47 protein-coding genes and 3 tRNA genes (1 of these 50 running past the window's edge) are annotated in these 48285 nt (G+C 34.4%); 18 read left to right on the top strand and 32 right to left on the bottom strand.

The features are described from left to right. Window positions 1–27: 27 nt before the first annotated feature. Window positions 28–1233 (bottom strand): NAD(P)/FAD-dependent oxidoreductase, encoded by a 1206-nt coding sequence (locus tag ABD745_RS04025; protein WP_344825546.1) that lies wholly within the window; start codon window positions 1231–1233, stop codon window positions 28–30. A gap of 112 nt (window positions 1234–1345) precedes the next feature. On the opposite strand from ABD745_RS04025, the gene ABD745_RS04020 reads away from it, so the two are divergent. Both ABD745_RS04020 and ABD745_RS04015 read left to right on the top strand, forming a co-directional pair. Continuing rightward, window positions 1346–1726 (top strand): SpoIIAA family protein, encoded by a 381-nt coding sequence (locus ABD745_RS04020; protein WP_344825543.1) that lies wholly within the window; start codon window positions 1346–1348, stop codon window positions 1724–1726. 174 nt (window positions 1727–1900) lie between these two features. Beyond that, window positions 1901–2245 (top strand): mannan-binding protein, encoded by a 345-nt coding sequence (locus tag ABD745_RS04015; RefSeq protein WP_344825540.1) that lies wholly within the window; start codon window positions 1901–1903, stop codon window positions 2243–2245. A gap of 55 nt (window positions 2246–2300) precedes the next feature. Here the strand turns inward: ABD745_RS04015 and ABD745_RS04010 are convergent, their stop codons facing one another. Next, entirely contained in the window at window positions 2301–3503 is a 1203-nt protein-coding gene (locus tag ABD745_RS04010) for an MFS transporter (RefSeq protein WP_344825537.1), read from the bottom strand. 169 nt (window positions 3504–3672) lie between these two features. Here ABD745_RS04010 and ABD745_RS04005 point away from each other — a divergent pair, with 169 nt between their 5' ends. Continuing rightward, a complete protein-coding gene (locus ABD745_RS04005) occupies window positions 3673–4527 on the top strand; it encodes an AraC family transcriptional regulator (RefSeq protein ID WP_344825534.1) in 855 nt (284 codons plus the stop codon). Window positions 4528–4836: 309 nt separating this feature from the next. Here the strand turns inward: ABD745_RS04005 and lipA are convergent, their stop codons facing one another. Continuing rightward, window positions 4837–5703 carry a lipoyl synthase gene (lipA, locus tag ABD745_RS04000; protein ID WP_344825531.1) on the bottom strand — a complete coding sequence of 289 codons (867 nt, stop codon included), beginning with the start codon at window positions 5701–5703 and terminating at the stop codon, window positions 4837–4839. Window positions 5704–5811: 108 nt separating this feature from the next. Here lipA and ABD745_RS03995 point away from each other — a divergent pair, with 108 nt between their 5' ends. Continuing rightward, window positions 5812–6444 (top strand): hypothetical protein, encoded by a 633-nt coding sequence (locus ABD745_RS03995; protein WP_344825528.1) that lies wholly within the window; start codon window positions 5812–5814, stop codon window positions 6442–6444. A gap of 15 nt (window positions 6445–6459) precedes the next feature. On the opposite strand, the gene ABD745_RS03990 is transcribed toward ABD745_RS03995, so the two are convergent. Further along, window positions 6460–7020 (bottom strand): RNA polymerase sigma factor, encoded by a 561-nt coding sequence (locus ABD745_RS03990; RefSeq protein WP_344825525.1) that lies wholly within the window; start codon window positions 7018–7020, stop codon window positions 6460–6462. A 264-nt stretch (window positions 7021–7284) separates the two neighbouring features. On the opposite strand from ABD745_RS03990, the gene tyrS reads away from it, so the two are divergent. Then, entirely contained in the window at window positions 7285–8580 is a 1296-nt protein-coding gene (gene tyrS, locus ABD745_RS03985) for a tyrosine--tRNA ligase (RefSeq protein ID WP_344825522.1), read from the top strand. Window positions 8581–8702: 122 nt separating this feature from the next. On the opposite strand, the gene ABD745_RS03980 is transcribed toward tyrS, so the two are convergent. Beyond that, window positions 8703–9143, bottom strand: a complete 441-nt coding sequence (locus ABD745_RS03980) for a hypothetical protein (protein WP_344825519.1) — start codon at window positions 9141–9143, stop codon at window positions 8703–8705. A gap of 245 nt (window positions 9144–9388) precedes the next feature. Between ABD745_RS03980 and ABD745_RS03975 the strand changes: the two genes are divergently transcribed. From ABD745_RS03975 to ABD745_RS03965, 3 genes are all read left to right on the top strand, one after another. After that, window positions 9389–10027 carry an alpha/beta hydrolase gene (locus ABD745_RS03975; RefSeq protein ID WP_344825516.1) on the top strand — a complete coding sequence of 213 codons (639 nt, stop codon included), beginning with the start codon at window positions 9389–9391 and terminating at the stop codon, window positions 10025–10027. A gap of 109 nt (window positions 10028–10136) precedes the next feature. After that, window positions 10137–11462 carry a PDZ domain-containing protein gene (locus ABD745_RS03970; RefSeq protein WP_344825513.1) on the top strand — a complete coding sequence of 442 codons (1326 nt, stop codon included), beginning with the start codon at window positions 10137–10139 and terminating at the stop codon, window positions 11460–11462. A 4-nt stretch (window positions 11463–11466) separates the two neighbouring features. Continuing rightward, the gene (locus tag ABD745_RS03965; protein ID WP_344825510.1) at window positions 11467–11991 is read left to right on the top strand and encodes a hypothetical protein; all 525 of its coding nucleotides are present in this window, start codon (window positions 11467–11469) and stop codon (window positions 11989–11991) included. Here ABD745_RS03965 and ABD745_RS03960 read toward each other — a convergent pair whose 3' ends face one another. The 3 genes from ABD745_RS03960 to ABD745_RS03950 all read right to left on the bottom strand — a co-directional run bounded on the left by ABD745_RS03960 (window position 11992) and on the right by ABD745_RS03950 (window position 15878). Then, complete coding sequence (locus tag ABD745_RS03960) at window positions 11992–13026, bottom strand: L,D-transpeptidase (RefSeq protein WP_344825507.1); 1035 nt, start codon at window positions 13024–13026, stop codon at window positions 11992–11994. 245 nt (window positions 13027–13271) lie between these two features. Then, window positions 13272–14807, bottom strand: coding sequence for a tail fiber domain-containing protein (locus tag ABD745_RS03955; protein ID WP_344825504.1), 1536 nt, complete (start codon window positions 14805–14807; stop codon window positions 13272–13274). Window positions 14808–15002: 195 nt separating this feature from the next. After that, entirely contained in the window at window positions 15003–15878 is an 876-nt protein-coding gene (locus tag ABD745_RS03950) for a complement C1q domain-containing protein (RefSeq protein ID WP_344825501.1), read from the bottom strand. Between the two features lie 211 nt (window positions 15879–16089). Between ABD745_RS03950 and ABD745_RS03945 the strand changes: the two genes are divergently transcribed. Both ABD745_RS03945 and ABD745_RS03940 read left to right on the top strand, forming a co-directional pair. Further along, window positions 16090–19083, top strand: coding sequence for a sensor histidine kinase (locus ABD745_RS03945; protein ID WP_344825498.1), 2994 nt, complete (start codon window positions 16090–16092; stop codon window positions 19081–19083). Further along, complete coding sequence (locus tag ABD745_RS03940; RefSeq protein ID WP_344825495.1) at window positions 19076–19690, top strand: response regulator transcription factor; 615 nt, start codon at window positions 19076–19078, stop codon at window positions 19688–19690. Before ABD745_RS03945 ends, ABD745_RS03940 begins: the two co-directional genes overlap by 8 nt. A gap of 80 nt (window positions 19691–19770) precedes the next feature. Here ABD745_RS03940 and ABD745_RS03935 read toward each other — a convergent pair whose 3' ends face one another. The 20 genes from ABD745_RS03935 to ABD745_RS03840 all read right to left on the bottom strand — a co-directional run bounded on the left by ABD745_RS03935 (window position 19771) and on the right by ABD745_RS03840 (window position 35491). Beyond that, the gene (locus ABD745_RS03935; RefSeq protein ID WP_344825492.1) at window positions 19771–20010 is read right to left on the bottom strand and encodes a GIY-YIG nuclease family protein; all 240 of its coding nucleotides are present in this window, start codon (window positions 20008–20010) and stop codon (window positions 19771–19773) included. A gap of 46 nt (window positions 20011–20056) precedes the next feature. Continuing rightward, window positions 20057–20130: transfer RNA gene (locus ABD745_RS03930), tRNA-Asp, on the bottom strand. A gap of 37 nt (window positions 20131–20167) precedes the next feature. Further along, window positions 20168–20241, bottom strand: a tRNA-Asp gene (locus tag ABD745_RS03925). Window positions 20242–20277: 36 nt separating this feature from the next. Beyond that, a tRNA-Asp gene (locus ABD745_RS03920) sits at window positions 20278–20351 on the bottom strand. Between the two features lie 145 nt (window positions 20352–20496). Continuing rightward, window positions 20497–20811, bottom strand: a complete 315-nt coding sequence (trxA, locus tag ABD745_RS03915; RefSeq protein ID WP_047402403.1) for a thioredoxin — start codon at window positions 20809–20811, stop codon at window positions 20497–20499. Between the two features lie 86 nt (window positions 20812–20897). Next, entirely contained in the window at window positions 20898–22073 is a 1176-nt protein-coding gene (locus ABD745_RS03910) for a cysteine desulfurase family protein (protein ID WP_344825487.1), read from the bottom strand. Between the two features lie 118 nt (window positions 22074–22191). Beyond that, entirely contained in the window at window positions 22192–22779 is a 588-nt protein-coding gene (locus tag ABD745_RS03905; RefSeq protein WP_344825484.1) for an HAD family hydrolase, read from the bottom strand. 6 nt (window positions 22780–22785) lie between these two features. Then, entirely contained in the window at window positions 22786–23511 is a 726-nt protein-coding gene (locus ABD745_RS03900; protein WP_344825481.1) for an SDR family NAD(P)-dependent oxidoreductase, read from the bottom strand. A 5-nt stretch (window positions 23512–23516) separates the two neighbouring features. Then, window positions 23517–24833 (bottom strand): FAD-binding oxidoreductase, encoded by a 1317-nt coding sequence (locus tag ABD745_RS03895; protein WP_344825478.1) that lies wholly within the window; start codon window positions 24831–24833, stop codon window positions 23517–23519. Next, entirely contained in the window at window positions 24830–25717 is an 888-nt protein-coding gene (locus ABD745_RS03890) for a decaprenyl-phosphate phosphoribosyltransferase (RefSeq protein WP_047402398.1), read from the bottom strand. Before ABD745_RS03890 ends, ABD745_RS03895 begins: the two co-directional genes overlap by 4 nt. 107 nt (window positions 25718–25824) lie before the next feature. Continuing rightward, complete coding sequence (locus tag ABD745_RS03885; protein WP_344825473.1) at window positions 25825–26514, bottom strand: YiaD family glycine zipper/OmpA-like lipoprotein; 690 nt, start codon at window positions 26512–26514, stop codon at window positions 25825–25827. A 21-nt stretch (window positions 26515–26535) separates the two neighbouring features. Beyond that, entirely contained in the window at window positions 26536–27030 is a 495-nt protein-coding gene (locus tag ABD745_RS03880) for a hypothetical protein (RefSeq protein WP_344825470.1), read from the bottom strand. 125 nt (window positions 27031–27155) lie between these two features. After that, entirely contained in the window at window positions 27156–28835 is a 1680-nt protein-coding gene (locus ABD745_RS03875; RefSeq protein ID WP_344825467.1) for a S8 family serine peptidase, read from the bottom strand. 1 nt (window position 28836) lies between these two features. Continuing rightward, a complete protein-coding gene (locus tag ABD745_RS03870) occupies window positions 28837–29460 on the bottom strand; it encodes a WbqC family protein (protein ID WP_425549780.1) in 624 nt (207 codons plus the stop codon). Window positions 29461–29516: 56 nt separating this feature from the next. Then, the gene (gene lepB / locus ABD745_RS03865; protein WP_344825461.1) at window positions 29517–31283 is read right to left on the bottom strand and encodes a signal peptidase I; all 1767 of its coding nucleotides are present in this window, start codon (window positions 31281–31283) and stop codon (window positions 29517–29519) included. A gap of 110 nt (window positions 31284–31393) precedes the next feature. Beyond that, on the bottom strand, window positions 31394–32095 hold the full coding sequence (gene dapB, locus ABD745_RS03860) for a 4-hydroxy-tetrahydrodipicolinate reductase (protein ID WP_344825458.1): 702 nt from the start codon (window positions 32093–32095) through the stop codon (window positions 31394–31396). Between the two features lie 55 nt (window positions 32096–32150). Beyond that, window positions 32151–32792 (bottom strand): DUF5683 domain-containing protein, encoded by a 642-nt coding sequence (locus ABD745_RS03855; protein ID WP_344825455.1) that lies wholly within the window; start codon window positions 32790–32792, stop codon window positions 32151–32153. Further along, entirely contained in the window at window positions 32793–33683 is an 891-nt protein-coding gene (locus ABD745_RS03850; RefSeq protein ID WP_047402388.1) for a ParB/RepB/Spo0J family partition protein, read from the bottom strand. A 38-nt stretch (window positions 33684–33721) separates the two neighbouring features. After that, window positions 33722–34495: a ParA family protein gene (locus ABD745_RS03845; protein ID WP_344825450.1), complete on the bottom strand. Its 774-nt coding sequence runs from the start codon at window positions 34493–34495 to the stop codon at window positions 33722–33724. A gap of 168 nt (window positions 34496–34663) precedes the next feature. Beyond that, window positions 34664–35491: an energy transducer TonB gene (locus ABD745_RS03840; RefSeq protein ID WP_344825447.1), complete on the bottom strand. Its 828-nt coding sequence runs from the start codon at window positions 35489–35491 to the stop codon at window positions 34664–34666. A gap of 375 nt (window positions 35492–35866) precedes the next feature. Here ABD745_RS03840 and ABD745_RS03835 point away from each other — a divergent pair, with 375 nt between their 5' ends. Further along, window positions 35867–36700 carry an N-acetylmuramidase domain-containing protein gene (locus ABD745_RS03835; protein ID WP_344825444.1) on the top strand — a complete coding sequence of 278 codons (834 nt, stop codon included), beginning with the start codon at window positions 35867–35869 and terminating at the stop codon, window positions 36698–36700. A 254-nt stretch (window positions 36701–36954) separates the two neighbouring features. On the opposite strand, the gene ABD745_RS03830 is transcribed toward ABD745_RS03835, so the two are convergent. Then, complete coding sequence (locus ABD745_RS03830) at window positions 36955–38241, bottom strand: adenylosuccinate synthase (RefSeq protein WP_344825440.1); 1287 nt, start codon at window positions 38239–38241, stop codon at window positions 36955–36957. Between the two features lie 242 nt (window positions 38242–38483). Here ABD745_RS03830 and ABD745_RS03825 point away from each other — a divergent pair, with 242 nt between their 5' ends. Together ABD745_RS03825 and ABD745_RS03820 are read left to right on the top strand one after the other, a co-directional pair. Further along, the gene (locus ABD745_RS03825; RefSeq protein ID WP_344825437.1) at window positions 38484–38735 is read left to right on the top strand and encodes a type II toxin-antitoxin system ParD family antitoxin; all 252 of its coding nucleotides are present in this window, start codon (window positions 38484–38486) and stop codon (window positions 38733–38735) included. Continuing rightward, the gene (locus ABD745_RS03820) at window positions 38732–39031 is read left to right on the top strand and encodes a type II toxin-antitoxin system RelE/ParE family toxin (RefSeq protein WP_344825434.1); all 300 of its coding nucleotides are present in this window, start codon (window positions 38732–38734) and stop codon (window positions 39029–39031) included. Before ABD745_RS03825 ends, ABD745_RS03820 begins: the two co-directional genes overlap by 4 nt. 50 nt (window positions 39032–39081) lie before the next feature. Here ABD745_RS03820 and ABD745_RS03815 read toward each other — a convergent pair whose 3' ends face one another. Next, a complete protein-coding gene (locus ABD745_RS03815) occupies window positions 39082–40671 on the bottom strand; it encodes an ABC-F family ATP-binding cassette domain-containing protein (RefSeq protein ID WP_344825431.1) in 1590 nt (529 codons plus the stop codon). A 627-nt stretch (window positions 40672–41298) separates the two neighbouring features. On the opposite strand from ABD745_RS03815, the gene hpt reads away from it, so the two are divergent. The 3 genes from hpt (at window position 41299) to obgE (ending at window position 43624) form a co-directional block, all read left to right on the top strand. Beyond that, window positions 41299–41853, top strand: a complete 555-nt coding sequence (gene hpt, locus ABD745_RS03810) for a hypoxanthine phosphoribosyltransferase (RefSeq protein WP_344825428.1) — start codon at window positions 41299–41301, stop codon at window positions 41851–41853. 127 nt (window positions 41854–41980) lie between these two features. Further along, window positions 41981–42559, top strand: coding sequence for an adenylate kinase (locus ABD745_RS03805; protein WP_344825425.1), 579 nt, complete (start codon window positions 41981–41983; stop codon window positions 42557–42559). 81 nt (window positions 42560–42640) lie between these two features. Continuing rightward, window positions 42641–43624: a GTPase ObgE gene (gene obgE / locus ABD745_RS03800; protein ID WP_344825422.1), complete on the top strand. Its 984-nt coding sequence runs from the start codon at window positions 42641–42643 to the stop codon at window positions 43622–43624. Between the two features lie 80 nt (window positions 43625–43704). Here obgE and ABD745_RS03795 read toward each other — a convergent pair whose 3' ends face one another. Together ABD745_RS03795 and ABD745_RS03790 are read right to left on the bottom strand one after the other, a co-directional pair. Continuing rightward, on the bottom strand, window positions 43705–45378 hold the full coding sequence (locus tag ABD745_RS03795; RefSeq protein WP_344825419.1) for a T9SS type A sorting domain-containing protein: 1674 nt from the start codon (window positions 45376–45378) through the stop codon (window positions 43705–43707). 22 nt (window positions 45379–45400) lie between these two features. Next, on the bottom strand, window positions 45401–46540 hold the full coding sequence (locus tag ABD745_RS03790; protein WP_344825416.1) for an autotransporter outer membrane beta-barrel domain-containing protein: 1140 nt from the start codon (window positions 46538–46540) through the stop codon (window positions 45401–45403). A 253-nt stretch (window positions 46541–46793) separates the two neighbouring features. On the opposite strand from ABD745_RS03790, the gene ABD745_RS03785 reads away from it, so the two are divergent. Further along, window positions 46794–47282, top strand: coding sequence for a DUF6438 domain-containing protein (locus tag ABD745_RS03785; RefSeq protein WP_344825413.1), 489 nt, complete (start codon window positions 46794–46796; stop codon window positions 47280–47282). An 87-nt stretch (window positions 47283–47369) separates the two neighbouring features. Next, window positions 47370–48285, top strand: partial view of a DEAD/DEAH box helicase gene (locus tag ABD745_RS03780; RefSeq protein WP_344825410.1) — the 5' portion only. The gene runs 380 nt beyond the window's last position; the window shows 916 of its 1296 coding nt (coding positions 1–916); the start codon lies at window positions 47370–47372; its stop codon lies off the right edge, out of view.

Raw genomic sequence — 48285 nt, 5'->3', positions numbered from 1 at the left:
AAACCCTGAAACCCCATTTAAATCAATCTATCTTCCAAACTTAAAATATTTCGAAAGCAGATGTTTTTTACCTTTCAAAAACTCTGAAACCATTTCCATTCCTGTCACGGAGAAAGTAATTCCGTTTCCTCCAAACCCAAGAACGAAATAAGAATTCTTAAACTTTTTATGTTCGCCTATGTAAGGAAGCCCGTCTTTTGTTTCCCCGAAAGTTCCTGCCCAGACAAAATCTGTGTAGAAATGATAGTCAGGTTTTATTTTCTTTAGCGTTTTCAGAATTTCTTTTTCCTTTTTATCTAAAAGTTCATCACGTTTTTTCGAATCATAGAAATCTTCGTCGCCACCGCCGATTAACAACCTCGCATCATCCGTTGTACGCATATACATGTAAGGTTCATCGGTATTCCAGACCAACGTATTTGTAATATTTTTGAATTTATCATGATCAATTTCAGAGACGATTGCGTAGGTACTTTTTAAATTGACAAAATTTTCTTTGATCAGATTTTTACTTTCATATCCGATACAGTAAACAATTTTTTTAGCTTTAATCTGAAATCCGGAATCAACCGTAACCAAGTTATATCCTTTAAAATATTCAACCTTCGTCATTTCGGTTTTATCGAAAATTTTCAGGCCTTCTTTTTCATTTAATTTAAATAATTCATGAGAAAATTTAAACGCATCAATACTTGCTCCCTGTTTTGATAAAATTCCGCCAAAAGTATTTTCAAAACCGAATTGTTTTAAGATTTCATCTGATTCGAGCCATTTTACATCAAATCCTGCATCTTTTCTTGCTTTATATTCTTTCTTCAACCAATCAACATCTTTCTTTTTGGCTGCGTAATACAGTGATTTTTTTCTTTTAAAACCCGAATTTGATTTAATTTCTTTTGAGAGTTTTTCAATCTTATCAATAGAGTCGGAACATGCCTTATAGCTTGCAATAGCTCCTTTTTCACCAATTTGTTCAATCAATTCAAAAAGAGGAACGTCGATTTCGTATTGAAGCATCGAAGTCGTTGCAGAAGTACTTCCATTACAGATTTCACGTTTATCGATAAGAATTGTTTTGTAACCTTCGGCTACCATCTGATGGGCAATTAAACTTCCCGTAATTCCGCCCCCGATAATTAAAACATCACATTCTTCATTTGATTTTAAAGATGGATACGAGACAATCAATCCGTTTTTTAAAAGCCAGAAAGGTTCATTAGATTTAAGATTCATAGTAATATTTTCTCTAAACAAACAAGAATTGAGCCTTTCCACTCATAAAAAATTAAATAATGGTTTAATTTTTGTTATCAACCTAAAACCAAACCACATTAAAAATAACGATATGATAACGATTATTCCAGATGCTCCGGAGAATGTTGCGGCTTTCAATGCAACGGGCGAAGTGACGAAAGAAGATTTTGAAAATCTTGTTGTCCCACATGTAAAAGAGAAAGTAAGTGAGTATAATGAACTGAATTATTTATTGTATCTTGATACTGATCTTGATAATTTTACAATGGGTGCATGGTTGCAGGACGCTCTTTTGGGATTGAAAAATTTAACAAAGTGGAATAGAACAGCCATTGTCACAGACAAAGAAGGAGTTCAGAATTTCACGGATATTTTTAGCGTTTTAATGCCTGGAGAATTTAAGTCTTTTCCAAAGGAAAACCTTTACAATGCTCTTTATTGGTGCAAAAACGGCAATGAAGTAGAAGCTTAACATGCTTATTATAAAAACAAACGGAGGACTGTCTTTTAGGCAGTCTTTTTTATTTATCTAAACATCAACACATTAAGTATAAACACCTAATTATCAATTTAGTACAATATACTACAATTATTTCCCTTTACTGTGATTACATTTGTAATGTTAAACAAACAAAAACTAAAAATCATGTCAACATTCAAAATCAACATCATTGCAGGACCACTTTGGAGCAATGACGAGGCACAAAAATTAGGCGGACGTATTGCAGCCGCACATTTAGGAAAATTCACAGGGCAATGGTCTACCATTGTTGAAGGAGAAATGAGCGTTATCGAAGTTGAGCTGAATACTCAGCCGACAGGTGACTCAGAGTATACTTTAAATGTTTTGGCGGGTCCGATCTGGAGCGACGAAGATGCTAAAGCAATTTGCCCGGCAATCTGCGCTTCTTACGGAGGTACGTGGAACGGACAATGGACAACAGTTGTAGAAGGCAAAATGAGCGTTTGCGGCTGTGTATTTAAATTCTAAAATTTAAAGAAATCAAAAAAGAAGCTGTTTCGTTTGAAACAGCTTCTTTTCTTTTTTATTGATCACAGGAAATACATTCTGTAATGATTTCTTTTTCTTTCATCTTTTGTGAACTGTATAATTGCTTATATCTGAAGGCAATAACCAGTCCAATAAGTGTCATTCCAACTCCTACCAAAGAAGGATAATTAAAAGAATATCCCTTTTCCAAAGGAATTCCTCCCAAAAATGCTCCCATTGCATTGGCACAATTAAAAGCTGCCTGCATAAATGCTGCAGCCATCATTTCACTTTTCGGTGCTGCTTTCATCATCATAATATTAATCGGCGCTGCCACAGACATTGATAATGCTCCACAAATAAATGTTAAAGCTAATGATACGTTTTGATATTCTGATAGGAAAAATACTCCAGCCAAAGAAAACATCATTAAAAACAATAATAAAACACAAGTTTTTTCAGGACTTAACCTGTCTGATAAATATCCTCCGACAAGATTTCCTACCACCATTCCGGCTCCCGCAAGAATCATCACATACGCCATCTGGCTTTCTTTTATCCCGGAAACAACTGTCATCAAAGGAGTTATATAACTAAACCAAGTAAAAAGCCCGCCAAAACCAATTGCCGTAATCATCAAAACCAGCCAAGCCTGTTTTTTCTTAAGAAATTTCAGTTCTTCCATGAAATGAGTATCCTGATTTGCTTCTAATGCGGGAAGCCAAAATTTTATAAAAGCTAAAGCAACCAGCCCAATCACTGCAACAATCGCAAAATACCATCTCCAGTGGAAAGCATGTCCGATATAAGTTACTAAAGGAACCATCGCAAGATTGGCAACAGTAAGCCCCGTAAACATCAATGAAATATAAAACGCCTCCTTCCCTTTTGCCGCCATTCTGGTTGCAACCACAGTTCCGACTCCAAAAAATGCTCCATGAGGAAGTCCGGATAAAAATCGGATAACCAACATTGTATTATAACCTGGTGCAATAGCAGACAAAGCATTGAACAAAGTGAAAATAACCATTAACGCCATCAAAACTTTTTTAGGAGGAAATTTCACTGAATATCCTATCAAAAGCGGCGCTCCGACTACAACTCCAAAAGCATAGGCAGAAATCAAATGTCCAGCTTCAGGAATACTGATCTGTAGACTTCTTGCCATATCAGGAAGCAATCCCATAATGGTAAATTCTGTAGTTCCAATTCCCAAACCACCGATTGCCAATGGTATAATTCTTTTATCTATCTTCATTTTAGTTCCTTTTGATTGATTATTTTGAACGGAATAATTAATTCCATCTTTTGAAAGTGCAAAATTCGATAGAAATAATCATTTATACTTTAACAAAAATGATATAAATTTGCTCTGTATTAACCTTTTTAATTAAATTTAAATTAATTATTAATCAAATGAGAACCTAATGAAAATTCAGAAAGAAATAATTCAATTTGAAGAAGGTAAATCTTTTAAGCTTTTTTCTCCGTCATTAAAAAACTGTTTTTTCTGGCATTATCACCCTGAAATAGAACTTGTTTACGTTGAAGCGTCAAATGGAATCCGTCATGTCGGGAAAAACATTTCTGATTTTAAAGAAAGTGATCTGTTGTTAATTGGCTCCAATGTTCCTCATCTTAATTTTGATTATCGGATTCAGACAGAATGTAAGCAGCTGGTACTACAAATGAGAGAAAATTTTCTTCAGGAACTTATTTTTCCGATTCCTGAATTTGATACTATTAAAAAATTGCTGGAACGTTCTTATCTTGGTTTATCATTTTCAGGAGAAACAAAAAAAACAGTGGTTGAAAAACTTCATCAGATTAAAGATGAAAATTCTTTTGAATCTTTTATCGGTTTGATTGAAATTTTACAGATTCTAGCCAATTCAAATGAAGTAAAAGAACTGAACGATGAAGATACCAGAATTAAATGGTTTTTGAATGATAAAATCCGGATGGGAACCATCTACGATTACATTCATGAAAATTATGATAAAAATCCGAATGTAAATATAATTGCTGAAAACGTGAGTTTGAGTACCCCTGCTTTTTGCCGTTATTTCAAAAAACAAACGAATATGACTTTCACCGATTTTGTGAATAATTACAGAATCAATCAGGCGAAATTATTGCTTCTGCAGAATTCCTGCGTTACTGAAGTTTGTTTCCAGGTGGGTTTTGAGAGCCTTTCTTATTTTAATAAATTGTTTAAAAAATACATCGGAGAAACACCTTCTGCTTTTAAGAAAAAGCATTTGAGTAAGGTTGAAGGATAATTTTTTAAAACATTTATTGTGTGATTCTGATAAAGGAGGAATCTACTTTTAACACTATGAGCACAAAGATTTTTTAATAGTGTGATGAATATCTTTCCGTTCGCAAGGGCGTTTCGAGCAACAATGAAATTTAGCATTTAGTTTGTCATTCCGTAGGAATCTAGACAAATTTATCAGATATATAATTCTAAAATCTTTGCTTGGATTCCTATGGAGCCTGTCTTGAATATCTTAAAGTGATTGCTTCGTCGCTTCGCTCCTCGCAATGACATAAAAAAATCGCTCCAAAAATTGAAGCGATTTATATTTTTAATGAATATGCTTTTCTGCGTGATAAGAACTTCTAACCAAAGGCGAACTTTCAACGTGTCTGAAACCTAAGCTTCTCGCAAAATCCCCGAATTCTTCAAATTCTTCAGGCGTTATGAATTTTTTTACCGGCAAATGTTTTTTAGTCGGCTGTAAATACTGCCCCATCGTGATAACATCTACATTCGCATTTCTGATGTCTTCAATCGTCTGAAAAACTTCATGTTTTTCTTCACCCAAACCAAGCATTAATCCGGTTTTCGTTCTATTTTGTCCGGCTTCTTTCAGGTATCTTAAAACTTCAAGGCTTCTTTCATATTTCGCCTGAATTCTAACTTCTCTTGTTAAACGTTTTACGGTTTCCATGTTGTGAGAGATTACTTCAGGAGCAACATCTACCATTCTGTCAAGATGTTTTGTCAGTCCCTGAAAATCCGGAATTAGAGTCTCCATCGTTGTTCCGGGAGATATTCTTCTTACTGCGTTTACAGTTTCCCCCCAAAGAATTGACCCCATATCTTTCAAATCATCACGATCAACCGAAGTTAAAACCGCGTGTTTGATTTTCATTAATTTGATTGAACGTGCCACTTTTTCAGGCTCATCCCAGTTTACATCAAGCGGTTTTCCGGTTTTTACACCACAAAATCCACAGCTTCTTGTACAGATATTTCCTAAAATCATGAAAGTTGCTGTACCTTCTCCCCAACATTCTCCCATGTTTGGACAGCTTCCGCTTTGGCAAATTGTATTTAATTTATATTTATCAACCAAAGTCCTTAGCTCTCTGTAATTCTTTCCGGTAGGAAGTTTTACGCGAATCCATTTTGGTTTTTGAACGGTTGTATCTTGAACTAAATTCTCCATTTATTTCTCAAATTGAGGTTCAAAGTTAGTGATTTTTTTATCGAAACAATCAAAGACAGACATTGATGAAACAGATAATTTCGTAATTTTAAGCATCAATATTTTTTCATGAAGATTACACTTTGCTTTCTAACTCTTATTTTCAGTACATTTTGTTTTGCTCAAAAAGAATTTCAACCGAAAGGTTCAACTATAATTGAATCGGTTGATGGTGATTTGGACGGAGATAAAATTCCTGAAAAAGTCATTATTTACAATACAAAAGATACTACTGATTACGGAAATATCCGTGAAATACAGATTCTGAAAAATCATAATGGAAAATGGTCAGTTTTGGAGAAGTCCAGAAATGCTATTCTGAAAAGTAACGATGGCGGAATGATGGGAGACCCTTATCAAAGTACAGAAATAAAAAATGGTATATTAGAAATTACTCAGGCCGGAGGAAGCAGCTGGAAATGGGGTTATACAGACAAATACAGGTTTCAGAACGGACATTTTGAATTGATCGGTTACTCATCCAGCAGCGGAAAACCAGAAGAATATTGGACGGATGTAGACTTTAATCTTTCAACCGGACAATTAACATTTGAAAAAGAAGTTGAAAATACAACTGAATATGGTAAATCTAAAAAGGAAACTTTTATTAAAAAAGGATTGAAAATTAATCTTCAAAACAGAAATCAAGATAAGCAACGAAAAATTACGCTGCCAAAAACAAAAGAAGACGTATATCTATAAGCTTTTACACAGATTTTAATTATCCTCAAAATCATTATTTTTCAATAATTCTGCCAGGACTTTTTTGGCACGCATTACGCGAACTTTTGTATTGGCAACAGAAATCCCCAGTTCTTCTGCAATTTCCTTAATACTTTTTTCCTCAAAAAATCTTAACTTGATAATATCCTGATAATTAGCATCTAAAGATTCAATAGTTTTGATGATTTTTTTCTGTTCTTCATCCGAAATCATTAATTCTTCAGGAGATTTTGCGTACTGATTTTTTACTTCATCCAAGTTTTCAGTAGGATCTTGATTTTCTCTACTTCTTCTCCTCCAAAAATCGATAATCGTGTTTTGAGCGATGGTTAAAATCCAGGTTTTAAACTGGAAATGAGGATCGAACATATCCAATTTTGACAGAACTTTTGAAAAAACATTTACTGTAATTTCATCCGCATCATTTTCATCATGAACTTTTTTCATTACAAAAGAAAAGACATCAACCCAAAAAATGTTGATGAGCTTTGTCTGAGCTTTCTGGTCTTTTTCCTTCGCTTTCCCGATAAGCTGGAATAATTGTTCGTCGTTCATTATTAACAAATATAATTGATTTTTGAAGAAAAGACAAATAAGATAACTAGCAAATAAGTCTCATAATATTAAGTTTTTATTTTGAGAATGCTCCGACAGGATCAGCATGACATTACTATTTTTTCTTATTATAGAGTTTAATATAGTTATGTTCAAGTTCCGTCTAAGAATTTCTAATCATGAACCAATTCACTTATTTGCTTTTCCACTCTTTATAACCCTGAATTTATTATCTTTGCACATTAAATTTTAAAGCAGAAAATAATGAACTCTTTTATTGAAGAACTGAAATGGCGCGGGCTTTTTGCCGACATGATGCCCGGAACGGATGAGCAACTGGATAAGGAAATGACAACTGCCTATATCGGGTTCGATCCTACCGCAGATTCTTTACATATCGGAAGTCTTATTCAGATAAAAATTCTGGCTCACTTTCAACAGCACGGCCACAAACCGATTGCTTTAGTGGGCGGTGCTACAGGAATGATCGGTGATCCTTCAGGAAAGTCTGCAGAGAGAAATCTTTTGGATGAAGAAACTCTTTTACATTATGTTGACTGTTTAAAAAATCAGCTTTCAAGATTTTTAAATTTTGATGGTAATGAAATCAATAAAGCAGAATTGGTGAACAATTATGACTGGATGAAGAATATTTCTTTCCTTGATTTTGCTAAAAACGTGGGAAAAAATATCACAGTCAACTATATGATGGCGAAAGATTCTGTGAAGAAAAGACTTTCCGGAGAAGCGGGTGTTGACGGAATGAGTTTTACTGAATTTACATATCAGTTAATTCAAGGATATGATTTTTTACATTTATACCAAAACAATGGCGTAAAACTTCAAATGGGAGGTTCTGACCAGTGGGGAAATATCACTACAGGTACAGAATTAATCCGTAGAAAAGCTAAAGGAGAAGCATTTGCATTAACAGTTCCTTTGATCACAAAAGCAGACGGCTCAAAGTTCGGAAAATCTGAAAGCGGAGAAAATTATTGGTTAGATAAAAAGAAAACTTCACCTTACAAATTCTATCAGTTTTGGTTAAATGCAACCGATGATGATGCTGAAAGATTCATTAAATTCTATACTTTCCTAAGCAAAGAGGAAATTGAAACATTAATTGAAGAACACAAAACGGCTCCACACGAAAGAAAACTACAGAAGAAATTAGCAGAAGAAGTTACAGTCTGGGTTCATGGAAGAGAAGAATATGAAAAGGCTCTGAAAGCTTCTGAAATTCTTTTCGGACGTTCTACGGCCGAAGACTTGGTAAGTCTTGATGAAGAAATTTTCCTGGAAATTTTTGATGGAGTTCCTCAAAAAGAAGTTGCAAAAGCAGATGTTTTGGGAGTAAATATTGTTGACCTGCTTTCTGAAAAATCAGGTTTTCTGAAATCTAAAAGCGAAGCAACAAGAGAATTGAAAGGAAATGCAATCTCTGTAAACAAGGAAAAGATTAATGAAGTTTATACAGCGAACGAGTCAGATTTAATCGATGGAAAATTTTTGCTGCTGCAAAAAGGTAAAAAAAGTTACTTCATTGTAAAAGTGATTTAATCTTTAATATAATATAAAACTAAGGCGCGAAATTTTCAATTTCGCGCCTTAGTTTCTCCCAATGGAAATAAAAAAAGATCATCTAAAAAGATGATCTTTATATTTTTAAGGAAGATAATTTCTTATAATTCTAAGAAGCTGTGCGTAACTGCAACACTTACAACATTAGAACCATTACCATTAACAGTCATAGTTTTAGCAATCTCCCCGTCAATCCAAATATTAACAGTCAGCTTAGAATCTGTATTCGGAAGAATTGCATTTGCTGACAAATTCAACTGAGACTGGCTTGAGCTTATAAACTGCTCACCACTCGTCCAGGTAAATCCTGTGGGGTTAAAAGTTGTAGCCTGAGCAGTTCCTACTTGAGTAACAACAGCTTTAAAAGCGCCTGTTCCAGTACCAGTTCCGTTATTGATTTTTGCCTCAAATTGAACAATATGATCTGTAAATTCATCATCGTCGTCATCTTTACAAGAATTAACAACTGAAATTACTGAAAATAATACGGCGAATAAAAAAGAAAGTCTAAGTAAACTTTTTGATTTGTAAAATTGCTTCATTTCTCCAAATAGATTTTTTAATGTTTCAAATATAGGTTTTTTATCAATATAAAAATAACTTTTATGAAAATTTTCTAACAATGATTTCTAAATAATATCAAATCAATAAATGTTTACAACGCAATTTCTGTTTAAATATTTGAAGATTCAAAAATTCGGAATTAGACAAATTGTCACAACATTTTGAATGGTCTCATTTTTATATTACTCAATCAGAATAAATCATTATTATTTACCTTTGCTTTATGAATTTAGATTACATCGTAAGAGAGCCCGAAAATATTACTTCAAAGACCTCTATCCTTTTTTTGCTTCATGGTTATGGAAGCAATGAACAGGATCTTTTCAGTTTTAGAGAAACACTTCCTGAAGACTGGATTATTGTGAGCTTCAGAGCACCAAGAGAAACTCAGTTTGAAGGATATTCGTGGTATGACATAGACTTCAACAATCCTGATAATTTTGTAGATGTTCCACAGGCAACAGAATCGTTGAACAGCGTTTTGGAAAGCATTTTAAAAATTGTAAATCATTACGGCATCACGGAAGGAAAAACTCACCTTTGCGGCTTCAGTCAGGGTGGAATTTTATGTTATGCCTTAGCTTTAAAATATCCTGAAATGTTCAATTATGTTGCGTGTCTAAGCAGCTATCCTGAAGAAAAATTATTAACTGACATTGTAAAAGACAAGAAAAAGCTGGAAAGACTTCGTTTCTTTGTTTCTCATGGTACGGATGATGCTGTGATTCCTTTTGAATGGGGCAAAAAAGCGGCAGATCTTCTGTATGATTTAAGTTGTTATTTTACTTTCAGGGAATACATGAGCGGACATGGCGTGAATCAGAAAAATTATATGGATCTGATGGATTTCTTTTCGAAATAATTTATGAAAAGTTAAACATTTATTTTAATTCATTATAAAATACATAAGCATTCTCAATTTTGGGAATGTTTTTTATTTATGATAAGGATAAATTCAGTAAATTCAGTAAATGAAACTGAAGCATTTTTTTTGGATTTTTTTCGTAAGCATTTTTATAAATGCTCAAAATTCATTTGAAGTTCAGGATGCAAAAAAAACAGTTATTCCTTTTAAATTAATCAACAACTTAATTTTTATTCCTCTTAATGTAAATGGTGTAGATCTAACATTTTTACTGGATACAGGTGTTGCAGAAACTTCTCTTTTCAGTCTGGAAAATAAAGAATTAAAGCTTACTAATCTTGAAAAGATGAAATTTTCAGGATTGGGAGGAAGTGCGAGTATTGATGGTTTTATTTCAGAAAATAATATTGCCAGAAGCGGAAAAGATTATGTCAGCTATTCCATGGCACTTTATATTATTGTAGATCAGGATTTTAATATTTCCTCTCATGTAGGAATCCCTGTAAACGGCATTATCGGGTATCATTTTTTCAAGAATCATCCAGTTGTTATCGACTATACTTCAAAGAAAATCACCATTTATAATGACGAAAATTTATTTAAGAAAAGGATAAGAAATTTTAGTGAACTCAATATCAGCATCGAAAGAAACAAACCTTACATTTTCGCTGATGTGGAAATGACCAATGAAAGAAAAAACTCAAAATTATTAATAGACCTTGGAAACAGCGATCCGATTTGGCTCTTCCCTACTTTAATCAAAGATTTTGTTTATAACCGTCCTAATATTGATGATTTTTTAGGAAGAGGTTTCAATGGTGATGTTTATGGGAAAAGAAGCAGAATTCACAACTTTTATTTGGGTGATTTTAAATTTGAAAAACCACTCACGGCAATGCCTGATGAATATTCTATTCAACATGTAAATATGGTTGATAACAGAAAAGGTTCTGTTGGTGGAGATATTATGAGACGTTTCACGGTAGCTTTTGATTATCCCAATCAGAAAGTGTATCTAAAGAAAAACCGAAATTTTGATGACCCATTTCATTTTAACATGAGCGGTCTGGATTTTAAACAAGATGGAATGGAATGGACAAAAGATATGGTAACTCTTGCTACAAAAAATAAAGACAATCCAAACACTGGAGTTGAGGTCATCAATAACAGCCTGCAGTATAATTTTGTTTTAAAGCCTATTTTTTCTATCGCCGGAGTTCGAAAAGACTCGCCGGGCGCAAAATCCGGATTACAAAAAGATGACAGGCTAATCACTATTAATGGCAAGAAAACTGCAGATATGACTTTACAAAAAATCATGGAAATGATGAAATCCGAAGAAGGAAAAACAATAGAAATGCTTATTGAAAGAAAAAATAAGCAAATGACTTTAAGTTTTACTTTAGAAGATCCAATACCTTATCAAGAATAATCCTATGAATACCGAAGAAACCACATTAGATAAGATCAGAAGCCGACCGAGGTTCAAAATGTTTACTAATTTAACTAAAGAAGAATATGCCGAAAATCTAAAAAAATATCTCGCAGAACATAAAGAAGAATTCTCAGGAAATATCAACAAAGAAGTTGCAACCATCTGTGTAGAAACCAAATATGATAATTACTGGAAACCAAGATTATCTTTAAGAATCGAAATTGAAGACGAAAAAACTGCGATACGGGGTGTTTTTGGACCCAGTTCCGCAGTTTGGACTTTCTTTATGTTTCTATATTTCTCTTTCTCAATCCTCTGGATGACTTTTTTCTCGATGTATTATGTCGAAAAACAGATCAACAGTCATGATTTTCCCTGGGCAATTCACGCCTCTTTTCTTATGCTCATCTGTATTGCTATTACTTACGCTGCTGCAAGATTCGGACGATATAAAGGAAAAGAAGAAATGCTGAAACTGAGAAGATTTGCCGAAGAATCTACTTTACACTTTGAAAAAATGGATTAATTAAGGGGCAACCGTTTTCGGAGTTTGCGGCATTTGCTCAAGCACTGCTTTTGCAGCTCTTATGGAATCTACCACTTTTTCTCTGTTATCCTGTTCTTTCAATATTTTTTCGATATTCGGTTCAATCATTTTTGTCATTTCTTCCACAGAAACACTGTTCGCATTAGGATCGTTTAATAGCTTTCTCCAGGGTTTTCTTTTACCCCAGCCATAATCTCCATAAACCAAAACAGCCGTTCCTTTTGCTTTTGTTGTTGCTCCTCCCGGATTTAAAACCCAGGTATCTGCATAACTGTACAGCCATTTTGCATCTTTCAGCAATAACCTCAGACATGAGTGCGATGCAGGATAGCCGGGAAGGTCATACTGATGCCATCCGATCCCGTCAAGATTAAAAATATTAAAATTATAAGGTAATTTCCATTCGCTGCTTACCGTTGAAATAGCCAAAGTTTTTTTCCAGTTGGCAAAAGTAAGACCTGTTTTTGTCTTAGCCGCTTTTTTACCCATACTTGTTGGTCCCCATTTCACCAAACTTCCGTTTGAATATACTCCATAAGCCTGAATAGGATACGAAAAGACCACAAACTTTTTCACAGGACTCAATACATCCAACTGCATCGGAAAAGGTGAATATTCCATCAAGGTAGTGTCAATTTTTGCAGGAACAACCAACGTATCGGCATTCCATTTATTTTTTGAATCTAATCTGTTTAAAGCTAAAATAGCATAACGCTCCTTTTCAGAATATTTTTTACTGAAAACAGAATATATAGAATCTCTCATCTTTTTATCTTTCGGAAGGATAAAAGCATTATAGAAACCATCTTCCTGCATTGTGGGAGGTATTGATTCTTTTTGAATGACAGAATCTTTTTTTATCGAATCTTGTTCAATTTCCTGATTTTCTGTAATAGAAGAAGCCGTATCGTTAATCTTATCATTGATCTTTTCGATTTCTTTTTTACATGAAACCAGCATGAAAACGATGAAAATGGTATATAAGAATGACTTTTTCACAAATATGTTTTTCATAAATAAAATTGGCCTTTTTAGTTTTGCAATTCTATACAAATATCAGACCTAAAATTGAATAATAAAAGTGATTGATAAAAATACCGTAAAAAAACGGGGGGGGTAAAATACTTCTGTGTAAATATTGCAACGTATTTAATTCCAATAAAATATTAAAAATAATTAAAAATTTTCTGTCTCCGAGCTATAAAAATCAAACGGGCAACCCATATGGATTACCCGTTTTCAATTACAGTTACCTAACTCTATTTTATTTTTGCAGCCAGGCTTTTGACCAAGGCTTCCAATTCTGCAATTTTTGTGTTTTGAGATTCGATTTTGGCATCCTGCTCCTGCACCGCTCTTACCAATAACGGGATAAAATCGTTATAACGGATAGCAAGATATCCATTGGTGTCTTTGGTTAAAAATCCCTGGTCTTTCCAACCGAATTTTTGGATAAGCTCTTCCACTTCCTGAGCGACAAACCCCATTTCTTTATTAGGATTTTCTTTATCATTAATTCTATGGTAGGCTACAGGTTTCAGCTCTTTTACAAAATCTAAACCGTAAGGAATACGGGTAATATTTTCCTTCCATCTTTTGTCTGAAGTGATCGTCCAGGCGACCTGAACTCTGGCGGAAGTAACATTGAAATTCCCCATTTGAATTTGATTAGAGCCATCCAGTACCCCTACCATTGAATCCGTTCCGAAGGAAATATTATTGCTACCGGCACCTATGTTTGTTCCTGCATTATCGCCTATTGTAATATTGAGAGTCCCTGAGGTCACCTTCATTGTAGTGTTACTTCCCTTACCAATAAAAATATTATTACCTCCTGTAAACGAACCACTTGTTTGTCCCGAGGTAATACCAATGCCAATATTACCACTACCGGTTGTGTTATCTGTAAGTGCCGCTTCACCTATGGCAATGTTACGCAAACCTGTAGTATTGTTCTGGAGCGAGATACGTCCAATTGCTGTATTAAAACCTCCTGTGGTATTACTTAACATAGCCTGATGACCCAACACGGTATTACGTGCACCGGTTGTATTAGCAAGTAATGCATTGCCTCCTACAACTGTGTTCAGAAAACCTGTAGTATTATTGTTTAAAGCTGAATTTCCCACTACTGTGTTGGTGGCTACCTGACCGCCTCCTAAACCTACCGTGACGGAATTAATGCTTGCATCCCCGTTTCCAACCGTAAGTTTTGCTAGCTTTTTCTCTGCAGTCGAGCCACTTGTTGGTGAAGATACTGTAGCTGCAGTAGTGGTTCCCACCGCCAAATGGGTTGCATTGTTGGCAGCATCCCAGATTACTCTTGATGCTTCGATTCCGTTGGATTTGGTGACAAAATCTGTGGCGTCGGCAGTTCCTATAAAGTTGGTTCCTGCTGTGGTTCCTGTATTTCCTGCGAGAGACCAATTGGTTGCCGCAACGTTATTCCCCATACTGATCTTTTGCCAGACGTTACCATCAAAATAATAATAGCCGACAGCCGTTATATTAACTCTTTGAGCTAAAACATCCCCTCCTGAAATATCCGTGATGTAGATCATGGCTCCCGTCTGATCGGCTCCGTAGAGTGTGTCTCCTTTATCCGTAAGCTGTGAACGGGTAAGGCGGGGTGCCTGCAACCCTGTAATGTCTGTGGATAGTAAATTTCCTAACGTATCAGTTTTACCGGATACATCCAGAGAACTTTTAGGAGTTGTGGTATGAATACCCACTTGTGCGTAGACAGAAGAACTCAATGCTACCAATAACAATAAGAAAATAGGTCTTTTTTTCATTTTTAATTTTAATTATTCAGTTATTATTTAAGTATATGATTATTGCTATAGAGCGGTTTTTAGAATGAGTAACAATGAGAAATATCAACGTTGATAAAATATTATCTTACCTGATGATTTACTAAAAAAGGCAGAGGAGGGAAACTCTGCCTTCGGTTTGTGTTTTTAGAACCTGATCACCTTTTGTATATATAATTATAATCTACTGATATTCATTTTTCTTGTATAAAATAATGTATAATCTGAACCACATCCGAAGCATGGTGTTGCTGAAATACTTATCACATCTCCTTTCATTAGATTTAATTTTTGGCTTCCTGTACCACTACCTGCTATATAATTTACGGTATATCCGGGGGTAAAAATTGCAATCAGCTTTTGTTGTATTGCTCCGTTTTTTACTAATATTAATGCAGTATGTGTACTGTAAACTGTTGATGATGTAACTTCTGCATACACTTCTAAGTTGTACCATCCTGATTGAGGACACGTCCATGAGCTTGTGGCAGGATCAAAATCTCCTCCTCCATTGGTGCTGTATTCTACATTGGAGAATGTAAGCTGGGTTGCTGATCCCTGAGCAACATATTGTGTAACATCTCCATTAATAGTATACATATAAGGTTGCTGGGATTGTGCAAGGGACAATACCCGATAAGTAATTCCTGTAGCTGTATTGATGTTGGTTTTGGTAAGCAGAACAGATTCTCCGGGTTGGATGACGGTGTTTAAATCTTTATCAATAAGTTCAGATCCATTCCCTTCAATGGTAAGGTTGTAAGCCGTGGAAGCATTTTTAAAAAAATACAGCCTTCCTGTACGATCCGGAGAAGTGGGTGAGGCAGGAAGCGTAATCGTGCCATTGGCTGTGCCGTCCCACATAATGGAAAAATCGTTTTCACCGGCGTTATAAGTATTTGCTGTTACTGAGGTATACGCTGCGGCGAAAGATCCATTTACAGTAAGTTTGGAACCTGGATTGGCAGTACCAATTCCTACATTGCCTGTCTGGGCTTTTACAGAACAGGTTAAAATTGTAAATACAATAAATAAAATACATTTTTTTTTCATATGTGTAAGTTTTGAATGATTATTTTAAGAATACTGAATGTATAACATCAAATATCAGTTTGTTGTACAAAATTATATCCTTTCATCGATCATTTTAAAAAATGCTTGTGTGATTATGCCGAGACGCTTGTAGAAATAATACTACAGAAATATCCAATTATTATGTTAATTTTGTTTCGCTAACAACCAGAATTGATTTAAAATATTTTACATGAGCAGGTTTCTGATTACTATTTTTCTATTTGTAATCTTTCAGGCAGAAGGGCAAATTGCATCGTCCTGGTATGATATGGATAGCGGCCTTCCTCAAAATAGTATTAAAGACATTATTAAAGACAAATACGGCTTTATCTGGCTTTCCACAGATGACGGTATTGTAAGGTATGACGGTTTATCCTTTACCCCATACAATAATTTAGCTGTCACCAATCTGCATTTTGAAGATTTTCACGGGAATATCTCTCACGATAGTATCATGATAGGCAATAACAATGAAGAGAACAAAATCCTGATCACCAAAAGAAATGTTTATAAAATCCCTCAAAAAAATCTGAATAAGGTTGAGAGTATTCTTCTAAAAGAAAAAAATAGGTTAAAAAAAAGGCTGATAAAAAATATAGGTTTAGAGTATTATCCCGGTTTGCAATATTTTATCAAAACTAAATCCGGAGATTATTTTTTCAGAAAAAACGAAATTTTATATATCGAAAAAAAAAAGGTAAAGCAAAAGATTTCCATTCCTTTTTCTAATCCCGATTTATCTCATGTCTTCGTTTATAATGAAGTTCTTTATGTTACAGATCCCATAAAAAGGCACACATACCGCATCGATAAAGGGAAATTATCCATTCTAAAAGAACCTACCATTCTTAATAACCCCTCTACCAGAATATTCTGGCAGCAGATTTCCGATCAGACTTTTATCCTTAATAATGATGATATTTATCTGCTCCAACATGAAGAACTTCAACTAAAATTTCTGGTGAAGTATAAAGATTTCGGAAGGCAGCGTTTTAATTGCATTTTCTATGATCAACATTTTAACAAATTATATTTAGGAAGCCTTATTAAGGGATTAAATATCATCTATTTAGGAAATTTTTTCACCGCTCAGAAAAAAATTCCATTTGTGGAAGAAGTGGCACGTGCTTCATTACCGTTTACCAGGAATACGATTATTGATGTTTCAGGTTACGAATTAAATAAATATGGACTTGTAAAAAATCATCACTTTGATTCTGATAATAAATATTTTATGCAGTATGATGATTCAAAAAACATTTTGCTTACAAAAGATTCTGTCTTAGTGAGAATGCGAAAATCTTCCCAGTATAAAGTAAGAGACACCGTTTCTTTTATAAAAACATTTTGCGGAATTTATGAAAAAGATTCATTAAGAGCTGTTAGTATAACGTATGACTTAAAATACTCCTACTTATATATTTATAAAAACAAACATATAAAAAAAGCAGATTGTATTTTTAAATTCAAAGGATTGGTGAGTTCATTTTTAAAATACGGAAATGACTTATTGGTTGGGCATAATAACGGGCTGTATAGAATCTCGATCAGCCACAATACAATTTCTCAGCTTGCCAGCGGAATCAGCGTAAAAAGTATTATCCAGACTCCGGATAAAATGATGTGGATAACGACCAATAAACATGGATTTTTTTTGTTGAAGGATAAGAAATTATTTAAAATTCCTTTGGATCAAAATGCCTATTTAAGTTCTGCTCATTATATTCTTGCGGATCCGTATGGTTATTATTGGATATCTTCCAACAACGGGTTATTTAAAGCCTCAAAAAAGCAATTGCTACAGTCTGTCAAAAGCAAAAGTCCTGTATTTTATTACCGATTTTCTAAAAGTGAGGGATTATTGACCAATGAGTTTAATGGAGCAACACTACCCAATGCCTATTCTTTAGACAATGGAGAATTTGTATTTCCTTCAATGGACGGATTTGTTTTTTTTGATCCGAAATCGATTGCAACTTATTATCCCGACAGGAAAAATATATTTATTGAAAGAGCGAGAATTAATAATTCAAAGATCATTAATTTCAAAAATCATCTTGTGTTGGAAAACAACTATAAGCAAGCTGATATATTCATTGATATCCCGTATTATTCTAATTCATATAATTTAGGAATTGAGGCAAAAATAGAAGGTGAAGATAAAGACTGGCAGCAAATTCCCATCAAAGATGAACGGAAATACACGATAAAAAGTCTTGAAACGGGCACCTATACCTTGCTGCTCAGAATCTTGGTTTCACCAGACGGATCTTATGAATACAAAACCATATCTTTTGAAATAAAACCTCTTTTTTATCAGACGACTGCTTTTAAAATAAGTCTGGGTCTTTTGTTATTATTGATTATCATTTACATAGGTCAAAAGCGTACAAAATTTTTACGTAAAAAAAATACGACCTTAAAAACGAAGGTGAATCACATGGCTAATGAATTAAAAGAAACTTCAAAACACCTGGAAACCGTAAAAAATGACATGCAGAAAGAATCTGAGTACAGGACACGGCTTGTAGAAGCCATCAGCCATGATATTGCTACGCCTGTAAAATACATCGCCCTGTTGTCTCAGAAACTGAATGAAGAAAAAGATACTGATATTCAGAAAGAATATTTCGATACCATTCATCAGTCGTCTGCACAACTGTATTCTTTCACCCTTCAACTGAAGGAATACACTGATCTTTACAGGACAGAAAATATCTATCAGACGGAAAAATATTCAATCAATGAGATATTAATCACGAAAAAAAGACTGTTTGACGATATCGCAAAATCTAAAAAAAACAGTATTATTATTGATGATAAAAACGAAGCTTATTCTTTCATTAATAAAAATATAATTGCGTGCATTATTCATAATCTTCTTGACAATGCAGTAAAATATACAGATGGAGGTACTGTACATCTCAGCACGGAACAGAGTGATAATTTTATTGTAATAACGATATCTGACACAGGCTACGGAATGTCGGATGAACAAATGATTTACTATAAACAAGTCTTTGAACATGCGAATGAAGATGATATTGTACAATTTAAAAATTACGGGCTTGGTCTTCACATGGTCATTCATTTAATTAAAAAAATTAATGCCGTAATAACATTTAATAAAAATACTCCACACGGATCGATTATAAAAATCATCCTAAAAAATACATATGAATAACCGAATTTTAATTGCTGATGATCATCTTGTAGTGTCGATTGGCATTGTTTCAATTTTAAGGTCTGCTTATCCAAACATGGTGATAGACATTGCTAAAAGTTACCCGGAAGCAAAAAATTGCTTACTGGCTCGCAAATATGATGTCATCATGCTGGACATCCATATGCCCGGAACCCAGTATACACAAATGATCCCGGAAATTAAAGAGCTGCAGAATGACATAAAGATCCTGATTTTCTCATCTTTTGACCAGAATATTGCCTTACAATACATTCGCAAAGGTGCCGAAGGATATCTGAATAAGCAATGCAGCGAAGACGACGTTAAAAATGCCATAAATACCATTCTTGAAACGGGATTCTACTATCCCCCAGAGCTTATTCCTATTATAATGAAAGGCACTAAAGAAACCACCGAAGTAAAGAATCTCACCACCAGAGAATTTGAGGTTTTTGAATTGCTGGCTAAAGGAAACGGCAACCTTGAAATTTCTTCCTATCTTAATGTACAAGTATCGACTGTTAGTACCTTTAAGAAAAGAATTTTTGAGAAATTAAAGATTACTAATATTGCGGAACTTATAGAAATATATAAGTGTTTGCATTGAAAACATTTTGATATTTTCACATTTATAGATAGAAGATCCGTGTTAGTTATGCGGATTTTTAGTTTTTTTTAAACAAAATTCTACTCATGTATAAGTTTCTCAATAGAAACCCTATTCAGTTTTTTCAGCCTCTTTTCCTCTATTAAAGCTAAAGTCTTAGATTCAAAACTTTGGACATACACAATCTTCCAATCCTCCGTACCTGAAGTATATTTTCCTTTTGAATTGATATGATAAGCTAAACGCTTTTCCACATCCTCGGAAAAACCTTTATAATAAATATCTCTGCTGGGAGAATATAAAATATAAACGTAATACATTTTAAAAATAAAAAAATCCTACAACTATTTGTAGGATTCTATTTTGCGATCCGGACGGGACTCGAACCCGCGACCTCCGCCGTGACAGGGCGGCATTCTAACCAGCTGAACTACCGGATCAATTTTGTTTTAAAAGTAAATTGATAAAAAACTTTTGCGATCCGGACGGGACTCGAACCCGCGACCTCCGCCGTGACAGGGCGGCATTCTAACCAGCTGAACTACCGGATCAATTTTGTTTTAAAAGTAAATTGAAAAAAACTTTTGCGATCCGGACGGGACTCGAACCCGCGACCTCCGCCGTGACAGGGCGGCATTCTAACCAGCTGAACTACCGGATCAAATTTTTATAATATTGTTTCTTATTAAAGAACTTCGTTTCTTTTTTGTGATTGCAAAAGTACATCTTTTTTCGTTATCTGCAAATTATTTTCAAAAAAAATACCCTCCAAAAACGGAAGGCATTCATTATCAAACTTATTATTTTTATAAGTGCGCGCTTAATTTTTCAGCGATCACTTCTTTTGGAGCTACACCAACTAATTTGTCTACAACCTCACCGTTCTTAAAAATTAGAACTGTAGGGATATTTCTGATACCATACTTCATAGAAATTTCCTGATTGTTGTCTACATCTACTTTTCCAACTACCGCTTTTCCTTCGAAATCTGTTGCTACTTCTTCGATGATTGGTCCTAAAGTTCTACAAGGTCCGCACCATACTGCCCAAAAGTCTACTAATACCGGTTTATCTGATTTTAAAACCTCCTGAAATGAGCTATCTGTAATTTCTAAAGCCATTTTGTTTCTTTTATTTTAAATTAATATTATTCTTTAATGATTTCCTTAATTTGGATATTCAAAATTACGCTTTTTGAGTAATAGAGTTATCTATGCTCAACATTTGTATTTTCTATAACGAAATCTTTTGAAATTTCTTTCAAAGCCGTTACTAAAGCATCAATATCCTCTTTAGTTGTCATATGGCTGAATGAAATACGAAGCGGTGTACAATGATCCATCTCATCCTCAGATAAAACCATCATCATCACCATCGAAGGCTTTGAAGCTCCCGAAGAACATGCACTTCCCTGAGAAATTGCAATTCCTTTCATATCCAGTTGAAGTCCGATCAATGGGTTTTTGTAAGGTAATAAAGCGCTTAGAACCGTGTAAAGACTATTTTCCTTCTCAGAGCTTCTTCCATTGAATTTAATACCCGGAATTTCTTCTGTAAGCCTTTCTGCAGCATAACTTTTAATTTCCTGCATATGGTTTGTATAAGCTTCCATATTTTTAAGAGAAATTTCCAATGCTTTGCCTAATCCTACGATTCCTGCAACATTTTCGGTTCCCGCTCTTAAACTTCTTTCCTGCGGTCCTCCTGTAATAATTCCTTTCAATCCGCTTGACTTTCTGATAAAAGCAAAACCAACACCTTTCGGTCCGTGGAATTTATGAGCACTGCAAGATGCAAAATCAACCAGAATATCAGAGAAATCCAGATTCATATGAGCCATTGTCTGCACTGTATCTGAGTGGAAAAGTGCATTATTAGCTTTGCACAATTCTGCGATTTTTTTTATATCATAAATATTTCCGATCTCGTTGTTGACGTGCATTAAACTTACCAGCGTTTTCTTGTCGGATGATTTCAGTAATTCTTCTAATTTATTAAGATCGATATCTCCTTTCTCGTTCGGACGGATGTAATTTACTTCTACTCCTTTCCTGCTTTTCATATCCAAAATACTCTCGGAAACACATTTATGCTCCAAAGGAGAACTGATGATTCTTTCAACTCCAAGATGTTCTACACTGGATTTGATGATCATATTGTTTGATTCTGTACCGCAAGACGTGAAGATGATCTCAGCGGGAGTAACGTGAAGATAATCTGCAACCTGTCTTCTGACATTTTCGATAAGAATTTTTGCTTCTTGTCCGAAGCTGTGTGTTGAGGAAGGATTCCCAAAATTCATTTTCATGGTTCCAACCATGGCATCGATAACTTCATCTGAAAGAGGCGTTGTTGCAGCGTTATCTAAATATATTTTATTCATTTTACTTTTGAATATTTTAATTCTATGGAATAGGTAATTATGTAAAAACAAAGAAAAATCAGTTATCATCTGAAGATTCCAACTAACCTTTTCATTCTTTTATTTTTACTACCCAAAATTAGTGAAAAAATTGATAATGTCCTTCATTTGCCCATTTCAACATCGGCTTATCTCCGGAAGTATCACCAAAAGCAATGATTTTGTCGTATTTATGATCTTTAATTTCAGCTTCTATTCTTACCAGTTTTTCTTTTCCGTTACAGTTTTTGCCAATGAAATTTCCCGTGAAAACACCGTTCTGAAACTCGGCTTTGGTAGAAACCAACTGCATTTTAAAAGCATCAGCGAAAGGTTTTGCCCAGATATCAAGAGAAGCAGTTACCAATAGACTCTGCGTATTATCTCTATCTATATTTTGAATAAAGTCGAGTGCATTTTCTCTGATAATCTTAGGATAATGTTCTTCAAAAAACTGTTTAGATTTTTTTTCAATTTTCTCTTTAGTTTGCCCTTTTAAGATAGAACCGATGAAGCTTTTCTTTACCTTTTCTGTTTCGGCAAGTTTTAATTTTAATAAAACAAAAAGCGGAACGTGTTTCAAAAACTGTACCTGGAATTTTATTGGATCGTAGAATTTGAGATACATAAACATGGTATCCTTGTAAGTCAGAGTTCCGTCAAAATCAAAACAATACAATTTCTTCATTTTACACTAAAGCTTTAATTTTTTAAATATAAATTCAGGTATATTCCTGATAATCATCATAATAATTCCCCAAACCGGCAAAACATACACCACATTTTTCTGCTTTTTATAAGCTTTAAAAATACATGCTGCAGCCTGTTTTGGAGTTGCTGTTAATTTCGGATTTAATGGTAAACCTTCCGTCATTTTAGTTGCCATGAATCCCGGTTTTACGGTCATCACATGAACTTTCTTTTCGAAAAGATAATTTCTCAAACCGCTCAAATAAGCTGTAAAAGCCGCTTTTGCACTTCCGTAAATAAAATTACTTTGTCTTCCCCGATCTCCCGCTACAGAAGATAATCCGATGATCGTTCCTGATCTTCTGCTTTCGAATTTCTGAGCAAAATAATTCATTACGGGAACTAATTTTGAGTAATTAATATCAATAATCCGCTCTGTATTTTTATTATCATACAAGCCTTCTTCCGTTCCTTCACCTAAATATCCTGTTGCACAAAATAACAGATTAGAATTGATAGTATCAAATTGATTATAATCGATTTCTTTCATTAAATCAAGCTCGATAACTTCTGCCTGCTGAAGAAATTTCACATCAATATGTCTTGCAAATCTTTCGGTCGTCTCTTTGCTGGAGGTGAAAAAATAGATCTTTTCAAACTTTTCTCCTTTCTGCAATGCTTCTTCTACAAAAGCCTGTGCTACTTCCGATGTACTTCCTAAAACGATCATTTGTGTTAATTATTATTTAAGATTCTTTTGTGCTGTAAAGACACAAATTTTGAACTCTGCGTATTTTTAAGATAATTGGTCAGGGAAGATCTGCTCATGCTGTCTTTCGTAAGGTAAATTCTGCCTCCGAACTCCTGAACAATCTGATCTAATTGATCTACCAATTTCTTCAATTTTGAATTGACTTTAAAATCTAAAGCCAATGTGTAGCCTTCAACCGGGAAAGAATTATACGCTTCAGGATTATGTTTTCCGAAAAGTTTTAAAACCGCTAAGAATGAACCGTTTCCGCTATTGGCGATAGTTTCCAATATTTTTTTCATTCCTTCTTTTCCTGTTTCTTTCGGAATTACCATTTGATATTGAATAAAACCAGACTTTCCGTAGATTCTGTTCCACTCATGAATGGCATCTAAAGGATAGAAAAATGTTTCGTAATCGATGAAATTCTTAACCTCTTTTTTTGCCTGTTTTTTATAATACAGCAGATTAAAAATTTTAACCGTTAAAGCATTTAAAACAAATCCAGGAAAATAAAAAGGAACTGTCGGTTCGAATTTTTTCTTTAATCTTAAAGATTTTTCCTTCAGATTTTGAGGAAGTTCATGTTGAAAAGCGTGTTCACCTCTCATCAAAATACTTCTTCCTATATCTTTTCCTTTCTGAAGACAGTCGATCCAGGCAACAGTGTACGTCCAGCTTTCGCTTTCGTCGAATAACCTGAAAATTTCATCAAGATTTTCCGCTTTAATGCTTTCCTGACGAATGTATTCAGATTCTATATTTTTAAGCTTAAATTTTGCAGTAAGAATAATTCCTGTCAATCCCATTCCTCCGATGGTAGCCCAAAATTTATCGATGTTTTCTTCTCTTGAACAAGTGATAATATCACCGTTTTCAATCATTAATTTAAACTCAATCACATATTCCGAAAAACAGCCTTCTGCGTGGTGATTTTTACCGTGAACATCCGATGCAATCGCCCCTCCGACAGAAACGAATTTCGTCCCCGGAGTTACATAAAGAAAATATCCCTGCGGAACAGAAATTTCCAGAACTTCTGAAAGTAAAACCCCTGATTCGCATTCGATAATTCCGTTCAGACGATCGAAACTGATGAATTTATTTAATTTTTTTGTTGAAAATATATGTTCGCCCAATGAAGCATCTCCGTAACACCTTCCGTTTCCTCTTGCGATAACTTCATTGTTATTGACTACAAATTCTTTTATTTTTTTGAAGCTGTCTTCAGACTTCATTTCTTTTTCCACTATGGGAAAATTTCCCCAGTTGGTAACTTTCTGTATAAAATTCGGCTTCATTTTTTAAAGTAAATTTGAATTAAAAATGCAGCCACCCATAACAATAAGGTAACCTGTATATATCTGTCTCTGTAAACGATTTTGGTGGGAGATTCCGTTCTGTTATACACCAAAGTCTGCTGTAAATATCTTAAAAAAGCAAAAACCACAAAGATCACCGTATAAAAAACTCTTGAATGAAATCTCGCCTGAACTTCCGGTGATAATGTAAACATTAAGTAACATATTATCGCCAATGTTACGGAAATCGAAAGTGCAATATCCGCAAACTGAACGTTATAACCATCCAAAGCTTTTCTTGTCTTTCCGGAAACCTGTGCATTGATTAACTCTCCACGTCTTTTTCCAATTGCTAAAACCAATGCCAACACGAAAGTCAATAAAATTGCCCATTGAGAAATACTGATTCCCGTCATATAACCTCCGGCTAAAACTCTTAAAACAAATCCAACGGCAATAATGGAAATATCAATAATAGGAACATGTTTTAACTTAAAAGTATACGCCAGATTCATTACAAAATAAAATCCTACGATCGTTGCAAACTTCCAAAGACTTTCCTGAAAATATGCCTGAGCAAAAAATACCAGAGCAATATCTGCAGCAATAAGACCGATAAAAATTCCTATTGCCTGTGATTTGGATATGGCACCACTTGCCAACGGCCTCCTTCTTTTTTCGGGATGCTGTCTATCTGCCTCAATGTCGTTGTAATCATTTAAAATATAAACGACACTCGCCGCCAACGAGAAAATGATAAAAGCAAAAATACTTTTGGTAAGTAAATCAAGGTTTTTGATGTTACCTGAGAAAAATAGAGGAACAAAAACAAATAGGTTCTTCACCCATTGCTCCACGCGGAGCAGCTTAAAATATTTCTTCATTTATGTTGTTTCAAATGCAAAAATAAGAATTAAAAAAATATCCACCATAAAAATACAAAAATAACCGCTATTGCGGTTATTTAAGAAAATATTTATATGTTAAATAATTATTGCCCTTGCTGAGCGTCGTTAATCATTTTTTCATTTGCAGTAATTGCAAATTCTACTCTTCTGTTTTTAGCTCTGCCTTCTTCAGTGTCATTTGTAGCAACCGGCATACTTTCACCTTCACCTAAAGCAAATAATCTGCTTGCAGAAATTCCTTTTCCGGATAAGTAAGCTTTTACAGAGTTTGCTCTTCTTTCAGAAAGTTTCATATTATAATCATCAGCACCTTTACTGTCTGTGTGACCATAGATATTAATGTTGGTATCAGGATTATTAATAAGAACCTGAGCCAGTTTATCCAAGTTAGTAATTGAAGCAGCTTTTAGATTAGAAGAATCAAAATCAAAGTTTACGATACTTTCATTCAATGTAATTTTGATACCGTCTCCTACTCTTTCAACTTGAGCTCCAGGTAAGGTTTCTTTAATTTCTTTTGCCTGTTTATCCATTTTATTACCGATAACGTTACCTGCAACACCACCGATAATACCTCCTAAAACAGCTCCTAATGCTGCATTTTTACCTTTTCCTACGTTATTTCCTAAGATACCACCGATTACCGCTCCTGATGCAACACCTACTGCTGTACCTCTTTGCTGGTGATTAGAATTTTGTACAGCCTCACAACTTGTAAGCAATAAAGCTGATGATAAGAAAAGGGCTCCGATATATGTTTTTGTAAATTTCATTTTTGTAATATTTGAGTTAAATTATTTCATTCCTGTTCTTTCAAAGTTGTAAACAACTCTTACATTTTCTCCGTCAAAAGGAATATTTTGTTCAAGCGAAAACTGATCTGTAGTTTGATTTGTCAGTGTCAAAGTATATCCTGCCGTATTTTGCTTTGCTTTTGTACCGTCGGCAATTTTTTTGAAGTTAAACGTATTTCCGCTTACTACATCAACTTTAATCGGCTGTGTAAATCCTGCTCCACATGTTCCTCCGCCATTTAAAGTATAAGCTCCGGTCCAGTTATTTGGAATTAATCTCCAATGGCTTCCTACAAAACATTGTGCATCTACACCATCATCGAAAGGTTTAACCTTGAAATTTTTATCGTAATCAATGCTTACGATCTGCCAGTCTCCTTTCATTTTCAGGAATTCTGATCTTTGGCTTTGGGCTGTTTTTGCGTTATTAACGGCGGAACAAGACACTGCAAAAAGTGATGTTCCCAACATCCCTGCAAGTAGTAACTTTTTCATTTTGTTGTTTATTATTTTGTTAGAATAAAGTTATAAAAAACCGTGCCAAAATTGAATAATAAAAATAAAAAAAGTCCGAAATTTTCGGACTTTGTATGTTTCAACCTTAAATACAGGAAGATATGTTATTTTTTAACAGTCTTTTTTACGGATCTTTCAGCCTTTTTTACAGCACCTGATTTTCCATTATAAAAATTTGTATAAGCATATTCTGCAGCTTTTTTCAAATCAATTACACCTCCGGCCTGAGAAAAATCACCAAACTGATTTGCTGTACTCGCATTACTTGATTTTACTAAAGATTCAATAATCTGAGCCGGCGTTAAATTTGGCATATAAGCCAATAAAACTGCCGCAGCTCCTGCTACCACCGGAGAAGCCATTGAGGTTCCCTGTAAATATTTGTATTCATTGTGAGGAACTGTAGAATAAATCTCCTGTCCCGGAGCGAAAACATTTACCATTTTCTTATTGAAGTTTGAGAAACTTGCTCTTAAGGCATTATTATCATTTGTACTTGCTCCAACTACCAAAACGTTATTTACAAAAGGTTTTTCATCTGTTACATTTTTGAAGTTCGTAGGATAAGCAAGATGTTCTGCAACATCTTCATTCTCGTTACCTGCAGCTTTTACCAAAAGAACGCCTTTATCCTGAGCATATTTGAAAGCCTCCCAAACTACGCTTTTACCAGGAGAAACAGGTTTACCGAAACTCATATTCAAGACTTTAGCACCATTGTCAACTGCATATCTGATTGCGTTTGCAACGTCTTTATCTCTTTCATCACCGTTTGGAACTGTTCTTACAGACATGATTTTTGCAACTTTTGAAGCTACCCCATACTGAACTTCTTTTCCATTCGGAAGTCCTGCAATGATGCCTGCAACGTGGGTTCCGTGCATTGCATCCGGCCCTTCATAATGGTTGTTTCCGTAATTTTTTTCAGAATAATCATCATAATTATCTCCTACTATTTCTTTTCTTGGATCATAGCTAAGATCATACTGTTTAGCTTTTGGTGCAAATTCGTCAATTGCTTCCTTCATTTGCTCTTTCATCAGTTTTTCGAATTCTGCCGAAGATTTTCCTTTAAATTCAGGGCTTTGAGCAACCTGACCTAAAACATTAAGTGCAATAGCATCTTTCTGTACCGAAGGTTTAATAGCAGCAATATTTTCAGGAGTAACAGTTTTACCATCTAATAATCTCACCATATCCGGGATCAATTCACTAATCATGGTATAGGTCTGCAACCCTTGTCTTCCTTCAATACTGTTTTTATTAAACAATTCTTTAGCTTTCATATACATTGCAAAATCTTCAGGCATTTTTGCTTGATTTGCTTTGTTTTTAGTAGAATCATCACCTTCGAAAACAGGTTTGTATTTGGCAACAACTCTTGTTACTTCCATATTATCAACATCTATATCGCCGTTTTTACCACCAATGAAGTTCCATCCGTGAATATCGTCGATATATCCGTTTCCGTCATCATCTTTTCCATTATTAGGTACTTCATTAGGATTTGTCCAAATGTTTTTTACTAATCCCGGATGATCCACCTGAACTCCGCTGTCTAAGACTCCCACCAAAACAGTTTTTGGCTTAAGACCTTTAGATTCTAAAAATTTATATGCATTTTCTGTATTAATACCATAAACTTTTGTTGCAGCAAAATCTTTATGATACCAAGTCATAAGATCTTTATTTTCATTTTGGTCAGCTTTTACTCCTTGGGCTTCCTGAGCGTAAGAGAAACTAAATCCCACTAAAAAAACAGCAGCTAATAATACCTTTTTCATGTTAGTATGATTGTTTAATATTTTTAATATAAGTCAAAGTTTCCGGTCCTTTGTTACAAATTAAATCTAAAATTGATAAATCTTTTAGAAATCCTAATTTATCAGAGAAAGTCTGATAATATTCTTCCATTTCAAATTCTGATGGAATTTTTGCAGAAAACTTTTCTCTGAAATTAATCTGTTCCGGATTTTTGATATATTCTTCATTCAAAGAGTGTGCCTTTTCTGTTTTTAGAATCTGCTGAAGAATTTCAAGAGTTTTTAGATTAAAATCCAGCAAATATTTTTCCTTCAAGTCAAATATTTTCCTGAATTTATCTTCATAAAACTCGAAATAAGGAGAACTTTGATATGCGGTTTTAATGGATTTCCAATGAAGACTTCTCCAATCTTCACGGTAAGAAATTTCTATATCTTTCAATTCTCTTTTACCAGTATGAGCAATAGGAATAATTAATGACAATTTTCCGTTAGCACCATAAATATTCGTTCTGTTTCTATACGTCTGCTTCGGAAAACTTTCAAACTGTTCAAATAAAATATCATTCTCAGCATTCAAAAACACTGAAAACCATGAAATCGGCGGTAAATAAAATACCGGTAATAATACATTCTTCATATTCATAACGCAAAAATGAAGTATTCTTTCAAATACTTCATTTATTATAGTTTATTTTAATTTTATAAATCTTCTTCTTTCTTTTTCTTTCCAAACAGCTTCATGAAATACTCCCAACCAAAGAATAGGATAAGAATCATGACTGCAACCCACCAGTAAGAAGTTTTGTTGGCTTCTCCTGTGTTTGTAGCTTTAAACATTCTGTCCCAACGGACTTTTTTCGGAGCCTGATATGTTGAACTTGCATCTGAGAAAACTCCTTGTACACTCATCCATGTAAACATCGGCTTTCCAACAATATTTTCTTCAGGAACAAAACCAAAGAATCTTGCATCTAGCGAAGCATCTCTGTTGTCTCCGATCATCATGTAATAATCCTGCTGAATTGTATATTGATTGGTTTCTTTTCCGTTGATGAAGATTTTCCCGTTTTTGTTTTCTAAAGTGTTATGCTCATATTTAGAAATAACCCACTGATACATTGGAAAAGACTCCTTATCAATAATAACAACGTCACCCTTTTTAGGAATTTTTAAAGGACCGTACCAATCTTGGTTCCAAGGTTTATTGATCGGGAAAATAGATTGAGTAGTATCAATACTTTTTGTGTAAGCTGTTTTATCAGCATTTAATTTATATGAAATCGTAGCAGAGTCTTTAGGATAAATATTTTCCTCCATACTCAGTACACTCGGCAATGCTTTGATTTCTTTTGCCGTCTTATCTGTAAGACCCTGGAACATGTAAACAAATCCACCGCTTTTTTCGTTCTGCATTTCTCTTACAGGTAAGAATCCATAAGTATTATAGAGACTTGGAATATCCAATTGAGTTCCTGTATTTACAGTATAAGCGTGCTGAACTTCCTGATCTCCTAAAACCGTTTCCGGCTTACCGTTTACAAAAAGTCTTCCTGCTCTCATTTCAAAAGTATCACCTGCAACTGCCACACATCTTTTTACATAGGGATCTTTTCTGTCGATCGCCGTGTGTACAGAATCCTGAGGATAGTTGAAAACAACTACATCATTTCTTTGAGGCTTATTGAACTGAAGTAATCTTGCATAAGGAAGTTTTACCCCGTCAACATAAGATTTTGGATCATCTTTCGGGTTTCCTTTTTCTCCCGTATCCATGATCGTTCCCTGTAAAAACGGAATCGCCAAAGGACGCATCGGAAGTCTGTATCCGTAGCTCCATTTATTTACGAAAAGGAAATCACCCACCAATAACGTTCTTTCCATAGATCCTGTAGGAATCCCGAAAGGCTGTGTTACAAAAACGTGGATAATTGTTGCGAAAACTACTGCAAAAGTTACTGATCCCAAGAAAGAATCTTTCTTTTTACCTTCTTCATCTGAAGAAAAACGAGAAGTTTTTGCACTCGTCCCTGTACCTGTTACAAATAAATCAAAAATTTGTGCAGATATATTAAGTATCTTATTATGTTGTTCTTTAAGATTTTTTTGTTCTTCTGTTAAATATTCTTCATCTTCTATCTCTGTATCTTTCGAGTAGTTTACAACTGCCATATAAATAAAAGGAAGAAAAACAGTAAGAAATTTATTCTGAATAAGGTTTTTCCCAAATTTATCCATTAGATATAAGTGAAAAACAGACATCATGATTGGTCCTACGATTGGTAAATAGGATAAAATTGCCCACCATCTCGGATGTTTTGTTTCTTTTAAAATAACTAAATAATTACAGAAAGGTATAAAAGCCAATAACGGACTATACCCCATTTTTTTGAACAGCTTCCAAGTGGAAATCCCCATCAACACTGATAAAATGAGAACATAAACTGTATAAGTTAAAAAATAATTCATAAATTTTTGTGCCTAATCTATAATATGAGTAATTTGTAATGAGCAATGTGTAATTTTTACCGCTCATTATTTGTTACTATTAGTTTGCAATGTAGGGATTTTGTTACAAATTAAAGTCCCAAAACATCCTTCATTGCGAAATTTCCTTTTTTATCTTTAATCCATTCTGCTGCTACGACAGCTCCTAGTGCAAAACCATTTCTGTTGAAAGCCGTATGTTTAATCTCAATCTCATCTACTTCGCTTCTATAGAAAACGCTGTGAGTTCCCGGAACCTCATCTTCACGGATTGCAAAGATACCCAACTGATTTCCCTGAGTTTCTTCCAATTTCCAGGCTTCGAATTTTGGATTGTGTTTGAAGATACCTTCTGCAATAGAAATTGCTGTTCCACTAGGTGCATCCAGCTTATGAACGTGATGAATTTCTTCTAACTGACAAGAATATTCATCCACATTTTTCATTAAATCTGCCAACTTTTCATTTAAAGCAAAAAATAAATTTACCCCTAAGCTAAAGTTTGAACCATATAGGAAAGCGGTTTCATTTTCAACAGCCAGTTTTTCAATTTCTTCTTTTTTTTCCAGCCAGCCTGTTGTTCCGCAGATTACCGGAATTTTGTTTTTAAGACAAGCTTTGATATTTTCATAAGCTACTTCCGGCAAAGAAAATTCAATCACTACATCCGGATTGTTAAGATTTTCAGCAGTTGGGGTTTCTTTTAATCTGGCAACGATTTCGTGACCTCTTTTTGTCGCAATCTCATCAATGATTTTGCCCATTTTACCATATCCAACTAATGCTATTTTCATAAAATCTTTATCTATTTTTACTGCTTTAAAAATTTCCGTTTTAAACCAATTTTAATTAAAATCTATAACTTAAACTTAATCCCGTTTTCGGAGGAGCGAAACCATATTGATCCTGAACCACCGCTGGGGCGAAAGATAAATCCGGATCATGACGAGGTTCATACAAATGTGCATCTACCACAGCATCCACAATATTTAAAATATAAATTAAACCTGTGATGGCAATTGCATAATCTCTTTGTCTTTTTGATCTGTCCTGAGCATTTCCTAATGCTACTTTATCCAACCAAGGATGGCTGTCAACGAATTCATTTGGAGTTCCGTTGAGTTTGGCGATGTAATATTCGCGGTATTTTTTATACTGAGTGTCATTCCAGACAGCAATCCCGACTCCGGCTCCTACAGCTCCTAAAACGATAGGAACTTTCCAGTATTTTTTATTGTAAACCTGCCCCAATCCAGGTAAAACAGCAGAATACAATCCCGCTTTTGTAGGATTTAATTTTAGGGTTTTCTTTGTTGGTCCGTTTGCTTTTTCAAGATCTGAAACTACTTTTGCCTCAGTCTTTGTATTGTTTTTTTCCACAGACACGCTGTCTTTCGGATGGTGTTCTACCCGAATCGTATCATTAGGATTTACTTGCGAATATGCAATCGCAAACAGACACAAGAAAAATGTGAAAAGTATTTTCTTCATTTATTTAATATGAGATAAAATATATTCCAGCTCATCTTCGTTTTTGAAGTCCAGAACAATTTTTCCTTTTTTACCACTTCCGGAAGCTTTAATCTCCACTTTTACATCCAAAATGTCTGCAATAGTTTTTTGCGCTCTCTTATAATTGTTAGAAAGCTCAGCTTTTGCTTTTTTTGCAGCCGGAGATTTTGGATTTTTTAAGGCTGTTGCAGCTTGTTCAGCCTGGCGAACATTTAGTTTTTCTTTAATAATTAAATCAAATAAAATCTGCTGGTGTTCTTCATTTTCAAGACTGATGATAGCTCTTCCGTGACCTGCAGAAATCTCACCGCTTCTGATTGCATTTTGAATATCCGGATTTAATCTTAATAATCTGATCGAGTTGGTAATCGTACTTCTGTCCTTACCAACTCTTTGGCTAAGATTTTCCTGAGTAAGACCGATTTCGTCCATTAATCTCTGATACGTTAATGCAATTTCAATCGCGTCAAGATCTTCTCTTTGGATATTTTCAACAAGAGCCATCTCAAGAAGCTCCTGATCATTCACCAAACGGATATAAGAAGGAATAGACTCCAACCCTGCAATTTTACTCGCTCTGAAACGTCTTTCCCCGGATATGATTTCAAACTTTTCTCCGTCTTTTCTTAGGGTAATTGGTTGAATTACACCTAAGTTTTTGATGGACTGAGCAAGTTCGTTTAATGCTTTTTCGTCAAAATAAGTTCTTGGTTGGGTTGCGTTGGGATATATATCTTCTATTGCAATTTCTACAATATTCCCCACAAACTTATCTGCTCCCTCATCAGTCGCAGAGTTGATCGTTGCTTTGGATTCAGCACTTAGAATTGCACCCAAACCACGTCCCATCGCTCTTTTTTTGTCCTTCATATTATGCTTTAAACTTTAAGTTGATGACTTAAACTTTTTTAATTTTTTACTAAATTTTCATTGTTCAGCAAAACTTCTTCTGCCAATTGAATATACTGAATCGCTCCTTTACTCTCCGCATCATAATTCAGGATACTTTCTCCGAAACTTGGTGCTTCACTCAATCTAACGTTTCTGCTGATGATTGTTTCAAAAACCATTTCAGGGAAGTGCGCATTGACCTCTTCCACAACCTGATTAGACAATCTCAATCTGCTGTCGTACATCGTAAGAAGCAAACCTTCAATATCCAAATCTTTATTGTGAATTTTCTGAACATTTTTAATTGTATTCAATAATTTTCCAAGACCTTCCAATGCAAAATACTCACATTGAATCGGAATAATCACAGAATCTGCTGCTGTAAGAGCATTTACGGTAATCAACCCTAAACTCGGCGCACAGTCAATAATGATATAATCATAATCATCTCTTACGCTCTGCAATGCTTTTTTCAGCATATACTCACGATTTTCTTTATCTACCAATTCGATTTCCGCAGCAACTAAGTCGATGTGAGAAGGAACGATATCCAAATTTGGTGTAGCTGTCTGCTTAATACAAGCTCTTGTATCCATGCTGTGCTCCAACAAATTATATGTAGAATACTGAACATCTTCAACACCTAAACCTGAGGTTGCATTTGCCTGAGGATCAGCATCAATGATTAATATTTTTTTTTCCAATACCCCCAATGCTGCTGCTAAATTGACAGCTGTTGTAGTTTTTCCAACTCCTCCTTTCTGATTAGCGATACCTATGATTTTTGCCATTATTAGAACTTTAAGCCTCAAAAGTACACATTTTTCCTTGCTCTGAATGAATGGATAAAACGAAATTTGAGTTAAAATATTGTTAATAAGCATTTTAACAATAAAAAAAATTATCCACAAAAAAAATTCTTTGTGGATAACTATTCAAGATTTGTTTTTTACTATTGATTATTCAAACTTCATTGAGATTGGAAATTTGAAATAACTTCTTACAGGTTGACCTTTAACTTTAGCCGGAATCCATTTTCCTTTGATAGATTTAACTGTTCTTAATGCTTCGCTGTTAAAATCAGCATTTTTCCCATCTGCTTTAATTCCTGAAATTGTTCCATCTCTTTCTACAATAAAAGTAATTGTAGTTTTCATCAGTTCATCAGAATCAAGTGCAGAATTATCAAAATTGTTCATTACTTTATTTCTAAAAGAATCAATTCCTCCTGGAAAAGTTGCCTCTACATCTACAACCGTCGGAATCACGTTAGGATCTTCTTTTTTAGGTTCTGCTGTAGGCTGTACAGGAGGACCTGTTTTAATAGTCGGAGCTGTTATCGGAATGTAAGCATTTGCTGGAGCCGTTTCTCCATCCGAATTGTTTTTAATCCCTGAAACCGCACCTTCAATTTTTTCAACAACTCTTTCGTTCGTGACATTAGCTTTTGGCTCTGGTAATCTATCATCAACCGTTTTTACATTTGGAGCAGTCGTTTGAGGAACAGGTTGTGCCTTTGGAGGAACCACAACAACATCTGGTGGAACTACAGGATCTACAAGATCTATAATTACTCCTTCCGGTCCTTTTACCACATCACTTTTAAACGCATTAATAGCAAGTGGCGTCAAAGAAATTGCAGCCAATAAACTTACGCCTATAAAAAGAGCTTTTGTTAATATTTTATCTGATTCGTTTCTCAGAACATATGCACCATATTCTTTATTACGGTGTTCGAAAAGAACTTCATTAAAGCGAAATTCTTGATTTTGATGTATGTGTTTCATCACTATAAATATTTAAACTGTTAAAAATTGTAATTATTAGTTTTTATAGCTCTTATCGATAAGCATTGTTTCAATATCAAAACATTTGCCAAAAATTTGTTAAAATCACAACATTTTAAAAATAATTATAACAATATTTAAAATTAACTATGCGAAAAATAATAACGCTCTATTTATAAGCAAAATACACATCAATATTATTCAATAATAATCTTATATCATTTTAAAATGTTCAACGAAAATTAATTATCGTAAAAACCACATCTCAAAACAGGAAAATCACTACTGAATTTATTGATTATGTGATAGATATTTGTACTATACAAAAAATGGTAACACTCAAAACTGAAAAAAGTAACTAAAAAACCAATAGCCATGAAACTTTTAAAATATTATACAAAATCGCCGGAAGTCACTACACTTTGTGAACTTCTTTACAAACAAGGATATAACATAAAAATTTCAGATTCTTTTTCTCTGGAAGTTGATGCTGCGGTGAAAGATTTTCAAAGAAAAAATTCTTTGGTCGTTGATGGGATTGTCGGCATGAAAACCTGGACCGTTCTGCTTCAGAAAAATTCAGCTCCGGCTCCCACAAATTCAACAGATAAGTTTTTAAAAGAAAGTGACTTAATAACTTTCGCAGATCAATATGGCCTTGAGTTAGCTGCTGTAAAAGCTGTTAATGAAATAGAAAGCAGCGGAAAAGGTTTTTTAATTAACAATAAGCCTAAAATCTTGTTTGAAGGACACATTTTCTGGAATGAATTAAAGAAAAGAGGAATTGATCCAAATGCTTATTACAACGCCAATCACAAAGACGTTTTGTATCCAAAATGGACAAAAATATACTATCAGGGCGGTGTAAAAGAGTACGACAGGCTGAATGAAGCCAGCACCTTGGGAGCTGATCCGAAATTTAAAGACGCAGCATTATCTTCTGCTTCGTGGGGAAGTTTCCAGATTATGGGATTTCACGCAAAACCGCTTGGCTATAATGATACAGCTGATTTTGTTTCAAAAATGGAAATAAATGAGGGTGAACATTTGAAAGCTTTCGGAAGATTTTTAGAAGTGAATAAAATATTAACCCATTTAAAAAATAAAAACTGGGCAAGTTTCGCTAAAGCCTATAACGGAGCCGGTTACAAACAGAATAAATATGATGAAAAACTAGCAAAAGCTTATGCTAAATATTCTAAAAACTAATAACCAATTAATATTCAGCGCATTGAACTCAAAGTTCCTTTTGTGTTGAAACCTTCTTTTTTCTCTCGCATTTTTGTGGGAGATTTTTATATAATCTGTCATTCCGAATGAAATGACAAACTGTGTGTAAAAACTTAAGTATGGTTTGAGATTGCTCTATTTCGGGCTCTGTACAAGTTGGCTGCACTCCTCGCAATGACATAAAAAAAGAGACCATCGATTGACAGTCTCTTAATATATTTAAATAAAATTCCTTAAAATAATTCTTTTCTGATAATGTTCTGACTTCTTTCAGGACCTACAGAAACCAAATAAACGTTGATTCCTAAATACTTTTCGATAAACTCGATGTATTTCTGAGCAGTATCAGGAAGTTCGTCGTAGCTTCTTACTTTTGTAAGATCTTCGTTCCAACCCGGTAAATCTTGGTAGATCGGCTCGTAGTTGTACAATTTTTCTGTTGAAGAAGTGAAATAATCGATGATTTTTCCGTCTTCAGTTTTATAATGTGTTACGATCTTTAAATTTTCAATTCCTGTAAGAACATCTAATTTCGTAATTACTAAGTTATTGATACCGTTGATCATACAAGCATGTTTCAATGAAACCAGGTCTAGCCAGCCTGTTCTTCTTGGTCTTCCAGTTGTAGCTCCGAATTCACCACCAATCTGTCTGATGCTTTCTCCTAATTCGTTGTCCAATTCAGAAGGGAAAGGTCCGTTTCCTACTCTTGTACAATATGCTTTTGCAACACCGATCAGGTTTTTAAGTGAAGTTGGCGGAACACCCGCTCCGGTACAAACACCTCCAGTTGACGGAGAAGATGAAGTAACGTAAGGATATGTTCCGAAGTCGATATCAAGCATCAACGCCTGAGCTCCTTCAAACAATACGTTTTTACCGTCTCTGATAGCTTCGTTTAATTCTACTTCTGTATCAACGATTCTGTGTTGAAGCTGTTTTCCGATCTCTAAAAATTCGTTGTAAATTTCTTCAACGTCTAATGTCGGTTTTCCGTAATATTTTTCGAAAAGAGAGTTCTTAACTTTTAAGTTTTTCTCAATCTTGTCTCTTAAAATTTCAGGATTCAAAAGGTCTACCATTCTGATACCGATTCTTGCGATCTTATCTTCATAGCATGGTCCGATTCCTTTTTTGGTCGTTCCGATTTGCGTTCCTCCGTGCTCTTCTTCACGGTAAGTATCCAAAAGAATGTGGTAAGGCATGATGACATGCGCTCTTCTGCTGATAAAAATGTGATCGGTTCTTAAGCCTTTGCTCTCGATTTGGTTCACTTCTTTAATGAAAGATTTAGGATTTACCACTACTCCGTTCGCAATGATACACTTCCCTTTGCACTGAAGAACTCCCGATGGAAGAAGGTGTAAAACAAATTTTTCATCGCCTACGTAAACCGTGTGACCAGCGTTGTCCCCTCCCTGGAAACGTACAACGTAATCCGATTTTGCCGATAAAACATCCGTGATTTTTCCTTTACCTTCATCTCCATATTGAAGACCTACAACTACATAAGTTGACATATTTTACTTTTATTTTAGATTCATGCAAAATTACTTTTAAAAAATTGGGTGGGCAAATTTGTGGTGGATTTTATTTTTGGGTGGGTGGAAATCATGTGTTGTATTCGAAATTTTGCAATTGAAATAAAATTAATATTCTAATGATTCTGAAATTGAAAAACACTGTCATGGAAAACATTCCACTTAAAAAATAATTTTGAAAAAATACCAATTATTGGTACCTTTGATTTAAAATTAAAATAATGGCAAAAAACACATCCATACTATTAGGCGATTATTTCGACAACTTTATCAATCAACAGATCAAATCTGGAAAATTCTCTTCTGCAAGTGAAGTTATAAGAACAGCATTACGAATGTTTGAACATGAAGAATCAAAGAAAACAGAATTAATTAACGAATTAAAAAAAGGAGAAAAATCCGGTTTTGAAGAAAATTTTGATCGTAACGAATTTCTGAAAAACCTCCATCAAAAACATTCTGCTGACTCATGAAATACAAAATCAGCAAAGAGGCTTTAAATGATTTAGAAAAAATTTGGCTATATACTTTTGAAATTTGGTCAACAGAACAAGCAGATTATTATTTTGATTTAATAATGAATGAAATTGAGCATTTATCCGAAAATCCAAAATCAGGAAAAGATTATAATGAAATCAGAAAAGGATATTTTCGTTCAAGAGTAAAATCACATTTCATTTTTTACAAAATCAATCTCAAAAATGAGGAAATTGAAATTATAAGAATTCTTCATCAACAAATGGATATTTCATCTAGATTGGATGAATAAAATCAAACGTCATAGGTTTTAGAAACCTATGACGTTTATATAATAATTTGTTATTTCAACAAAACCTCACCCATCACTCCAATCTCCCCCAAAAACACCCCATCATGCGAAATCACCACCAAAGTCCCACGATAATCTTTAATAGAATTTGTGAGAATTTCCACATTTTGAAGATCCAAATTATTGGTCGGTTCATCGAGAATCATCATATCAGGAGCTTTATTGCTGATGGAAAGTCCGCACAGAAGAAGCCTCAAGCGTTCTCCTCCACTTAGAACATCGCACTTTTTGTCCCAACTTTCCTTTCCAAATAAAAATCTTGACAACAAAGTTTTTACTTCAGATTCCTGCAATGCATTATCATTAAATTGTTGGGTAAAATCATAAACCGTCGCATTTTTATCAATCAAAGAATATTCCTGATCAATATAAATTGTATTAAAATCCGACCTCAAAATCTTTCCGACAGTCGGTTGTAAATCTCCCAACAACAGCTTAATCAAAGTCGTTTTCCCCGAACCATTCGAGCCTTTGATAGAAATTCTGTCACCACTCCGGATTTCAAGATTGAGATTTTCTTTCCACAGATTTTCTTCATCATATTTGAAATTAATTTCCTCCGCTGAAACCAAAATTTTTCCCGAATGCAGATTCGAATCATTAAAATTAACCTTCATCTGATCTGCATTTCTCACAGACGAACGCAAATCCCGTAACTCACCGGAAATATCATTGATTTTCTCAGCATGAATCCCTTTTAATTTGGAAGAATTTTTCTCTGCATTATTTCGCAGCGTGTTCATCATAATTCTTGCCACACCCGATTTTTCCTGCTTTTGTTTTCCTCTTGCATCGAGTTTTTGCTTTCGTTCCAAGGTTTCCCGTTCCTTTTCTTTCGCCTTTTTCAGCGCCCGTTCTTTCGAGTGAATATCATTTTGCAGCGCTTCATTTTCGATTTCTTTTTGTTCGGCATAAAAATCATAATTCCCGCCGTAGGTCGAAATTCCCTGATTGCTCAATTCAAAAATTGCATCCACTAAATTCAGTAAAGTTCGGTCATGACTGACGATCACAACCGTCGAATTTGTCTTTTTAATCAAATCATACAACAAATTTCTGCCTTCCAAATCGAGATGATTGGTCGGTTCATCGAGTAAAATAATTTCAGGTTGATTGATTTGAATTCCGGCAAGAAAAACCTTTGTTTTTTGTCCGCCACTCAGACTTTCCAATGTTTGATTTAGATCTAGATTTTCAAGTTTCCAATGCTGTAAAGCGGTTTGACAAAGTTCTTCAATGTCCCAGTCGTCATTTAATATTTCAAAATAAATTTCATCCACTTCCCCGTTGGTTATTTTTTGAAGTGCATTTAATTTTTTGTCAATTTTTAAACATTCTGCAACCGTCAGATGATTAAAATTTCCAAACATTTGCGGAACATAAAAAATATCACCCTGAATATTGATATTCCCTTCCAAAGGCTCAATTTCATTCGCAATGATTTTCAGCAAGGTAGATTTTCCCATGCCGTTACTCCCGACCAAAGCCGATTTTATGTGTGATTGTATCGTTAAGTTGATAGAATTAAATAGCAGATTCCCCGCCGGAAACCCAAAGGATATATTGTGTAGAAAAAGCATGATTTCTTTCTTAATTAAGGTTAGACTTCAATAACATTTTCGTTATTGTTCAATTAAATCTGAAAGAAATTATATCCTACATTATCGTTTTTGGGCTTTGTGAATTGCAAAGGTAAGAATTTTTTAAATATTCTTCATTGTGAAAAAAATCACTTGTCATTCTGACGATAGGAAGAATCTCAACTTTTTTATTACTCATCCCGCATTACTCATTTTTCAGGAGCTATTTCCAGCTATCCACTTATACTCCTCGCACCAATGCTTTTTCCCTCTCTTGCTGCGGGGTAACCGTTACTATCTGGGCTAAGGTTTTTGTCTGTTATTTCAACATTCCGAATAACCATACAATTTGTCATCTCGTAGGGATCTGGACGCGAATCTTTCCTTACTATATTTCTATAAACTTTGCTTAGATCCCTACAGGATAACAAACAAAACGTTGAATTATTGTGGAAATCTCATGGAAAGCAGATTCTTTACTCCGCTTCTGCTCTGTTCTGAATGGCACAACCCAATATTAAGCCCTTTTACCCTACAACTCTAAAACACTCTCAAAAACACTCTTACATCCAAACCTTAAAAAACTTTCATCAAAAATCCGTAACTTTGCCGCCTACTAAAAATTTTATGGAAAGTATTAAAGTTCACGACAAAACTTTTGTTCCTTATTTGGAGGACGCCGAAATTCAGGAGATTGTAAAAGCTACGGCTTTAAAAATTCATGAAGATTACAAGGATGAAGTTCCTGTTTTCATTGGCGTTTTGAACGGAGTTATCATGTTCTTCTCAGACCTTTTGAAGCATTATCCGGGAGAATGTGAGATTGCTTTTATCCAGATGAGTTCTTACGCAGGAACTGAATCTACAGGAATCGTTTATCAGAAAATGGAACTAACGAAGGACGTAAAAGACCGTCACATTATCTTGGTAGAAGATATTGTAGATACAGGAAATACGGTTGAAAGTCTTTTTAAATATTTCAACGAAACGCAACGTCCTAAATCTGTAAAAATCGCTTCTTTCCTATTAAAACCCGAAGTTTATAAAAAAGATTTCAAGCTGGATTATATCGGAAAAGAAATTCCAAATAAATTTGTTTTAGGTTACGGATTGGATTACGATGAATTAGGTAGAAACTTACCGAATTTGTACCAGTTAGAAGACGGACAAATCAACCATTAAATTGCTATGAGCTTTTAGCTTCTGGCTATTAGCTTTTAAAATTATATCTAAAGTAAAAAGTAAATATTAACTAAAAAAGCTAAGAGCTTAAAGCTTACTGCCTAAAGCCTGAAGCAAAATGAAAATTATGATAAACATTGTTCTGTTCGGCCCTCCAGGAAGTGGAAAAGGAACTCAAGCACAAAACTTAATCGAGAAATTTAATTTAAAGCAAATCTCAACAGGTGACCTTTTCAGATTTAACATGAAAAATGATACCGAGCTTGGGAAATTAGCTAAATCTTATATCGATAAAGGAGAATTGGTTCCGGATCAGGTAACGACAGATATGCTGGTTGACGAAATCAGAAAACCTACCGATGCTGCAGGATTTATTTTCGACGGATATCCGAGAACTGCCGTTCAGACAGCAGCGTTAGAAAAAATCGTAAAAGAAGAACTGAATGATGAGATCGATGTTTGTCTTTCATTAATTGTTGAAGATTCAATTTTGGTTGAAAGATTACTGAAAAGAGGTGAAATCAGCGGAAGATCTGATGACAGCAATGTAGAAATCATCGAAAACAGAATAAAAGAATACTACGCAAAAACAGCAGAAGTTGCCGAACTTTACAAACAACAAGGTAAATATGTAGAGATTAACGGTGTAGGAGAAATCAATGAGATCTCTGAAAAACTTTTCGCTGAAGTAGAAAAAGTAAAATAAGGAATCAGGGTTTAGGAGTTAGGTAATAGTTGTTTACGCTAAATTCTAAGCTCTAAGCCCTAAATCCTAAGTCAAAAAATTATGTCAAACTTTGTAGATTACGTAAAGATTCATTGTAAAAGCGGTCACGGAGGCGCGGGTTCTGCCCACCTTCGCCGTGAAAAGTATATTCCTAAAGGTGGTCCTGATGGTGGAGACGGAGGTCGAGGCGGTCATGTTATCATGAAAGGAAATGCTCAGGAATGGACTTTACTTCCACTTCGTTATACCCGTCACGTAAAAGCTGAACGTGGTGAAAACGGAGCAAAAAACCAGTTAACAGGAGCTTACGGAGCTGATGTTTATATTGAAGTTCCTATTGGGACTATTGCTAAAAATGAAGAAGGAGAAATCATTGGCGAAATCCTGGAAGATGGTCAGGAAATCATTCTGATGGAAGGAGGAAAAGGAGGAAAAGGAAATGAACATTTCAAATCTTCTACCAACCAGACTCCACGTTTTGCACAACCGGGAATGGACGGTCAGGAAGGTTTTGTAGTTTTCGAACTTAAAATCTTAGCCGATGTAGGTCTTGTCGGTTTCCCGAATGCCGGAAAATCTACTCTTTTAGCGTCCGTTTCTGCCGCAAAACCGAAAATTGCCAATTACGCATTTACTACTTTAACACCAAACTTAGGAATTGTAGATTATAGAAATTACAAATCTTTTGTAATGGCAGATATTCCGGGAATTATTGAAGGCGCCGCAGAAGGTAAAGGTTTAGGACACAGATTCTTAAGACATATTGAAAGAAACTCAATTTTATTATTTTTAATTCCGGCTGATTCTGAAAGTCATTTCAATGAGTTTAAAATTCTGGAAAATGAATTAAAAGAATACAATCCAGAACTATTGGATAAAGATTTTATTATTTCCATTTCAAAATCTGACCTTTTGGATGAAGAACTTAAAAAAGAGATCGCTACAGAATTCCCTGAAAATAAACAACCTTTGTTTTTCTCAGGAGTTACCGGAGAAGGTCTTGTAGAATTGAAGGATGCTATCTGGAAGCAATTGCATGGATAATAAAACTCGATCTTAAAAAAAATTAAAAGGAGAAACATTTCTGTTTCTCCTTTTTTGTTATAATTTAAAATATTATTATTTTATTTCTTAATAAATTTCTTAGCTATTTTTTCTTCTTTTGTTTCTATATTAATGATATAAGATCCTGCCGGAAGATTCGTAACATCAATTTTATTATTATTTAATATCACATTAATTTTTTTACCGGAAATATCATATACTTCCACTCTATCAATTTTTGAATTAGATTTAATGTTTAAAAGATCAGAAACAGGATTAGGATAGATATCTATCAAATTATTATCAACAGTATTGTCTCTTAAATCTAAATTCAAAGAAATTTTTTGATCATTATTTACCGTTGATCTTTCCTTCGTTTTTTCTGCAAGAATTTCGCAAGGAGCTATCTTTGCAAGAAAATCAGAACCTGCTTTAATGGATGTATTTGGAGCTAAGAGAATAAAATTATTAGCTTTCATTATTATTGATTGATTAGTAACATCCGTAGAATAATTACCCGAAGTAATAATATAATCGTTTACAGAGTAAGTATGATTCACATATGTTTCAGGGTTTTGTAATGCAAGGTCAACTACACATTCTGTCACTCCCGCCCAAGACCAAAATAATGGTTGTGGTAATCCCAAATAAGTGTATTTCCCATTTAGATTAATTGCATTTACATTTACGCTACTTCCTCCATAAGTATCCGGATTATTAATTTTACTTAAATAATCAGAACTAAAATTATTCAAATAAATATCATCATACTTATTCCTTTGCATTCCATAAAAAAACACTCCGGAAGCACCTGAAAATATTTGATTAAATACAGGGAATGACGTTGATGTATCCAAATTAACTGCATATATCTTGTCCTGTCCCAAGTATAATATTTTTCCATATTTACTAAATTCAGAAACGTATGATTTTGAAGTATTAATATTCAATGAAAAATGACTTGTAATTTGCCCTGTAGAATTTTCAAAAGAATATACTTTATTCATATAATCATTTGCAGGCATCCACATATTGATCGAAAGATAGTTGGAAAATGGTTTGAAAAATTCAGTTTTTGGAGAAGCCTTTATTCCGAAATATTTTGTTCCGTCTAATGGGCTTGACAGTCCTAAATTACTTACTACAGGAACCTGATTAAATCCTGTGGTCGACAACCTGTAGCTATATAAATTATTTTCATAAGGAATCACGATCCAGAATGAAGTAAAATCAGAATGCATGACAACCGTGACAGCCTCTGTATTCATTTTATGACCAACACTGTTAAGGATAGGAATACGCTTTAAGCTTGGTAAAACTGTTCCCAGTGGATGACCATCTGTACCGATATTCCCCAGATCCATATCTACGACAGTATAAGCAAGATAAGTACCCGGATTATCTATTTCTGCTGCAGTAAAAATATAATACTGTTTAGGATTAGCCGGATTTTTTACGATAGCAAGCTGCTGAGTAGATAAACCTCCTCCGATACCTGTCCCATTTTGCATCAGCTGATGCTGCCTGTCATAAATATCAACACCATTGGTATAAAACAGCAGTTTTCCATTAGCATCGCTTGCCGTTCCTACTGCTTCTTCTGCATACATCTGGCTGTTTGTAAGCACTACAGGTGTACTTCCCGCAAAATTCACTCCTGCGTTCTGACCAAAATACCAATTATCATTTTCCCCTTGTGAAAACGCAAATATTGGCAATATTATCATTATAATTGTTATATAAAACTTTTTCATATGATTCATTTTATATAATTAATTATTTTACTTTTTTCTCAAGTATTTCAATTCTTTTTTGTTGCTCAATTGTATAAAGTGTAAGTTCTTCAATTTTCTTCAAAAGAAGAATATTCATTTCTTTTAATTCAATTCCGTTGTTGATCGCTTCTTCCGTTGTTGGAACTTCTGGAAGGTGACCGTTTTCATTAATGAATTTTTCTACCTTATTCAGTGGCATCAGCTTATAATCTTTTTCAAAAACATAATCTGCCCATCCATTACTTGCCGCGATATCTACTTTTACTCTTTCAGTTTTGATACCGTCTTTTACAAAAAGTTTATATTTTTCTCCATCCGCAGCAATTCCGTCTGCAGGAAGCTGATTAGTAAACTGGCCGATTCCGATTGTTCCGTTATTTCCTACGATCCAGTTTCCGATATTAAGCTCATTTTCAGGTGCTGTTGAGAAAGGAGTAATATTATTTCCTATTAAAATATTATTATTTCCGCTTACGATATATCTTGCATTAGAAAACCCAAGACTGATATTATAAGATCCCGTTGCTAATGCTCTGTAAGATTCCATACCTACTGCAACGTTCCCTGTTCCTGAGTTCAAATATCTTAATGTACTTACACCAACAACTGTATTGTTGTTTCCTACTAGATTATTTGATCCCAACGCCGCATGACCAACAGCAACATTAAAATTTCCAGATTGAAAAGTTTCCAAGGCATTTACACCTAATGCCAGATTATATAATCCTGATGGTGAATTCCTCATAGCTCCTGAACCAACTGCTGTATTACCATCACCGCTCGTCATTAATGACATTACGTTAGCTCCTACAGCTGTATTTCCTGCTCCTGCAGTATTCTGTGTAAAAGCACCAATTCCAAAAACTGTATTTAATGCAGCTGAAGAACTGTTAACCCCTCCTCCAAAGAACAAATTCTTATCCCAAATCTGTCCAATTGAACCTTGGTTGAAAAATATAAATCTCCCACTAGGTGTAATCTTCATTTGTTCAGTATTATTTGTTTTGAAAACTAATGGCTGATTGTCAAGTGTCCCGATAAAATTAGATGGTGGGTTTGTTCCTGCATTTCCTGAAAGACTCCATTGAGCGTTTGCTGTAATTCCTAATACAGCAGAAAGTAAAACGATTGTTTTTTTCATGGTTAAAAGTTATTTTTTTTAATTCATGACAAATATAATTTAGAAATAATAAAGTAATTTTACTTAATTATGATTTTTTATTATATTTTTATAAGTAAAACAGAGCCATTAACCCGATTCTGTACACAGTACAATCCTCAAAATAACAAAAATTTATCCGAAATATTTTTTCCAAATATTAAATTTCTGTTTAAATCTTTTTATCACTACTTTTGGAACAATTCTTGAATGAGCCCAATCGAAATTTTAAACTATGAAATATTTATTAGCCATTTGTGCATTCGTTTTTTTGTTTTCTTGCAACTCTCAGAAAGCAACTTCAAAATATTCTAAAATTGAATATGAAGCGGGAGCTTGTTTCGGATCTTGTCCTATCTTCAAAATAACAATTAATCCGGACAGAACAGCGGTACTTGAAGCGGAACATTTTAATTTCTCGAAAGGATTTTCAAAAGGGGAATTCGACAAACCTCGTGAAGGAACTTTTAAGGGAACAATTAAAGAAGAAGATTATAATAAATTAATCACCTTATTGGATGGTTTAGACGTAAAAAATCTAAACGAAAAGTATGGTGAAAGAAATGTTACCGATCTTCCAACTTCACATTTGAGAGTCAATTTTGCGGACGGAACTTCAAAGCATGTAGAAGATTATGGTAAAAAAGGAACTGAGAAACTCTCTGAAGCTTACAAGTTTTTTGAAGATCTTAGAAACAACCAGCAATGGACAAAAGTGAAATAACTCACTTAAAAATATTTAAACTACCTTTGCAAAATATAATTCCTTCCTTTTGAAGGAATTTTTATTTAATTAAAAAAACAATTCAATTTGAATTTCACAGATTTAAACTTAATCGACCCTATTGCAAAGGCAATTCAGGAACAAGGATATACCAACCCAACTCCCATTCAAGAAAAATCAATTCCGGATATTATCAATGGTAGAGATTTTTTGGGGTGCGCGCAAACCGGAACAGGAAAAACGGCGGCATTTGCCATTCCTATTTTACAGAATCTTTCTAAAAATAAACCTTTAAATAAAAATATCAGAGCCTTAATATTAACTCCTACAAGAGAATTGGCGATCCAAATCGAGGAAAATATCAAAGCATACGGAAAATATTTACCCTTAAAACATTTGGTAGTTTTCGGAGGTGTAAAACAAGGTAACCAGGAAGCAGCTTTGAAAAAAGGAGTAGACATTTTGGTGGCTACTCCAGGAAGACTTCTGGACTTTATTGCTCAAGGCATCATCAGTCTGAAAAATCTTGAAATCTTCGTTCTTGATGAAGCAGACAGAATGCTTGATATGGGTTTTGTACATGATGTAAAAAGAGTTATCAAACTTTTACCACAAAGAAGACAAACTCTATTTTTCTCGGCAACAATGCCGGCAGAAATTCAGAAACTGGCAGATTCTATTTTGAATAATCCGGTAAAAGTGGAGGTCACTCCCGTTTCATCTACTGCAGAAACGATCAAACAATCGGTATATTTTGTTGAAAGAGATGATAAACTGGATCTTCTTACCCATATTTTAAAGAATGACATTTCAGATTCTGTACTGGTTTTTGCAAGAACGAAACACGGAGCTGATAAAATTGCCCGCAAACTACAGTCTAGCAGTATCTCAACAGAAGCGATTCACGGGAATAAATCTCAGAATGCACGTCAGAATGCCTTAAATAATTTTAAGTCGGGAAAAACAAGGGTTCTGGTAGCTACAGACATTGCTGCAAGAGGAA

Origin of the sequence: Chryseobacterium ginsenosidimutans (genome assembly GCF_039536845.1) — a bacterium.
Classification (GTDB): Bacteria; Bacteroidota; Bacteroidia; order Flavobacteriales; family Weeksellaceae; genus Chryseobacterium; species Chryseobacterium ginsenosidimutans_B.
The sequence above is the reverse complement of the archived record's forward strand: the minus strand, read 5'-3'. Positions and strand labels throughout refer to the sequence as shown.

Coding starts and splice junctions, on each gene's coding strand:
- ABD745_RS04025 (WP_344825546.1), bottom strand. CDS start 1,233: ATGAATCTTAAATCTAATGAACCTTTCTGGCTTTTAAAAAACGGATTG.
- ABD745_RS04020 (WP_344825543.1), top strand. CDS start 1,346: ATGATAACGATTATTCCAGATGCTCCGGAGAATGTTGCGGCTTTCAAT.
- ABD745_RS04015 (WP_344825540.1), top strand. CDS start 1,901: ATGTCAACATTCAAAATCAACATCATTGCAGGACCACTTTGGAGCAAT.
- ABD745_RS04010 (WP_344825537.1), bottom strand. CDS start 3,503: ATGAAGATAGATAAAAGAATTATACCATTGGCAATCGGTGGTTTGGGA.
- ABD745_RS04005 (WP_344825534.1), top strand. CDS start 3,673: ATGAAAATTCAGAAAGAAATAATTCAATTTGAAGAAGGTAAATCTTTT.
- lipA (WP_344825531.1), bottom strand. CDS start 5,703: ATGGAGAATTTAGTTCAAGATACAACCGTTCAAAAACCAAAATGGATT.
- ABD745_RS03995 (WP_344825528.1), top strand. CDS start 5,812: ATGAAGATTACACTTTGCTTTCTAACTCTTATTTTCAGTACATTTTGT.
- ABD745_RS03990 (WP_344825525.1), bottom strand. CDS start 7,020: ATGAACGACGAACAATTATTCCAGCTTATCGGGAAAGCGAAGGAAAAA.
- tyrS (WP_344825522.1), top strand. CDS start 7,285: ATGAACTCTTTTATTGAAGAACTGAAATGGCGCGGGCTTTTTGCCGAC.
- ABD745_RS03980 (WP_344825519.1), bottom strand. CDS start 9,143: ATGAAGCAATTTTACAAATCAAAAAGTTTACTTAGACTTTCTTTTTTA.
- ABD745_RS03975 (WP_344825516.1), top strand. CDS start 9,389: ATGAATTTAGATTACATCGTAAGAGAGCCCGAAAATATTACTTCAAAG.
- ABD745_RS03970 (WP_344825513.1), top strand. CDS start 10,137: ATGAAACTGAAGCATTTTTTTTGGATTTTTTTCGTAAGCATTTTTATA.
- ABD745_RS03965 (WP_344825510.1), top strand. CDS start 11,467: ATGAATACCGAAGAAACCACATTAGATAAGATCAGAAGCCGACCGAGG.
- ABD745_RS03960 (WP_344825507.1), bottom strand. CDS start 13,026: ATGAAAAACATATTTGTGAAAAAGTCATTCTTATATACCATTTTCATC.
- ABD745_RS03955 (WP_344825504.1), bottom strand. CDS start 14,807: ATGAAAAAAAGACCTATTTTCTTATTGTTATTGGTAGCATTGAGTTCT.
- ABD745_RS03950 (WP_344825501.1), bottom strand. CDS start 15,878: ATGAAAAAAAAATGTATTTTATTTATTGTATTTACAATTTTAACCTGT.
- ABD745_RS03945 (WP_344825498.1), top strand. CDS start 16,090: ATGAGCAGGTTTCTGATTACTATTTTTCTATTTGTAATCTTTCAGGCA.
- ABD745_RS03940 (WP_344825495.1), top strand. CDS start 19,076: ATGAATAACCGAATTTTAATTGCTGATGATCATCTTGTAGTGTCGATT.
- ABD745_RS03935 (WP_344825492.1), bottom strand. CDS start 20,010: ATGTATTACGTTTATATTTTATATTCTCCCAGCAGAGATATTTATTAT.
- trxA (WP_047402403.1), bottom strand. CDS start 20,811: ATGGCTTTAGAAATTACAGATAGCTCATTTCAGGAGGTTTTAAAATCA.
- ABD745_RS03910 (WP_344825487.1), bottom strand. CDS start 22,073: ATGAATAAAATATATTTAGATAACGCTGCAACAACGCCTCTTTCAGAT.
- ABD745_RS03905 (WP_344825484.1), bottom strand. CDS start 22,779: ATGAAGAAATTGTATTGTTTTGATTTTGACGGAACTCTGACTTACAAG.
- ABD745_RS03900 (WP_344825481.1), bottom strand. CDS start 23,511: ATGATCGTTTTAGGAAGTACATCGGAAGTAGCACAGGCTTTTGTAGAA.
- ABD745_RS03895 (WP_344825478.1), bottom strand. CDS start 24,833: ATGAAGCCGAATTTTATACAGAAAGTTACCAACTGGGGAAATTTTCCC.
- ABD745_RS03890 (WP_047402398.1), bottom strand. CDS start 25,717: ATGAAGAAATATTTTAAGCTGCTCCGCGTGGAGCAATGGGTGAAGAAC.
- ABD745_RS03885 (WP_344825473.1), bottom strand. CDS start 26,514: ATGAAATTTACAAAAACATATATCGGAGCCCTTTTCTTATCATCAGCT.
- ABD745_RS03880 (WP_344825470.1), bottom strand. CDS start 27,030: ATGAAAAAGTTACTACTTGCAGGGATGTTGGGAACATCACTTTTTGCA.
- ABD745_RS03875 (WP_344825467.1), bottom strand. CDS start 28,835: ATGAAAAAGGTATTATTAGCTGCTGTTTTTTTAGTGGGATTTAGTTTC.
- ABD745_RS03870 (WP_425549780.1), bottom strand. CDS start 29,460: ATGAATATGAAGAATGTATTATTACCGGTATTTTATTTACCGCCGATT.
- lepB (WP_344825461.1), bottom strand. CDS start 31,283: ATGAATTATTTTTTAACTTATACAGTTTATGTTCTCATTTTATCAGTG.
- dapB (WP_344825458.1), bottom strand. CDS start 32,095: ATGAAAATAGCATTAGTTGGATATGGTAAAATGGGCAAAATCATTGAT.
- ABD745_RS03855 (WP_344825455.1), bottom strand. CDS start 32,792: ATGAAGAAAATACTTTTCACATTTTTCTTGTGTCTGTTTGCGATTGCA.
- ABD745_RS03850 (WP_047402388.1), bottom strand. CDS start 33,683: ATGAAGGACAAAAAAAGAGCGATGGGACGTGGTTTGGGTGCAATTCTA.
- ABD745_RS03845 (WP_344825450.1), bottom strand. CDS start 34,495: ATGGCAAAAATCATAGGTATCGCTAATCAGAAAGGAGGAGTTGGAAAA.
- ABD745_RS03840 (WP_344825447.1), bottom strand. CDS start 35,491: ATGAAACACATACATCAAAATCAAGAATTTCGCTTTAATGAAGTTCTT.
- ABD745_RS03835 (WP_344825444.1), top strand. CDS start 35,867: ATGAAACTTTTAAAATATTATACAAAATCGCCGGAAGTCACTACACTT.
- ABD745_RS03830 (WP_344825440.1), bottom strand. CDS start 38,241: ATGTCAACTTATGTAGTTGTAGGTCTTCAATATGGAGATGAAGGTAAA.
- ABD745_RS03825 (WP_344825437.1), top strand. CDS start 38,484: ATGGCAAAAAACACATCCATACTATTAGGCGATTATTTCGACAACTTT.
- ABD745_RS03820 (WP_344825434.1), top strand. CDS start 38,732: ATGAAATACAAAATCAGCAAAGAGGCTTTAAATGATTTAGAAAAAATT.
- ABD745_RS03815 (WP_344825431.1), bottom strand. CDS start 40,671: ATGCTTTTTCTACACAATATATCCTTTGGGTTTCCGGCGGGGAATCTG.
- hpt (WP_344825428.1), top strand. CDS start 41,299: ATGGAAAGTATTAAAGTTCACGACAAAACTTTTGTTCCTTATTTGGAG.
- ABD745_RS03805 (WP_344825425.1), top strand. CDS start 41,981: ATGATAAACATTGTTCTGTTCGGCCCTCCAGGAAGTGGAAAAGGAACT.
- obgE (WP_344825422.1), top strand. CDS start 42,641: ATGTCAAACTTTGTAGATTACGTAAAGATTCATTGTAAAAGCGGTCAC.
- ABD745_RS03795 (WP_344825419.1), bottom strand. CDS start 45,378: ATGAAAAAGTTTTATATAACAATTATAATGATAATATTGCCAATATTT.
- ABD745_RS03790 (WP_344825416.1), bottom strand. CDS start 46,540: ATGAAAAAAACAATCGTTTTACTTTCTGCTGTATTAGGAATTACAGCA.
- ABD745_RS03785 (WP_344825413.1), top strand. CDS start 46,794: ATGAAATATTTATTAGCCATTTGTGCATTCGTTTTTTTGTTTTCTTGC.